The organism is Paenibacillus sp. FSL R5-0887 (assembly GCF_038002305.1).
Classification (GTDB): domain Bacteria; phylum Bacillota; class Bacilli; order Paenibacillales; family Paenibacillaceae; genus Paenibacillus_AQ; species Paenibacillus_AQ odorifer.
This window is the reverse complement of sequence record NZ_JBBOCE010000002.1, coordinates 2,709,459-2,765,095: the sequence shown is the minus strand read 5'-3', so window position 1 is coordinate 2,765,095 and position 55,637 is coordinate 2,709,459. Positions and strand designations below refer to the sequence as shown.

Sequence of the window (55,637 nt, the reverse complement as noted above, 5' to 3'; positions counted from 1 at the left end):
GTTGAGATGAAACAGGAATTCGGGGATTATATGAAGCATCTTCGGGAAACAAAGGGACTCACCATTAATCAATTAGCAGTAGCTGCCGGAATCAGCGGTTCGCAAATTTCCCGGATTGAGAATGGATTAAGAGGGGTTCCTAAACCAACCACGTTACGCAAAATTGCTGAGGCCACTGGCGTCCCCTACGAGGAGCTAATGGATCAAGCAGGGTATTTGCAGGACCAGACTCTTTCAAGCGATGAGGCTGTCCCAGATTGGGCCACAAGCAAAGATAAAAGAGACTTTCGAAAAATGCTAGAGGATGATGGAGAGCTGATGTTTGACGGAATTCCATTAGACAAAGAAGATAAACAGAGGATAAAAGATGTACTAACCGGATTGTTCTGGGAAGCCAAACAGATGAATAAGAGAAAAAAATCCAAAGACACTAAATAACTATACTAACATGCTGCAGGTGAAGAACATGGATGAACTGATCAATAATCTGATTAAAAAATATAAAACCAACTGCCCGTTCGAGCTTGCCGCAGCACTAGGCATTCAAATTCGTTTCATGAATCTGGGGACTGGCACAAAGGGATTATATTATCGAAAACTAAGAAGAAGGTTTATCGTCATTCATAATGAGTTGCCTGTAGAATGGCAGCGCTTCGTTTGTGCGCATGAATTAGGACATGATCGGCTTCACAAGGGGATCAATCGCTTTTTTCTGGAGGAAAGCTCCTATTTCTCTCCTGGGAAGCTTGAACGTCAAGCTAATGTATTTGCTGTAAAATTATTATCTTCAGGCAGAAGCCCTGAACAAGAGGAATCATGGAGAAACTATTATCTACGGATTGGAATTCCACCGGAAGTCCGATTTTTTTTGGAGGAATAATAGAACATACGTTCTTAGAATGTATTTATATGTATATTCAATACATAACAAAAAAGCCCTTACCGAAGTAAGAGCTTTTGAGCAGCGATTAAGCTGAGTATCGGGATGACACGATTTGAACATGCGACCCCCTGGTCCCAAACCAGGTGCTCTACCAAGCTGAGCTACATCCCGTTACTATAAAATTATGGAGCGGGTGATGGGAATCGAACCCACGCTATCAGCTTGGAAGGCTGAAGTTCTACCATTGAACTACACCCGCAAAGGTGAAAATCGGGATGACACGATTTGAACATGCGACCCCCTGGTCCCAAACCAGGTGCTCTACCAAGCTGAGCTACATCCCGTTATAAATACTATAATTGCTTAATAATAAAATGGCGCGCCCTGAGAGATTCGAACTCCCGGCCTTTTGATTCGTAGTCAAACGCTCTATCCAGCTGAGCTAAGGGCGCAAAATTATGGAGCGGACGACGGGAATCGAACCCGCGACCCTCGCCTTGGCAAGGCGATGCTCTACCGCTGAGCCACGTCCGCAATAAGTGGTGCGCGTGAAGGGACTTGAACCCCCACGTCGTGAAACGCCAGATCCTAAGTCTGGTGCGTCTGCCATTCCGCCACACGCGCATGATAATAATAAAAGTGAGCCATGAAGGACTCGAACCTTCGACACCCTGATTAAAAGTCAGGTGCTCTACCAACTGAGCTAATGGCTCGCACTTGGCTGGGGATATAGGATTCGAACCTATGAGTGACGGAGTCAAAGTCCGTTGCCTTACCGCTTGGCTAATCCCCATTGATGGTACCTCTATGTTGCCCATAATCTCTTAGGAAGATTATGGTGGAGGCTGAGGGGATCGAACCCCCGACCCTCTGCTTGTAAGGCAGATGCTCTCCCAGCTGAGCTAAGCCTCCATATCTATGGGACCCTCTAAGGGTAAGTACAAGTAAAAGTTGGTGACCCGTATGGGATTCGAACCCATGTTACCTCCGTGAAAGGGAGGTGTCTTAACCCCTTGACCAACGGGCCTTGCAAATCTGTGGAGCTCTCAACCGGATTCGAACCGGTGACCTCTTCCTTACCATGGAAGCACTCTACCTGCTGAGCTATGAGAGCATGGCTCCCCGAACAGGACTCGAACCTGTGACAACTCGATTAACAGTCGAGTGCTCTACCAACTGAGCTATCAGGGAATATCCGCTTGGCAACGTCCTACTCTCCCAGGACCCTTCGGTCCAAGTACCATCGGCGCTGGAGGGCTTAACGGTCGTGTTCGGGATGGGTACGTGTGGAACCCCTCCGCTATCGCCACCAAACGGGCATTTACAGCGTAAATGCTCAGGCGAAAACTGAATCCGAAACGAATCTGCATTCTAACTATAGGATAAGCCCTCGACCGATTAGTATTGGTCAGCTCCATGCATTGCTGCACTTCCACCTCCAACCTATCTACCTCGTCGTCTTCAAGGGGTCTTACTAATTGGGAAATCTCATCTTGAGGGGGGCTTCACGCTTAGATGCTTTCAGCGCTTATCCCGTCCGTACGTAGCTACCCAGCCATGCTCCTGGCGGAACAACTGGTGCACCAGCGGTACGTCCATCCCGGTCCTCTCGTACTAAGGACAGCTCCTCTCAAATTTCCTGCGCCCACGACAGATAGGGACCGAACTGTCTCACGACGTTCTGAACCCAGCTCGCGTACCGCTTTAATGGGCGAACAGCCCAACCCTTGGGACCTACTTCAGCCCCAGGATGCGATGAGCCGACATCGAGGTGCCAAACCTCCCCGTCGATGTGGACTCTTGGGGGAGATAAGCCTGTTATCCCCAGGGTAGCTTTTATCCGTTGAGCGATGGCCCTTCCATGCGGTACCACCGGATCACTAAGTCCGACTTTCGTCCCTGCTCGACTTGTAGGTCTCGCAGTCAAGCTCCCTTATGCCTTTGCACTCTGCGAATGATTTCCAACCATTCTGAGGGAACCTTGGAACGCCTCCGTTACTCTTTAGGAGGCGACCGCCCCAGTCAAACTGCCCGCCTGACACGGTCCCCGTACCCGGTAAGGGTACTAGGTTAGAACCTAGATACGATCAGGGTGGTATCCCAACGGCGCCTCCACCGAAGCTTGCGCTCCGATTTCTACGGCTCCCACCTATCCTGTACAGATCGTACCCAAATTCAATATCAAGCTGCAGTAAAGCTCCATGGGGTCTTTCCGTCTTGTCGCGGGTAACCTGCATCTTCACAGGTATTAAAATTTCACCGGATCTCTCGTTGAGACAGCGCCCAAGTCGTTACGCCATTCGTGCGGGTCAGAATTTACCTGACAAGGAATTTCGCTACCTTAGGACCGTTATAGTTACGGCCGCCGTTTACTGGGGCTTCGGTTCATAGCTTCGGGTTACCCCTAACCACTCCCCTTAACCTTCCAGCACCGGGCAGGCGTCAGCCCGTATACTTCGCCTTGCGGCTTCGCACAGACCTGTGTTTTTGCTAAACAGTCGCTTGGGCCTTTTCACTGCGGCCCCCTCGTGCTATTCACACTACCGGGGCACCCCTTCTCCCGAAGTTACGGGGTCATTTTGCCGAGTTCCTTAACGAGAGTTCTTCCGCGCGCCTTAGAATTCTCTTCTCGCCTACCTGTGTCGGTTTGCGGTACGGGCACCTTCTCCTGGCTAGAGGCTTTTCTTGGCAGTGTGAGATCATGACCTTCGCTACTACAATTTTCGCTCCCCATCACAGCCCAGCCTTAATGATGTGCGGATTTGCCTACACATCAGCCTCACTGCTTAGACGGACATCCATCAGTCCGCGTCACTACCCTCCTGCGTCACCCCATCGCTCATAGCGGATTACGGTGGTACAGTAATTTCAAACTGTTGTCCTTCGACTACGCCTTTCGGCCTCGCCTTAGGTCCCGACTTACCCTGAGCGGACGAGCCTTCCTCAGGAAACCTTGGGCTTTCGGCGGATCAGATTCTCACTGATCTTTTCGTTACTCATACCGGCATTCTCACTTGTGTAGTGTCCAGCGCTCTTTTCAGTACACCTTCAACCCCTACACAACGCTCCCCTACCCCAGATACATACGTATCTAGCCATAGCTTCGGTGGTGTGTTTAGCCCCGTTACATTTTCGGCGCAGAGTCACTCGACCAGTGAGCTATTACGCACTCTTTCAATGGTGGCTGCTTCTAAGCCAACATCCTGGTTGTCTGTGCAACTCCACATCCTTTCCCACTTAACACACACTTGGGGACCTTAGCTGATGGTCTGGGCTGTTTCCCTTTTGACAATGGATCTTAGCACTCACTGTCTGACTCCCGGCAATAAGTATATGGCATTCGGAGTTTGACTGAGCTTGGTAATCCTTGCGGACCCCGCACCCAATCAGTGCTCTACCTCCACTACTCTTATACCGAGGCTAGCCCTAAAGCTATTTCGGGGAGAACCAGCTATCTCCGAGTTCGATTGGAATTTCTCCGCTACCCCCACCTCATCCCCGCACTTTTCAACGTACGTGGGTTCGGGCCTCCAGTGCGTGTTACCGCACCTTCACCCTGGACAGGGGTAGATCACACGGTTTCGGGTCTACGTCCACATACTAATTCGCCCTATTCAGACTCGCTTTCGCTGCGGCTCCACCTTCTCGGCTTAACCTTGCATGTTAAACGTAACTCGCCGGTTCATTCTACAAAAGGCACGCCATCACCCATTAATAGGGCTCTGACTTTTTGTAAGCACACGGTTTCAGGTTCTATTTCACTCCCCTTCCGGGGTGCTTTTCACCTTTCCCTCACGGTACTGTTTCACTATCGGTCGCCAGGTAGTATTTAGCAGCAGATGGTCCTGCTGGATTCATACGGGGTTTCACGTGCCCCGCACTACTCGGGATCCGTCTCGGAGAGAACACAGTTTAGGTTACAGGGCTTTTACCTCTATCGCGGGCCTTTCCAGACCTCTTCACCTACCATATTCCTTTGTAACTCCATGTGAGACGTCCCACAACCCCTAAGAGCAAGCTCTTAGGTTTAGGCTGTTCCGCGTTCGCTCGCCGCTACTGACGGAATCACTATTGTTTTCTCTTCCTCAGGGTACTTAGATGTTTCAGTTCCCCTGGTCTGCCTCTACATTTCCTATGTATTCAGAAATGAGTAACTGCGAATTACCACAGCTGGGTTTCCCCATTCGGACACCCCCGGATCAAAGCTTGCTTACAGCTCCCCGAGGCAGTTTCGTTGTTCGCCACGTCCTTCGTCGGCTCCTGGCGCCTAGGCATCCTCCGTGTGCTCTTATTAGCTTAACCTTGATTCTTCCGAAGAAAAATCTCACTAATAACATTACTTGTTTACACAAGTTGCTAAAAGATGTTCTAAAACGCAAATTCGTTTCGGTATCCAGTTTTCAAGGATCAAGTTGAAAAAGTTATTCATTTAAAAATTTATGGTGGAGCCAAGCGGGATCGAACCGCTGACCTCCTGCTTGCAAAACTGAGCTATGGCCCCATAAAATTACTCTATAATGTTATATGGTGGGCCTTGGTATCCACCGACCTCACCCTTATCAGAGGTGCGCTCTAACCAACTGAGCTAAAAGCCCATATAACATATATAACATTGTGAATCAACCAATGAATTGGTTGTCCGCTTGGCAACGTCTCTCAGGACCCTTCGGTCCAAGTACCATCGGCGCTGGAGCTTAACGGTCGTGTTCGGGATGGGTACGTGAACCCCTCCGCTATCGCCACAAACGCATACGAAAGAGACTTACTCTTTCAAAACTGAACACGAGTGAGTGTTCGGAAGGTTCTATTGTGGAAGCTGAAACTTCCGATTTGAATGTTCTCATTGCAGAGAACGATTCTCCATAGAAAGGAGGTGATCCAGCCGCACCTTCCGATACGGCTACCTTGTTACGACTTCACCCCAATCATCTACCCCACCTTCGGCGGCTGGCTCCCTTGCGGGTTACCCCACCGACTTCGGGTGTTGTAAACTCTCGTGGTGTGACGGGCGGTGTGTACAAGACCCGGGAACGTATTCACCGCGGCATGCTGATCCGCGATTACTAGCAATTCCGACTTCATGCAGGCGAGTTGCAGCCTGCAATCCGAACTGAGACCGGCTTTGATGGGATTGGCTCCACCTCGCGGCTTCGCTTCCCGTTGTACCGGCCATTGTAGTACGTGTGTAGCCCAGGTCATAAGGGGCATGATGATTTGACGTCATCCCCACCTTCCTCCGGTTTGTCACCGGCAGTCACTCTAGAGTGCCCAGCATTACCTGCTGGCAACTAAAGTTAAGCGCTCGTTGCGGGACTTAACCCAACATCTCACGACACGAGCTGACGACAACCATGCACCACCTGTCTCCTCTGTCCCGAAGGCCGCCACTATCTCTAGCAGATTCAGAGGGATGTCAAGACCTGGTAAGGTTCTTCGCGTTGCTTCGAATTAAACCACATACTCCACTGCTTGTGCGGGTCCCCGTCAATTCCTTTGAGTTTCAGTCTTGCGACCGTACTCCCCAGGCGGAGTGCTTACTGTGTTAACTTCGGCACCAAGGGTATCGAAACCCCTAACACCTAGCACTCATCGTTTACGGCGTGGACTACCAGGGTATCTAATCCTGTTTGCTCCCCACGCTTTCGCGCCTCAGCGTCAGTTACAGCCCAGAAAGTCGCCTTCGCCACTGGTGTTCCTCCACATATCTACGCATTTCACCGCTACACGTGGAATTCCACTTTCCTCTTCTGTACTCAAGCCACCCAGTTTCCAGTGCGACCTCAGGTTGAGCCCAAGGTTTAAACACCAGACTTAAATAGCCGCCTGCGCGCGCTTTACGCCCAATAATTCCGGACAACGCTTGCCCCCTACGTATTACCGCGGCTGCTGGCACGTAGTTAGCCGGGGCTTTCTTCTCAGGTACCGTCACTCCGGTAACAGTTACTCTACCGGACGTTCTTCCCTGGCAACAGAGCTTTACGATCCGAAAACCTTCATCACTCACGCGGCGTTGCTCCGTCAGGCTTTCGCCCATTGCGGAAGATTCCCTACTGCTGCCTCCCGTAGGAGTCTGGGCCGTGTCTCAGTCCCAGTGTGGCCGTTCACCCTCTCAGGTCGGCTACGCATCGTCGCCTTGGTGGGCCGTTACCCCACCAACTAGCTAATGCGCCGCAGGCCCATCCCTCAGTGACAGATTGCTCCGTCTTTCATTCTTCTCTCAGGAGAAAAAAGAAATTATCCGGTATTAGCTACCGTTTCCGGTAGTTATCCCAGTCTGAAGGGCAGGTTGCCTACGTGTTACTCACCCGTCCGCCGCTAAGTTATTTTGAAAGCAAGCTTTCAAAATAACTCCGCTCGACTTGCATGTATTAGGCACGCCGCCAGCGTTCGTCCTGAGCCAGGATCAAACTCTCCAATTAGTATTGAAAAGAGCGATATGCTCATTTTGAAACATCTGACGAGAAAATTAATTCTCTAATTTGGATTTCACTTGCGTGATTTCCCACTCACTCGTTGTTCAGTTTTCAAAGATCAATGTCTCTCATTTCGTCGTCGTTGTTTATCAGCGGCGACCTTTATAATATATCACAGTGTTAAGCTGTTTGGCAAGTCTTTTTTTTGAAAAATCTTTTTTTTAATTTTTCTTGCCTTCCGCTTTCCTTTTACACAAGCAAAAGGAGCGCGAGATATAATTTATCATGAGCACTCCTTTTTAGTCAAGCTATTTTATTAAATAATCTGAAAACTTTATAAAACTGTAGCAATTCTCGTATATCTTCAGTGTTTATACTGAGAAGAACGCCCACCCCATGCATACTTGGAAAGCTCTTTCTGAGGAGCGAAGCGAGCATACATCCGGAATACAGTCTTATATCTATTAGCGATGGCGTGCCTGATATTTTGGTCCAAGCGCTGATCACTCAAATCTAACAGCATCTCATCTAGTTCTTTTCTCAAAACATAATCCAGTTCCTTGCATTCCTTTTCGTTAAACAACATTCCCAACATATGCTTGGCCTCCTTCATGAAGTTGCAATTAACACCTTCTCTAAACCCCCAAAACCTTTTTTGCATAATCAGTAAGTACATCTCATGGAGAAAGCTGCCTTAAGATCCTCTTACACTAGATTAACCGGAGTCCTCTTTTTATAACCATAATTATTAAAAATTCCCTTTATGGTTTCGTCTCGATTATATACTCCTTACCTTTAGGCAATCCTTGGATGAACGCCCTTAATGTTATGCTCTATTCCCGGAAGTTTTATGATAAAAGTGAAAAAGTAATTGTACTTTCAATAATGGCTGCAACAAATAACAGGATTACAGTCCATATGGAAGCCGTAAGTGTTTGACGCATGAATGCAGACCAGTCTGCGCTTCTCTCCTCTTTTCTATCTGTAGATCGAAATAAACTTGAAATCACTTTTCCGCCAAAGTGCAGCCCAAAGGCACACGCGATAATGATTGCCGGAATCTCTATAATCCCGTGTGGCAGCAATCCTTTTACGATTAAATCGAACAAATCCTGTCCTTGCAGTGCGGATAAATGTATCAAGTAGCCAATTACCGCTCCGTTTATAAATAAGAATATAGCTGGCAATATGCCGAACAACGCTCCCAGGAAAATAATAACCACGCCCTTGATGGCGTTATTCAGAAATATAAATACAAAGAAGTTCCATTGCGGATTAGCGGTGTCTCTTAAGTTTCCGCTGATCTCACTAAGCCCTTCCAATTGCTGAACCAATAGTTTTTCCAGACTACTTGTCGCTACCCAGCCAACAACCGCTCCTATTACGAAGAGCAGACAGGACAGCAGCAAAGCCTTGCGGATCGATTTAATATCTTTAACAAACGTGAAGAACGACAACATAAATACCTCCTGAAATTGTGATCTCTGTTTCTTAGGTCATAACCGTGCGGTACGAGCATACATTTAGAACAAACAAGCATTTCGCATGGGAGAGGAGCGCTGTCATTAATGAATTCTTTTTATGTATTCAGCGGCAAAAAGATCAAAAGGTTCATCTATATCTTCGCCGCTGTGCTTCTTGCTGCTGGAGTTGTCTATGTCGAGAGGGGTAATATCACCGTTTTTTCTGAGGCTGGACCTTCTGCCATTTACAGTGTGCCAACAGAGAAGAAGCTGATTGCCCTAACCTTCGATATTAGCTGGGGGGAAAAGAGACCCGAACCAATTTTGAAGGTACTTGAAGACAAGAAAGTGGACAAAGCCACCTTCTTCCTATCGTCACCATGGAGTAAGACTCACCCGGATATTGTAACAAGCATTAAAAACGCAGGATTCGAAATTGGCAGCCATGGCCATAAACACGTCAATTACAGCACTCTAAGTAACGAAGAGATTCGCACTCAGATCACAACGGCTCACACTGTGCTTACAGAATTAACCGGTAAAGAACCAAACTTAATTCGTATGCCTAATGGTGATTTTGACAAAAGAGTTCTGCAAGTGGCCAATGATCTTGGTTACAAAGTCATCCAGTGGGACACAGACTCTCTAGACTGGAAGAACATAGGTGTAGACAATATCGTGAAGCGTGTAACGACTAAAGCACATCCTGGTGATATCGTTCTACTACATGCCAGTGATTCCTGCAAACAAACTCACGAAGCTCTTCCGCAAATTATCGATGAGCTCCGCAGACAAGGTTATGAATTCGTTACCGTCTCTGAGCTGATCAGCCAAAGCAACGCAGAGGGTAAAGAGGTTCGCGACTCGGCCTCACTAAATAGTGCCTTAGAGGATGCTGCCGGGCTGTAACGCTCCTCCCAATCTTAGGTACCGCAATAGATGTTGGTTTTATCCAAATATTAATGACGCGGGGAAATGAGCTCCGATATGTCGGGTGTGGGGGTATTCAGCTTCGGATAGCTCAGATCCAGACTCTCCAGTGTCTTTACAACGATGGATAAGGCCAAATAGTTGCGGTACCATTGATGATTGGCTGGTATCCAGTACCAGGGTGCTTTATCAATACTTGACTCCTTAAAAACATCTACATATGCCTCTTGGTAATCATCCCAAAACTCCCGCTCCTGTAGATCACTTGCGTCAAATTTCCAGTGTTTTTTGGGATCTTCAAGCCGTTCTTTGATTTTCTTAAGCTGCTTCTCTTTTGAAATATGCAGAAAAAGCTTGATAACTGTCGTTCCCTCTTCCACCAGCATCTCCTCAAACTGCCGTATGTAACGAAAGCGGCGCTTCAAATCATCCTTTTTCAATCCCCCATGTACCCGCGGTACCAATACATCTTCATAGTGTGAGCGGTTAAATGCAGAGATGTAGCCTTTAGGGGGTGTCTTTTGATGCACTCTCCATAAGAAATCGTGAGCTTCTTCCTCCAGAGAAGGTTTCTTGAAGCTGGTCACTATAAAGCCTTGTGGATTAATCCCTGAAAAAATATGTTTAACCGTTCCATCCTTACCGCTGGAATCCATCCCTTGCAGAATTACGAGCAGTGAATGCTTTTTCTGTGCAAAAAGAATATCTTGAAGCTCTGCCAACCGTTCCTTTAACTGCTCTGTTTTGGCTTCTGCTTCTTTTTTTGATTTAAAGTTACCTGTATCGTCCGGGTCCAGCTTGTTAAGCTGGATTTCATTTGTGTCTTTTATCATATAACGCTTGATGTCCATATATTCCCCTCCTAAAAGTTTTGTAAAGCATGTGCATCATTGAAAAACTTCGTACAAAACTCACTTCGGAAGCATCTACTTAGTTTTGTGAGCGTTGCTACGCTTGTATTACTTCGTACAAAACTGCTTCGGGAGCATACGCTTAGTTTTGTGAAGCATATGCATCATTGAAAAACTTCGTACAAAACTCACTTAGGAAGCATCTACTTAGTTTTGTGAGCGTTGCTACACACAAAGAATCCGCTCTATTGTTCTTTAAGATTAACCTCCTCCAGCGGATTTTAATCGTTAGGATACATTCTAGAGCAAAAAACCCCGTTTTCTGAAGGCCAGAGCACGGGGTTCATGATTTGCTGAATTCGCCCCAGCCTTTATCCGGCTGCCGGCTTGAGAATACGGTGAAGCATCAAAATTTGGAATGCATTACAGGCGATGAGCGGAACAACAATAAACACTGTCGCACTATCAACACCTATACGGAGCACGCCGATAATTTCCACAATTGAAATAGCTGTCATAAAAAAGAGGGTTGGAATCCAAGCTGAGATGTTTGTACTTTTCACTTTGAAATAAGACACAATAACGGCAGCTAACAAAATAAAGATTCCTAATATTAGATCAGACAAGACACTTCTTTCCCCGCCAACGACGGTACGCAAAAAAATCAGTTCAAGCAATGCGAGTACAGAAAGCACCAGTTGTATGTATTTCCAAATTTTTGGCGGGAAAACACCATTGCCCATGTAATTTAAAATTAGATAAGCAAAAAAACCAAGTTGCGCATAAACACTGACAAGCATACCGTAGCCGAATAGTATCAGCGGGTATAAAAAGAAATCAGCGACACTTTTGAAATCAATTCGACCGTTCACGAATTGCAGTGCCAGACCTGCGATTACTGCTCCGCCCGCTCCTATTAGAAGGGTTGTCCAAAATAAATAAAACCATTTTTTTATACTCAGCCACTTCACCTCCCCCTATGTCAGATTTATTTTACCAAGGATACCGACAAAACACCATTACATCAGCAACATAAATGTGTGTTAATGCGGCATAATACAACTGGAGAATCCTAATAAAGGAGGGCAGCGCCAATGAAATGGAGATTTATCGGATCTGTGGGTTTGGCTTTAAGCTTTGTTATGGCCTTAACGGCTTGCGGAAGTGAGCAGAGCAGTTCTTCTTCTGGTCAGGGCAGTTATAAAGAAATGAAGACCATGGTTATTGATATATTAAAAAGTGAAGATGGAAAAAAAGCAGTTGAGGAATCATTATCAAATTCCAGTTCTGGAGGCACCAGCGGAATGAGTATGAAAATGATGCCACTTCAAACAACAGAGGATATAAAAACCGCTGTTAAAGATACCCTCACTGCACCGGAATATCAAAAGGAAATCGAGAAAATTATGACTGATCCCAAGTTCGCAGGCGATTTTGCTAAAGCCATTCAATCACAAAGCAAAGAATTGCACCTGCAACTAATTAAAGATCCCACCTATCAAAAATCCGTCGAGGAAATCATGAAGTCTCCAGAAATGATGACCATGTTTCTTAATCTCACCAAAACACCTGACTACCGAAAGCAATCCATGAAGACCATCCAGGAATCTATGCAGACTCCATTATTCCGGATGGAGGTATTGAATTTACTTAAAAAGGTCGTTCAGGACGAGCTCGAACCGAAGGAACAGAAAAAGGGCGGCGAAAGCGGCGATAAACAGGAAGGCAGCGGCAGCGGTGGTGAAAGTGGCAGCGGTAGCGGCGATGATTCAAGCACATAACAAAAAAGAGGCCTTATCCCACCTAACAAAGTGGGACGGCCTCTTTTTATGCACAATAATTAGTGCTCATATTTCGCAATCAGCTTATCAGCGATATCAGCAAACAACAACGCAGTAGCTGTGTCTTCCTTGTATACGGAAGGTGAGAAATCCGGTTCAGAAATATGGTTGTCCGGTGCGCCCAATGGAACTTGTGCAAGCAGCTCGGTATGGAGTGTCTCCGCAAGCCGAGCGCCTCCGCCTCTGCCAAAAATATAATCTTTTTTACCGCAGTCTTTACACTCATAATAAGCCATGTTCTCAATGACCCCAATAATCTCATGTTCTGTCTGCAGAGCCATAGAGCCCGCTCTAGCCGCCACAAACGCTGCGGTAGCATGAGGGGTAGTAACAATAATCTCTTTGCTGTGAGGGAGCATCTGATGTACGTCAAGCGCCACATCACCTGTACCTGGAGGAAGATCAAGCAGCATATAATCAAGTTCTCCCCAGCCCACATCACCGAAGAATTGGCGCAGCATTTTGCCAAGCATAGGTCCCCGCCAAATTACCGGACTATTCTCACGGATAAAGAAGCCCATAGACATGACCTTCACTCCGAAACGTTCCACAGGAATAATGATTCCCTCTTCTACAACGGGTCCCTCTTCGATTCCCATCATATCAGGGATGCTAAACCCATAAATGTCCGCATCAATCAATCCAACCTTTTTACCTTTTCTAGCCAAAGCTACTGCCAAATTCACAGTAACTGTAGACTTTCCAACACCGCCTTTACCACTGGCAATGGCGATAAAGTTAACACCAGAGTTCTCATTGATTAATTCATGATCGTCAAGGCCAGCTGCATGTCCCTTAAGTTTCCCCGGTTCATCAACCAACGGCTCTTCCCCGGCACTCTCTCCGCGAAGCAGAGCACGTTCATAATCGGTTGCATCACGCAGCCGGATATGCACATTAGTGACTCCACCTGCTTCAAGCAACTCACGAACCCGTTGTTCTAGATCCATGCGACTTTGCTCTTCAGGATCCAGACATACGATTGATAAAGATATACGATCTTCTTTAATCATAATGTCACGGATCAGCTGTAGTTCCACAAGGCTTTTTCCGGTTTCCGGGTCTGTTATTGACTGCAGTATTTCCTGGATATGTTCCCTAGTCAGCATGGAAAGCACCTCTGTTTCCTTTCCGGAGGAGAATTCTTCCGGAGTTTTTGTCTATTATAGCATTACCCATCTCCTGATGAGTAGTCCCGGCTACTCGGAAGCATAACGAAGAATGCCACGATATATGCTAGTCGCTACCTTGCGTTGATAAACATCATCTCCGAGTAGAACTGATTCCTGAGGGTGCGACAAAAAACCGACCTCTACAAGGATCGCAGGTATTTTTAATGCTTTTAGTAGATAAACAGTATTTACAGTCTTAGCTACACGATCAGTATTCTCCAGTGTAGTCTTCAGCTCACTCTGTACAAACTCTGCGATAGCTTTATTATCCTTGTGATTGGGATAGTAAAAGGTCTGCGCCCCGCTCCATCGGTTCGAAGGCACACTGTTCATGTGAACGCTTATAAAAAGATCTGCGCCCTTCTCTTCAATACTTCTTACTCTTTGCTTAAGATCTTCAGTCTTGCGCTTAGAATAGCCCTTAGTGCCCTCCTGAGCCAAATCATAATCCCCCTCACGGGTCATCACAACAATAGCCCCTGCCTGTTGCAGGTAATCACGTAAATAAAGAGAGACTGCAAGATTAATGTCTTTCTCAATTAGCCCTTCCCGGCTAACTGCCCCTCCATCTGCTCCCCCATGTCCAGCGTCGATAGCGATCACTTTACCAGACAAAGGCAGACTCCAATAATTTAACGTTTTGGCAGTAGGCATGTCATACGCTATAATGCCGATCATTATAGCCAGCAGTGTCGCGCCCAGCATACATTTTTTGATACTGCTCCATGAGATCCAGACCGAGACTTTACTGTGTTTTCGGCCAGACATAACAAAGACCCCCTCGTCCCGATAGATAATACTCATCTATATGGGACAAGAAGGCCAAATAGTACTAGCTAACGATGACTAAGCTGTTACTTCTTGAGTCATGCCTTCAATTAGAATCTGCGCAACCTCAGGTCGCGTAAATTCAGGAGGCGGACATTGACCCTCCCGAAGCAAAGCCCGTACCTTTGTACCCGACAAAGTCATATGATCATCACCAGGATGTGGGCAGGTTTTACTGGAAGCCATATTTCCGCATTTTTTACAGAAGAAGCTGTGTTCAAAAAATAATGGAGTAATATCAAGTTCCTCAGCGGTGAAATTCGCGAAAATTTCTTGCGCTTCATAAGTTCCGTAGTAATCACCTACGCCCGCATGGTCACGTCCGACAATAAAATGGGTGCAGCCGTAATTTTTGCGAACCATAGCATGAAAAATCGCTTCTCTCGGACCAGCATAACGCATGGCCGCCGGGAAAACACCTAGAAAGGTACGATCCTCAGGATAATAATTCTCCAAAAGCGCCAGGTAGCTCTTCATTCGTACATTTGCCGGTACATCATCAGACTTCGTCTCACCCACTAGCGGGTTTAAGAACAGAGCGTCTACAACCTCCATAGCGCATTTTTGAATATATTCATGTGCACGATGAACTGGGTTACGCGTCTGGAAGCCTACAACTGTTCTCCAGCCCTTGTCTGCAAATATCTTACGTGTAGCTGAAGGGTCAAAATAAAATTCTCCGAACTTTTCTGGCTGTGGTCTATTCAGCACTGTAATTGGTCCTCCTACATAGATAGCCGGGCGGGCCAACAGCTTACTTACTCCTGGATGTTCAGGGTCTGTTGTTTTGAATACATTTTGCGCTTCAAGGTTTTGATCAACCGTATAAATACTCTCAATATCCAATAAACCGTAGATCTCGCCATCCTCTTCACCGATTAGAGATACCTTGTCTCCAATAGCTAAACCAGAGGCCACATCCTCTTCTACAGCAAGTGTTATTGGAATGCTCCACACTGTGCCATCTGCTAAACGCATGTTTTTGACTACGGAGTGATAATCTTGTTCATTCAAAAATCCAGTCAGTGGAGAAAATGCACCTACCGCTATTAGATCCAAATCAGATAAAGTCCAAGTGTTCACGGCAAGCGCCTTATATTCACGTGCAAGCTCCAGCAATTCTTCTCTTTCTGTACCCTCTACTACACGGTTAACTAATGTTCCGCCATGCGGACGTATTGAAGTCATTATCGTCTCTCCTTCTGTGTTCTCACGGGGATAGGTCTTACTTGTGTAATCCGCACTCAGTCTTCTCTGATCCAGCCCAACGTCCAGCACGCGGATCTTCACCAGGCATAACCTGACGTGTACATTGCTCACAGCCGATACTTGGATAGTTACGGTCATGTAGAGGGTTATAAATTACATCATTTTCACGAATATAGTTCCATACATCCTCGGTTGTCCAATCCGCAATTGGATTAAACTTAACCAAACCAAATTTATAATCATACTCAACCTTTTTGGCATTAGCACGGGTAGGCGCTTGGTCACGACGAATCCCTGTAATCCAAGCTTCATATTGAGATAGGATACGAGTCAGCGGCTCTACTTTACGAATCCCACAGCATTGGTTAGGGTCTACTGTCCATAACGCATCACCGTGTTGAAGTGCTTGCTCCTGCGGAGTGATTTGTGGAGACACTCGTACGAACTCCAGCCCGTATTTATCTGCCATCAAATCTCGGGTCTCATAGGTTTCCTTAAAATGATAATCTGTATCGAGATAAAAGACGTCTGTAGACGGACTAACTTTGTGAAGCATATCAACTAGCACTACATCTTCGGCACCAAAGCTGCAGGCAAAAGTAATGTTAGGAAATGTTTCTACAGCCCAGCGGATAATTTCCTCGGGTGAAGCAGTTTCTAATTCTTCGGCCTTAACTTTGATTAAATCCTCTTTCTCGAGCAGGTTCATTAAGGTATTCCTCCATCCAAAATATTAATCGTATGAATAAATGAGGTAAAAGAAGTAATAAAACCAACTAATTCTATATGAAATAGTATATAACTTTTACTGAGGAAGTCAATGCGTTTCAACCGTTAGAATTAGTAAATAGATGCAAAAAAAGCCCATTTCTTGTGGAAAGGGGCAACAAAAAATAAAACCCTTGGCCATATGGCCAAGGGTTGAATTCTGTAAATATTAACGTTTCGAGAACTGAGGCGCACGACGTGCAGCCTTCAAGCCGTATTTCTTACGTTCCTTCATACGTGGGTCACGAGTCAGGAAGCCGGCTTTCTTCAATGCACCGCGATATTCAGGGTCAACTTTAAGCAATGCACGGGAGATACCGTGACGAATTGCTCCAGCTTGACCGGAAATGCCGCCACCATGTGCAAGAACGATTACATCGTAGTTGCCCAGTGTTTCAGTCAGGTTCAAAGGTTGTTTTACGATCATTTTCAGTGTTTCCACACCGAAATATTCGTCCATCTCACGTTTGTTAATGACAATGCGTCCTTCACCCGGTACAAGGCGAACACGTGCTACCGAATGTTTACGACGACCTGTCCCATAGTATTGTACTTGTGCCATGAAACTGTCCTCCTCTATTCTTATCCGCGAAGTTCGTAAACTTCAGGTTTTTGTGCTGCATGTGGATGCTCGGCGCCTGCATATACTTTCAATCTCAGCTTCATGTGGTCCCCTTGACGAGTCTTAGGAATCATACCATGAACCGCGAATTCAATTACGCGTTCTGGTTTAGTATTCAGCAGAGTTTCAGCATTAGTAACTTTCAAACCACCTGGGTGCATCGAGTGACGGTAGTATTTTTTGTTTTGCAATTTCTTACCGGTCAAGTGAATTTTCTCAGCGTTGATTACGATAACGAAATCTCCTGTATCAACGTGTGGAGTGAATTGCGGTTTGTGTTTGCCACGGATCAAAGCAGCGGCTTCGCTGGCCAAACGACCGAGTGTTTTGCCTTCGGCATCAATAATGTGCCAATTGCGTTCAACTTCGTTCGGCTTCGCCATATAGGTGGTACGCATGAATGTTTCCTCCTTGTTCTCGTACGAAAATCTTCTGTTTCGTATATCTTGTTTCTCATTGAATTACGATTATGTGAGTTAAGCAAAGCATCTTTTTGGCATTTTCTCGATCGGGGCTGTGGGATAGCCATCAAGAAAACACAACTTTTATATTACAGTATAAACATAACAAGTGCAAGTGATTTTTAAACATTTAACCTATTAATCAGGAAGAAATTTATAGAAAAAACTATTCACTTTCAATCTCGTCATATTCAACACTCCACAAAGCTAACCCCATGGCCACAGCTGTTGGACCGGCATGTGATCGATCACATGCTGCCAATATTTCAGCAACCTTATCAGCAGGTATTTTACCTTCCCCCACATGGATCAAAGTCCCCATAATAATGCGAACCATGTGCTGAAGAAATCCACTACCCGTTATATAAGTATGGATAACTCCTTGATCTGATGAAGAGGGTCGGCACATACTGCGGTCTACTTCCATATGAGCTTCAAAGATCGTTCGTACATGAGAAGTCTTCGTAGACCGTCGTGATGCAAACGAAGTGAAGTCATGTGTCCCTATAATTTGCGTTAAGCCTTGCTGCATCGCAGGAATATCCAACTTCACTGGATGGTGAAGCTGCCAGCGCCGCTGAAACGGATCTGGAAACCTGTTGCCATTGATCGTGTATCGGTAAGTTTTACGCTTAGCCCCTCTACGAGAGTGAAACGTTAGCGGAACTTCCCTAGCCTCTGTAACCACGATGTCTTGTGGCAGCCGGGCATTAAGCGCTAGACACCAACGTTCAGTTGGGATTCGAGAGGAGGTTGTAAAGTTAAAAGGCTGGCCATAGGCATGTACTCCGGCATCTGTGCGGCCTGAAGCAGTAATCTTAAGCTTCTCACCTGTCAGATGGAGTATGGCTTGCTCCAGCCGATCCTGAATCGTATTGCCCTGAGGCTGGGTCTGAAAGCCATCATAATTCGTTCCGTCATAATTGACCTTCATCAATAGATTACGCATTCCGTTCTCCTTTTTAAACCGGTCAGCAGAACGTCGATCGAAGCACTGTCTGATCTTCTATTTGAAGAAATGGCTTCGCCGTCCCTAGAAGGACGGCATCCATTTTTCATATATAGAACTACAAGTCCTATAGGATCCTTAATTTCAAAAAAAAGAGCCCCTGCGGGAGCTCCTTCAATTGAACCAAGGTGATTCCCACGGTTATTAGTACAGCAGAGTCTTGCGCCTCTGCAGCACAATAACGCTGATATTTCCCCCATCTTTACTCCAAAGAGGGCTGGATGAAAGGGAAGCATCGGAAATCAATACTTGTGATACTACGCGCGGTCTACCAATTCAAGATAAACCATAGGCGCAGCGTCGCCACGACGAGGTCCTAGTTTAAGGATACGAGTGTATCCACCTGGACGCTCAGTGTAACGAGGAGCGATGTCAGAGAACAATTTTTGAATTGCATCTTGTTCACCATCAACAGTCTCGCGGCGAACAAATGCAGCTACTTGACGACGAGCATGAAGATCACCTTTTTTAGCTTTAGTGATCAGCTTTTCAGCGATAGAACGAACTTCTTTCGCTTTAGCTTCCGTTGTTTGGATGCGCTCGTATAAAAACAGATCCGTTACCATGTCGCGAAATAACGCTTTACGCGCACTGGAATCACGGCCCAATTTTTGGTATGCCATTGTGTTTTCCCTCCTTTACTAAAGCAATCTGCAGCTATTCTTCTGTGCGGAGACCCAAACCAAGTTCCTCAAGCTTTTCCTGAACTTCTTCCAAAGATTTGCGACCAAGGTTACGCACCTTCATCATATCTTCTTCAGTCTTCGTGGTAAGCTCTTGTACGGTATTAATACCAGCACGTTTGAGGCAGTTGTAGGAACGAACAGAAAGATCAAGCTCTTCGATTGTCATCTCAAGTACTTTTTCTTTTTTGTCTTCTTCTTTTTCAACCATAATTTCGGCGTCTTTTGCTTCGTCCGTAAGACCTACGAACAGAACGAGGTGCTCGTTCAAAATTTTGGCTCCGAGGCTTACAGCCTCTTCCGGTCTGATACTTCCATCCGTCCAAATTTCAAGCGTCAATTTGTCATAGTTAGTCACTTGACCAACACGTGTATTGTCTATGCCGTAGTTAACGCGTGAAATTGGAGTGTAGATGGAGTCAACTGGAATAACACCAATTGGCTGATCGTCACGTTTGTTCCGGTCCGCTTGGACATAGCCGCGACCACGGCCTGCAAAAATACGCATATGAAGTCTCGCACCAGGTCCCAGCGTTGCAATGTGAAGATCCGGATTGAGGATCTCAACATCGCTGTCCGCACGGATATCACCTGCGGTAACGATGCCTTCCCCTTCAGCATCAATCTCGAACACTTTTTCCTCGTCTGAATGAATCTTCAGAGACAAGGCTTTAAGGTTCAGAATGATTTCCGTCACATCTTCCATTACGCCTGGAACGGTCGAGAACTCATGCAGAACGCCGTCAATTTGGACCGAAGTCACTGCGGCTCCTGGAAGCGAAGAAAGCAATATCCGGCGAAGCGAGTTCCCCAGAGTCGTGCCATACCCACGTTCCAGCGGTTCAACTACGAATTTCCCATAGGTACCTTCATCATTAGCTTCTACGGTCTCAATCTTCGGCTTTTCGATTTCTATCACGAGTTTACCCCTCCTTCAACGTCGCTCCTATATGAAACTGTCACCCCATCAGGTGCATCATGTAGTATGCCTAAACACCTATTATTAGCAGATGCGTCAGAATTATACCACATTCACAATACTGATTTCACTATACGCGACGACGCTTAGGCGGACGGCATCCATTGTGAGGAACCGGAGTTACGTCTTTAATAAGGTTAACTTCAAGCCCTGCAGCTTGAAGGGAACGGATGGCTGCTTCGCGGCCCGCGCCCGGTCCTTTAACCATAACCTCAACCGACTTCATGCCGTGCTCCATAGCTGCTTTAGCTGCTGATTCAGCTGCCATTTGCGCTGCGAATGGAGTGGACTTACGGGAACCTTTAAATCCTTGGCCGCCGGAGCTTGCCCAGGAAATTGCATTTCCGTGAGGATCCGTGATGGTAACGATGGTGTTGTTGAACGTGGAACGAATATGTGCCACGCCGGATTCGATATTTTTACGGTCGCGACGTTTGGTACGTACGACTTTTTTCGGTTTAGCCATTGTCTCTTATCCCCCCTTATTATTTCTTTTTGTTTGCTACCGTACGACGCGGGCCTTTCCGGGTACGGGCATTCGTTTTAGTACGTTGACCGCGAACAGGCAATCCACGACGGTGGCGAACACCGCGGTAACAGCCGATCTCAGTAAGACGTTTAATATTTAAGGAAATTTCACGACGCAGGTCACCTTCAACCTTAACCGTTTTGTCGATCGTTTCACGCAGTTTGCTGACTTCATCTTCCGTCAAATCACGGACACGTGTATTAGCGCTAATGCCTGTTTCATTAAGAATTTTCTGAGAAGTCGTTTTACCGATTCCGAAAATATAAGTCAAGGCGATCTCAACGCGTTTGTCACGTGGCAAATCCACTCCAGCTATACGAGCCATTTTACGCTACACCCCCTTCTTAACCTTGTTTTTGTTTGTGTTTCGGATTTTCGCAAATCACCATAACAGTCCCTTTGCGGCGGATTACTTTACATTTCTCGCAAATGGGCTTTACAGAAGGTCTTACCTTCATGTTAATTACCTCCTCAAAGTTTTGCGAAGCAAAACTTTTTTCGTAGTTCCCATCTATTTACGGTAAGTTATACGACCTTTTGATAAATCATAAGGCGATAACTGCACGACCACTTTGTCTCCGGTCAAAATACGGATAAAGTGCATCCGCAATTTACCGGATACATGGGCAAGTATTTGATGACCGTTCTCAAGCTCAACCTTAAACGTTGCATTTGGCAACGGTTCAAGGACAGTACCTTCTACTTCAATGACATCTTCCTTAGCCACAGTTAGTCTCCTTTCTCATCAGCACTTATTCCGGTGGGTCCAGCATACTTCATGACTGCGAATCGCAGCTTTCCGTTTGTTACCCGCCCAGTTTCCTTCAAACTGTCCACAACCTCACTGCTGATGAAGGGTATGAGCTCAAGATGAAGAATATTCTTCTTCTTTGGCCCATCAAACTTACGTTTGTCTCCATCTGCAATGTATACAAATCTGCTATCAACAACTGCGATAACAACGGCTGCCTCTCCGGCATCTTTGCCTTTGAGAATTCTCACTAATTGACCAACCTGCGGGCTGCTCACAGTATTCAAGTGGAGATCACCTACGCATTCAGTTTTGTGAAAATTTCCATGCCGTCCGGAGTAACTGCTACTGTATGCTCGAAGTGAGCACATAGTGAGCCATCAACCGTAACGACAGTCCAGTTATCTTCCAGTGTTCTGACATGTCTCTTTCCTGCGTTTACCATCGGCTCAATCGCGAGCACCATACCCGGTTTCAGACGTGGTCCGCGGTCCGCTATGCCATAATTCGGAATTTGCGGTTCTTCATGCAGTTTTGCCCCAATACCATGACCAACATACTCACGTACGACTGAGAAACCAGCCTCTTCGATGTATTGCTGAATAGCATGGGAGATTGTAAACAAGCGCACATCCGGCTTAACTAACGCCAGTCCCGCGTACAAGGAGCCTTCCGTAACGTCCAGCAAACGCTGAGCCTCTTCGGAAATGCTGCCCACACCGTAGGTCCAGGCGGAATCACCGTGATAACCGCGGTACTCTGCACCGATATCCAGCGTAACAATATCGCCTTCGATCAGTTTACGTTTACCTGGAAATCCATGCACCAATTGTTCGTTGACTGAAGCGCAAATGCTGGCAGGAAAACCGTTGTAGCCTTTGAAAGACGGCACAGCATCTTGACTGCGAATGTATTGATCGGCGATTCTGTCGAGCTCGCCCGTAGTAATGCCAGGCTCAATGGCCTGAGCAATAAGACGGTGACTCTCGGCAACAATTCGACCAGCTTCCCTCATAAAGGCAAGTTCCTGTTCGGATTTACAAATGATCATTACATTAACCCCGCATTAAAGACACGATTTCAGAAGTAACGACATTAATTTCGTTTTCCCCGTTTACCTGACGCAAAAGACCTTTATTATCATAAAACGCAAGCAGCGGCGCTGTTTTATTATCATACTCATCCAGGCGCTTGCCTACACTTTCTTCGTTGTCATCCGGACGTTGATATAATTCACCGCCATCAATGTCGCAAATGCCATCTTGCTTCGGCGGGTTGAAGATTAAATGGTAGGATGCTCCGCAAACGCTGCAGATACGACGTCCAGTAAGACGCGCCATTAGCAATCCACGGTCAACATTCAAGTTGATGACATGATCCAAAGAAGTGTTCAAACGGCTAAGAATATCATCCAGCGCTTCCGCTTGCGAAAGAGTTCTTGGAAAACCATCCAATAGAAATCCTTTTTCGCAATCGGACTGCTGCAGCCGTTCTTCGACTATCCCAATGGTCACATCATCTGGTACAAGCAAACCTTGATCTATAAATGATTTGGCCTTCAATCCAACCGGAGTTTCCTGTTTGATTGCCAAACGGAAAGCATCTCCTGTCGAAATATGAGGAATACCAAATTCTTTAACGATTTCTGCCGCTTGTGTTCCCTTGCCTGCCCCAGGAGGGCCCATGAATAAAATGTTCACGATTTCTCTCTCCCCCCAAAAGTTCGCCACCAAGCAAGAAACAGCATAATAGGTGCCGGGAAGAATAAAAACTTAAGCTTCACCGGAACCTATCACCTATTTATTGATGAAGCCTTTGTAATGGCGTTTGATCAAATGGCTCTCGATCTGCTTCATAGTATCCAATGCCACGCCGATTACGATAAGGAGCGCAGTACCACCAATTCGAACTTCTTTGGGCAATCCGGATAAAGCACCGAAGAACATCGGTAGTACAGAGATCAAAGCTAGGAACAACGCGCCTGACATAGTCAAACGAGACATTACTCTAGTCAGATATTTCTCTGTAGCTTTACCAGGACGGATACCTGGGATGTAACCACCATTCTTCTTCATGTTATCGGCCATCTGCTGAGGATTCATCTGCACGAACGTATAGAAGAACGTAAACCCGATGATCATCACTACATACAGAAGCATACCAAGCGGAGCATCGGTTGCCAAATATTTGGTAATCCATTGTGCCCAGGCATGTGTTGACCAGAAACTGGAGAGAACAACTGGGAACTGAAGCAATGATACGGCGAAAATTACCGGAATTACACCAGCCGCATTAATTTTCAGCGGAATATGTGTATTCTGTCCACCGTACATTTTGTTGCCAACTACGCGTTTAGCATATTGAACAGGAATCTTCCGAATACCTTGCTGCACGAAGATAACTGCTGTAATAATCGCTACAATCACAATCAGCACAATAACGACTTTAAGAATATTCAGGAACACCTGATCCGGCTGAATAAAACTTGAGTTAGCCGTACTTGTGATATATCCCGGTATGGCGGCGACGATTCCCGCAAAAATCAGGATCGAAATCCCGTTCCCGATTCCCTTTTCGGTAATCTGTTCACCAAGCCACATCAAGAAAGAAGTACCTGCCGTCAAGATAATGGCAACCAGCAAGTAATCAGCAAATGTCGCATTCGGCATCATTTGAGTATTGTATATCCGGTTAAACCCTATCGACGTAGCAAAACCTTGGATCAGGGCTAATATCACTGTACCGTAACGAGTGATTTGCGCCAATTGTTTTTTTCCGTGCTCCCCTTGTTTAGCCCATTCAGCAAACTTAGGAACAACATCCATCGACAGCAATTGCACGATGATGGATGCTGTAATGTACGGATAAATACTGATCGCAAATATCGAGAAGTTTTTGAGCGCTCCGCCCGAGAAGGTGTTCAATAGTCCCATCAAAGCGTCACCGCTCTGATTTGCTGTTGCCAGTACATCTTTGTTTACACCAGGAACCGGAACAAACGAACCGATACGGTAGATAAACAGAATGAACAAGGTAAACAGGATCTTTTTGCGCAAATCTTCAACATGCCAGATATTCTTAAGCGTCTTGAACATTAGATCACCTCGGTTTTACCGCCGGCAGCCTCGATTTTCTCTACCGCAGATTGAGAGAACTTATTTGCTTGTACAGTCAATTTTACGGTCAACTCACCGTTGCCGAGAATCTTGATGCCGCTTTTGGAATTCTTGACAACACCAGTTTCAAGCAACAACTGCGGAGTCACTTCAGTTCCTTCTGCAAAGCTATTCAGATCTTCCAGGTTCACAATCGCATACTCTTTACGGGTAGGATTGACGAAACCACGTTTAGGCAGACGACGATAGAGCGGATTTTGTCCACCCTCGAAGCCCGGACGAACACCACCGCCAGAACGTGAGTTTTGACCTTTGTGACCGCGACCGGAAGTTTTACCATTTCCGCTACTAGGACCACGACCAACGCGATTGCGTTCTTTGCGGGAACCAGGAGCTGGAGCAAGTTCATGTAACTTCATCGTTTGCACCTCCTTATGTTTGTTAATTTATGCGAGGCGTTTAGCCTTCAATTTCAGTTACAGATAGCAAGTGACTCACTTTATTGATCATTCCGCGAATTGCAGGACTGTCATTGTGAACCACTGTCGTGTTGAGTTTACGCAGGCCGAGCGTCTTAACAGTAACACGTTGTGTTTCTGGACGTCCGATTACACTACGTACGAGGGTAATTTGCAATTTTGCCATTGACGTTCCCCTCCTTAACCGCGCAATTCTTCGACAGATTTGCCGCGAAGTTTCGCGACCTCTTCAATGCGTTTCAGACGGGAAAGTCCCTCCAAAGTTGCATTGACCATGTTCATGGAATTCGAAGAACCCAGTGATTTTGTCAAAATGTCGCCAACGCCTGCCAATTCCAATACCGCACGAACTGGACCGCCAGCGATAACGCCAGTACCCTCTGATGCTGGTTTCAACAACACGCGTCCTGCGCCGAAGTGTCCAGTAACGAGATGGGGAATCGAAGTTCCTACGATTGGGATGTGAATCAGGTTTTTCTTGGCGTCTTCAATGCCTTTACGGATGGCATCCGGAACTTCGCCGGCTTTACCGATACCAGCACCGACGTAGCCGTTGCCGTCGCCCACAACAACAAGTGCACTAAAGCTGAAACGGCGTCCGCCTTTTACAACTTTTGCAACACGGTTAATGTGTACAACTCTTTCTGTCAGTTCTAAACTGTTCGGATCTACACGCAAGTCGTTAACCTCCTTTTAAGAATTATTCTAGAATTCAAGACCAGCTTCACGAGCTGCATCAGCCAATGCTTGAATCCGTCCATGGTACAAGTAACCTCCGCGGTCGAATACGACCACTGCATATCCTTTTTCTTTGGCACGCTCAGCGACCAATTGGCCAACTTTCGCTGCAGCTTCAACGCTACCGCCATTACCGATATTAGCGCTCAGATCTTTATCAAGTGTAGAAGCGGATACGATAGTAACCCCTTTAACATCATCGATCAGTTGAGCGTAGATGTGTTTCGAAGAACGGAATACGTTCAAACGTGGACGCTCAGTAGTTCCCTGGATCTTCTTACGAACACGCAGGTGTCTTTTGAGACGAGCCTTGTTTTTATCTTCTTTTGTAATCATGACTTCCCTTTCACTCCCTTCAGTTTGCCGTAAACAGCTTCACTTTAAGATGCACGGGGTATCTTACAATTAAGTTTAAACTGGTTATTTCTTCTTACCAGCTTTACCTTCTTTGCGGATGATACGCTCGCCTTCATATTTGATACCTTTACCTTTATACGGTTCTGGTTCACGAACGGAACGGATTTTAGCAGCGTATGCGCCAACGCGTTCTTTATCGATACCTTTAACGATGATCTTCGTGTTCGCAGGAACTTCGAACTCGATACCAGCTTCCGGTGTAATTTCAACCGGGTGGGAATAACCAACGTTCAGAACGATTTTATCTCCGGATTTGCTTGCACGATATCCGACCCCAACCAGTTCCAGAGATTTCGAGAAACCTTCAGTCACACCTGCTACCATGTTGTTGACAACGGAGCGGGTTGTGCCGTGAAGTGAACGATGCAATTTGTTATCCGACGGGCGAACAACGGTAATTTCGTTATTTTCAACTGTAACCTTCATGTCTTTATGAAGCTCACGAGTCAAAGAACCTTTTGGACCTTTTACTGTAATAACGGCGTTGTCCAAAGTGACATCTACACCGCTAGGTACTGCGATTGGTTTGCGACCAATACGAGACATGTGTTGCACCTCCTTATCTTGTGACGTTTATTACCAAATGTAGCAGACAACTTCTCCGCCAGATTTTGATTGACGAGCTTCTTTGTCGGTCATAACTCCCTTAGATGTGGAGATAATCGCGATTCCTAGACCACCGAGTACACGAGGCACTTCATTGCTCTTCGTGTATACGCGAAGGCCTGGTTTACTGATTCTTTTCAAACCAGAAATAACACGCTCTTGGTTAGGGCCGTATTTCAAGAAGATACGGATAATCCCTTGTTTGCTATCTTCAACGAATTCCGCATCGCGGATGAAACCTTCACGCTTCAAAATGTCAGCGATTTGTTTCTTCATAGTAGAAGCAGGCATTTCTACCGTCTCGTGACGCACAATGTTAGCGTTACGAATACGAGTAAGCATATCTGCAATAGGATCAGACATAGTCATGTGTGTAAACCTCCTTCCCGTTTATAAACTTCTTACCAACTTGCTTTTTTCACGCCAGGGATCTGGCCTTTATAAGCTAATTCACGGAAACAAATTCTGCAAATTTTGAACTTTTGCAGTACCGAATGTGGACGACCACAACGTTCGCAACGTGTATATGCACGCACTTTAAACTTAGGCGTACGTTGTTGTTTAACTTTCATCGAAGTTTTTGCCACTTAGCCTGACACCTCCTAAACATTTTCGGAGAAAATGGATTAACCGACTTTATTTTGCGAAAGGCATTCCCAGCTGACCCAGCAGCTCGCGGGATTCCTCGTCCGTCTTAGCAGTCGTTACAATAACGATGTCCATACCGCGGACTTTATCCACTTTGTCATATTCGATCTCGGGGAAGATCAATTGTTCTTTAAGACCAAGTGTGTAGTTACCACGGCCATCAAAGGCTTTAGTGGAAACACCACGGAAGTCACGTACACGTGGAAGTGTTACGTTGAACAATTTGTCCAAGAAGTAATACATACGCTCTCCGCGCAGTGTTACTTTAACCCCAATCGGCATATTTTCGCGTAGTTTGAAACCAGCGATGGATTTTTTAGCTTTAGTGATTACTGGTTTTTGACCAGCGATCAACTGCATGTCATTAACTGCAGCATCAAGTACTTTGGAGTTTTGAACAGCGTCACCCACACCCATGTTGATGACAACCTTCTCGATCTTAGGCACTTGCATAACAGTTGTATAGTTAAACTTCTGCATCAAAGCAGGTGTAATTTCGTTAAGAAAACGTTCTTTCATTCTTGCTGCCATGAAGATTTAACCTCCTTTCTTAAGGGCTAGATTAGTCGATAATCTCTCCGGATCTTTTAGCAATCCGAACTTTTTTACCATTGTCCAAAACTTTGTAACCGATACGGGTTACTTTGCCGGTCTTCGGATCGATGTGCATTACGTTGGACACATGAATCGAAGCTTCCTGCTCAATAATTCCACCCTGTGGATTCAGCTGGTTCGGCTTTTGGTGTTTTTTCACCATATTGACGCCTTCTACCAGAACGCGGTTTTCACGAGGATAAGCAGCGATGACACGGCCTTTTTTGCCTTTGTCTTTACCACTGATCACAAGCACCACGTCATCTTTCTTCACGTGCAGTTTATTGTTATGGGATTCCAGAACTTTTTTCACTCTAGGCATTTATTACACCTCCTATAACTAACCTTCAACTTATTGGTGCCGTGTTTATTAGATAACTTCCGGTGCCAAGGAAACGATCTTCATGTAGTCTTTATCGCGAAGTTCGCGAGCAACTGGTCCAAAGATACGTGTTCCACGAGGGCTTCTGTCGTCTTTAACAACAACAGCTGCATTTTCGTCGAATGCGATGTAAGATCCATCTTTACGACGAACGGAACGTTTCGTACGAACAACTACCGCTCTAACAACATCACCTTTTTTGACAACGCCGCCTGGTGTTGCTTGTTTAACGGAACAAACGATCAAATCACCGATTGCTGCTGTACGGCGTCCAGTACCACCCAGTACGCGGATACACATCAGTTCCTTCGCACCAGAGTTGTCAGCCACATGCAAACGTGTAAATGGTTGAATCATTATAATTTCCTCCTTCCGGAAAAACTCTCTTGATTATCTTAGATGATAACCGCTGCTTCTACCACTTCAACTAGTCTCCAACGTTTGTCCTTAGACAACGGACGAGTTTCCATGAGTTTTACGGTATCGCCAATCTTTGCAACATTTCCCTCATCATGTGCTTTGAATTTCTTCGTAGACTTGATGCGTTTGTGGTACAAATTGTGTTTCTTATAGGTTTCAACAGCAACTACGATGGTTTTATCCATTTTATCACTGACCACTTTACCGATTAGCACTTTACGTGCATTACGTTCTTCACTCATTAGTTAGCCTCCTTCCTGAATACGGATCTGCGATCCGTCTCACTTAACTAATCCCAAGCACTCTTTGATGGATCACGGTTTTAGCACGAGCTATTTCCTTACGCACGTCACGAATCCGAGTTGGGTTGTCCAATTGGCCAGTTGCCAATTGAAAACGGAGATTAAAAAGTTCCTCTTTGAATCCAGCGATCTTTTGTTCAATCTCAGCAGTGGTTAAGTTGCGAAGTTCATTAGCTTTCATTTGCTTCACCACCCAATTCTTCACGTTTCACAAACTTAGTCTTTACAGGCAGCTTGTGAGCGGCAAGACGCATCGCTTCACGAGCGATTTCTTCCGACACGCCTCCGAGTTCGAACATAATCTTGCCCGGTTTAACTACGGCTACCCATTTCTCAACGTTACCTTTACCACTACCCATACGAACCTCGAGAGGCTTTTGAGTAATAGGTTTATCTGGGAAAATCTTGATCCAAACTTGACCGCCACGTTTGATATAACGTGTCATCGCGATACGAGCAGCTTCGATCTGACGGTTAGTGATCCAAGACGGTTCAAGTGCAACCAGGCCGAATTCGCCGAAGTTCAATTCAGTACCGCCTTTTGCCATACCCTTCATGTGTCCGCGTTGTTGCTTGCGGTGTTTTACGCGTTTTGGTACCAACATGATTAGTTGCCTCCTTCCTGAGCAGCTTGTTTCTTAGCTGGGGGAAGAACTTCTCCACGGTAGATCCATACTTTTACGCCGATAAGACCGTAAGTTGTATGTGCTTCAGCCGTTCCGTAATCGATATCGGCACGAAGCGTATGAAGTGGAACTGTTCCTTCGCTATAACCTTCTGAACGAGCAATCTCAGCTCCGCCAAGACGTCCGCCCACTTGAGTTTTAATCCCTTTTGCGCCAGAACGCATAGTTCTTTGAATCGCTTGTTTGAGGGCACGACGGAACGATACACGACGTTCCAATTGTTGAGCAATACTCTCAGCTACAAGAATTGCATCCAATTCAGGGTGCTTGATTTCATTGATGTTGATGTGTACTTTTTTGCCACCAGCGATTGCTGTAACTGCGCTGCGAAGTACTTCTACTTCTGCTCCGCCTTTACCAATAACCATACCTGGTTTAGCTGTATGAATTGTAACGTTCACGCGGCTAGCCGCTCTTTCGATCTCGATATGGGAAACAGCGGAATCCTTCAATTTGCCTTTAAGGTATTCCCGGATTTTGACGTCTTCCATCAGAAGAGTACCGAAATCTTTTCCTGCATACCATTTAGATTCCCAATCGCGAATAATACCGATTCGGAGTCCGATTGGATTTACCTTTTGACCCACGTGTTATCCCTCCTTATTTCTCAGATACCACCAGTGTAATGTGGCTCGTGCGTTTATTGATCCGACTTGCGCGACCCATGGCGCGCGGACGGAAACGTTTCATAGTAGGTCCTTGGTTAACGAAAACCTCGCTAACGAACAAACTGTTCACGTCCAAAGAATAGTTATGCTCAGCATTCGCAATTGCCGAATTAAGCAACTTTTCAACGACCGGAGAAGCGGATTTCGGAGTGTGGCGAAGAATAGCAATTGCTTCCCCCACTTGCTTACCACGAATCAAGTCAACAACCAGTTTCGCTTTACGAGCGGAAATTCGCACCGATCTTGCATGTGCTTTTGCTTCCATTGTTTAACCTCCTTTCAAACAGAGACCTTATTATTATCTTCTTGTTTTCTTATCGTCACCCGCGTGGCCTTTGTAAGTACGTGTTGGCGCGAACTCGCCCAACTTGTGACCTACCATATCTTCTGTTACGTATACAGGCACGTGTTTACGGCCGTCATATACACCAAACGTATGTCCGATAAACTGAGGGAAAATGGTTGAGCGACGGGACCAAGTTTTAACAACAACCTTTTTCTCAGCCTCGTTCAGTTCCTCAACTTTTTTAAGCAGGTAGCCATCGATAAACGGCCCCTTCTTTAAACTGCGACCCATGTGTGAATCCTCCCTTCATCCGGTTCTTCAAACCGCGAATCGACGCTTCGCGCTTTATTAACTTGCCAGAAGCGTCTTATTTAGTGCGGCGGCGAACGATATATTTATCAGATGCCTTGTTTTTCTTACGCGTTTTGTAACCAAGGGTTGGTTTGCCCCATGGAGACATTGGCGATTTACGTCCGATTGGAGCGCGACCTTCACCACCACCGTGTGGGTGATCGTTAGGGTTCATTACTACCCCGCGAACTTCAGGACGACGGCCGAGCCAGCGACTACGTCCAGCTTTACCGATTTTGATCAATTCGTGATCTTCGTTACCTACGGAACCGATAGTTGCACGGCATACGCTAAGGATCTTACGAACCTCACCGGATGACAAACGAACGGAACAGTATTTTTCTTCTTTACCAAGCAATTGAGCTTCTGTACCAGCTGCACGAACCAATTGTCCGCCTTTACCTGGTTTCAACTCAATGTTGTGGATAACTGTACCTACTGGAATATTCTCCAGTGGAAGACTGTTACCAATTTTGATGTCGGCCGCAGGACCTGACTCTACTTTATCCCCAACTCTTAGACCTTTAGGAGCGATGATATAACGTTTCTCTCCATCAGCATAGTGGATCAAAGCAATATTAGATGTGCGGTTCGGGTCATACTCGATTGTAGCAACGCTACCTGGTATGCCGTCTTTAGTCCGCTTGAAGTCGATAATACGGTATTTACGTTTGTGTCCGCCGCCATGGTGACGAACCGTAATTTTACCTTGGTTGTTGCGTCCCGCATGTTTGAACAGCGGAGAAAGCAACGATTTCTCTGGCTGGTTTGTTGTAATTTCTTCAAACGTAGACACGGACATAGCGCGTCTTGCCGGAGAGGTCGGTTTGTACTTTTTGATTGGCACTGTAGTTCCCTCCTTACTTCAACAGAGTATTATTCTACCGCTTCAAAAAACTCAAGCGGTTTGCTGTCCGGGCTAAGCTTAACGATGGCTTTTTTCCACTCTGGAGTGTAACCAGAATATTTACCATAACGTTTCAGTTTGCCAGGTACGCGCATTGTGTTCACATTAGTTACTTTTACTTTGAAAATAGCCTCGACAGCTTTTTTGATTTCGGTTTTGTTAGCACGGATATCCACTTCAAAAGCGTATTTCATTTCGCTCATGTAGTCGGAAGTACGTTCCGTAATCACCGGACGTTTGATAATATCACGAGGATCTTTCATTACGCGAACACCTCCTCTACCTTCAGAACTGCTTCTTTAGTGATGATCAGTTTGTCGTACGTCAGTACGTCAAGAACATTAATGCCGTCAGCCGCTACGAATTTCACCCCAGGGATGTTACGAGCGGAAAGTGCTACGTTATCATCATAGCTAGTAGCTACGATCAACGCTTTACGATCTACTTTCAGGTTGTTCAAGATTGCTGCGAATTCTTTCGTCTTCGGAGCATTCATTGTCAAGCTATCCAATACGATAATGTCATTCTCGAGTACTTTCGAGGACAAAGCGGATTTGATCGCCAAACGACGAACCTTCTTAGGCAGTTTCCAGGAATAGCTACGTGGTGTTGGTCCGAAGACAACGCCGCCGCCTTTCCATTGTGGAGAACGAATGGAGCCTTGACGAGCGCGACCTGTACCTTTTTGTTTCCAAGGTTTACGTCCACCGCCACGAACTTCAGAACGTCCTTTTACTTTGTGTGTACCACGACGTAGGGAAGCTCTTTGCATAAGCGCAGCTTCATGTAGAACGTGCTCATTCGGTTCAATACCGAATACTGTATCGCTCAGTTCCACTTCACCAACTTCGTTGCCACTAATATTAAAAAGTGTTACTTTTGGCATTTCATGTTCCTCCTTTCTTCAATAATTATTTCTTAACGGTTTGTTTAACTTTCACGAAGCTGTTTTTAGGACCTGGGATAGCGCCTTTAACCAGCAATACGTTACGTTCAACATCAACCTTGATAATTTCAAGCTTTTGAACCGTAATAGTCGTGTGACCCATATGTCCTGGAAGGCGTTTGCCCTTAGGAACACGGTTAGCTTGGATAGAACCCATGGAACCCGGTCTTCTGTGGTAACGCGATCCGTGTGCCATTGGTCCGCGACTTTGTCCCCAACGTTTGATGTTACCTTGGAAACCTTTACCTTTAGATGTACCAGTTACGTCAACAAATTCGCCCTCAGCAAAGATATCAGCCTTCAGCTCTTGTCCAACCTCGAGAGACCCGAGATCAACACCGCGAATTTCACGAACGTAGCGCTTAGGTGTTGCATTTGCCTTTTTGGCGTGACCCTGTTCAGGCTTATTGGCGCGTTTTTCTTTTTTATCAGAAAAGCCCAATTGCACTGCTTCATATCCGTCGATATTCAGGTCTTTCTTTTGCAGTACTACACAAGGGCCTGCTTCGATAACAGTAACAGGAATTACGTTACCTTCTGGAGTAAACACTTGAGTCATACCGAGTTTTTTTCCTAAGATACCTTTCAATGTTGACACCTCTTTTCTTTTCCTAAGTTACTTAAAATAGAATTACAATTTGATTTCGATATCTACACCGGACGGTAGATCCAAGCGCATCAAGGCATCCACAGTTTGTGGTGTTGGGTTCACAATATCGATCAAACGTTTGTGAGTCCGTTGTTCAAACTGTTCACGGGAATCCTTGTACTTGTGTACCGCACGGAGAATAGTAATGATTTGCTTCTCAGTTGGTAACGGAATCGGCCCGGACACACCTGCACCCGAACGTTTTGCTGTTTCAACAATCTTCTCAGCGGATTGATCAAGAATTCTGTGGTCGTATGCTTTCAAGCGAATACGAATTTTTTGCTTTGCCATTTTAGTCCCTCCTTCTATCGCCCAATTTGGTATCGGACATACTCCGTGAAAATTTTCCGACCTCGTCCCCATGGCAAAGGGGCCGGGTGTGTCAGTAACCTCTCACATCATCGCAACGTCTCAGAACAACATTTATTATTATATATAATAGGCAGCAGTATTGCAAGCGAAAATAGAAAAACAACGCATATTTTTTTCATGCGCTGTTCTTCTACTATATATATGTTAAAGATTCTCTGTGGCAGACTTAAAAAACTCTGCGGAGGAAGCAGTCTGAGCCGTTGCTGTTCCGATCCCCTCAATGGTTTGGATTAAGGTTCTTATTTCTTCTTCCACTATTACAATCTCCTGTGTACTGCTACGCATAGCGTCTACAATATCAGAGAACAAAAGACTAGTCTCGACCGATTGGTGCTTCCCATTCTTAGTTAACTCCTGCACCTTACGAATCTCTTCTACAACCTGCTGAGTGAGTAGACCAGATTTATTTGTTAGCTCTACAATCTGAATTACAGTACTCTTAGTATCCTCTGCAAGTCGGCTAACTTCTTGAGCAACCACACTAAAACCTCTACCATGCTCACCGGCTCTAGCGGCTTCAATCGTTGCATTAAGTGAGAGGATTTTAGTCTGATCGGCAATTTCCCTTACTGAGTACACAATTTTTTGAATTTGCTTAGAGGAATCGCTTAACTCAATGATCGAGTCTTCCATCTCACTGGTGGTCTGATATATAAGATTAATTTGCTCAGTCAAATCACCCAAGTGTTCATGCCCATCTGTAGCTAATCCCTGTGACTCCAGGGCGGATGCAGCCGTACGTTGGAATGTTCTACTTACTTCATTGCTGCTTGCCACTAGCTGCTTCACAGCAGCATTAGTATCGATGCTATAATCTATCAATTCAACGCTAAACTCTGAAATTTTTTGTTTTAATTCATTTTTCACCAATAGATATTGCTCTTCCTTCTCTTTTATGTTCTCCTTCTCATATTCTTCTAGAACCAGCTGCTGCTCAAGGTTAAGGAGTTTGGTCACGGTCTGAACCACTCGAAGGCGTGTATTATCATCGTTTGTTTCATTATATATAACGCGTATAAATACGTTCTGAAGATTCTGAAAAGCAGATAAGTACCATTTGGGCTCAAGCCCTACTTTTTTATGAATATTAGCGATCATTAGACGCTTTGCTATGTACTCATCATCAACTTTTCCATTAAAAATCTCTAGAATATGCCCACGAAGAGTAGTTTTTAACCTGTCTATACTGCTATGCTCTAAAATAATAGCTTCAAGTTTATTTACGCCTAATACCGAATTGTAAAATTGATCAATGATATAGTCTATATTCTGCTCAACAACAGGTTTCACCCTGCGTAGTAAGTTCAAATCTGCTTCAGTTAGATCAATCATTCTCATCTGCTCGTTAAGCTCACCATGTCCATCCAGCTTATGAAAAGACTCTGCCACAGAATGATTCTGATCCTTGAAGTCTAAGGAATGAGAGGCAGGAGAATCCACATTATTATTACGTGCAGTTAACGCATGCATGAAGGAAAAAGGACATTTCCCCATATTACCACTCTCCCACAATTCCTATTATTTTACATTATTATTCCTCCTTCATTTTACTCTATCATTAGTATAATTGTAAACAATTGATTGTTGTAATTTGACGAATTATGTAGAAAAAGATCATATTGTTATGCTTTATTATCAATTGGTGTCGAATAATACATTATTCTCAGAAAAAACAAAAAAGCCCCTGATTCTCCGCAAGAAGAATCAGGGGTGTTTGTAATTCGGAATCTACCCGCAGATAGAAGTCGAATTATTATTTTTGGATAGAAGCTACGCTACCAGCACCAACTGTACGGCCACCTTCGCGAATGGAGAATTTAGTACCTTCTTCAATAGCGATTGGGGAGATCAGTTGTACGGTTACGGAGATGTTATCACCAGGCATAACCATTTCAGTACCTTCTGGCAAGTTGATGATACCAGTTACGTCAGTTGTACGGAAGTAGAACTGTGGACGGTATCCAGTGAAGAAAGGCTTGTGACGGCCACCTTCTTCTTTTGTCAGAACGTAAATTTGAGCAGTGAACTCAGTGTGTGGTTTAACGGAGTTCGGCTTAGCCAATACTTGGCCACGCTCGATCATGTTACGGTCAACACCACGAAGCAATGCTCCGATGTTGTCCCCAGCTTGAGCGGAATCCAGCAATTTACGGAACATTTCTACGCCCGTAACTACGGATTTCTTAGTATCTTCGTGAATACCAACGATTTCGATTTCTTCTCCGACTTTAACTGTTCCGCGTTCTACGCGACCAGTTGCCACAGTACCGCGGCCAGTGATGGAGAATACGTCTTCGACAGGCATCAAGAAAGGCTTGTCAGTTTGACGCTCAGGAAGTGGAATGTACTCATCGATTGTTTCAAACATTTCGATGATTTTTTTAGCGTAATCGCCATCTGGGTTTTGCAGAGCTTCACGAGCAGAACCACGGATGATTGGAGTATCGTCGCCTGGGAAGTCATACTCGCTAAGCAAGTCGCGAACTTCCATTTCAACCAATTCCAACAACTCTTCGTCTTCAACCATGTCGCATTTGTTCAAGAAGACAACGATGTAAGGAACGCCTACTTGACGGGACAACAGGATGTGCTCGCGAGTTTGTGGCATTGGGCCATCAGCTGCGGATACAACCAGGATAGCTCCGTCCATTTGCGCTGCGCCAGTGATCATGTTTTTAACATAGTCGGCGTGACCAGGGCAGTCTACGTGAGCGTAGTGACGGTTAGGAGTTTCATATTCAACGTGGGAAGTGGAGATTGTGATACCACGTTCGCGCTCTTCAGGAGCTTTGTCGATTTGATCGAATGCGATAGCTGCGCCACCGTAAGTTTTGGACAATACAGTAGTGATTGCAGCAGTCAGAGTCGTTTTACCATGGTCGACGTGACCAATAGTACCGATGTTAACGTGCGGTTTGTTACGTTCAAACTTTGCCTTTGCCATTTGAACAGTTCCTCCTTAATGTGGGGTTCCTTATATTTGAGCCGCCCGCATACCTGTAATCTTAGATGACTGAGTGTTTATACCCGGGACGGCAAGTTAAAACTGGTAATTATTCAGCGCCTTTGTTCTTTGCAGCGATCTCTTCCGCAATGGATTTAGGAACTTCTTCATAGTGAGAAAGCTCCATTGAGAATACGCCACGTCCTTGTGTACCAGAACGAAGTGTTGTAGAGTATCCGAACATTTCGGAAAGAGGCACCTTAGCACGGATAATTTGCGCTCCACCACGGGAATCCATACCTTCGATACGGCCACGGCGGGAGTTCAGCATACCCATTACATCACCCATATATTCCTCAGGAACAGTTACTTCTACTTTCATGATTGGCTCAAGCAGGACAGGCTTACACTTGTCTTTAGCTGCTTTGAGTGCCATCGAACCGGCAATTTTAAATGCCATTTCGTTGGAATCGACATCATGATAAGAACCATCTACGATGGTAGCTTTAACGTCTACTAGCGGGAAGCCAGCAAGTACGCCGTTTTTCATTTGTTCTTCAATACCCGCAAGTGCAGGAGCGATGTACTCTCTAGGAACCGAGCCACCAACAACTTTACTTTCGAATTTGCTACCAGTACCTGGTTCGAGGGGTTCAAACTCAACCCATACGTGACCGTATTGACCACGACCACCAGATTGGCGTACAAATTTACCTTCGACGCGAGCAGGTGCCTTGAACGTTTCGCGGTAAGCAACCTGTGGTTTACCCACATTGGTTTCTACTTTGAACTCACGACGCATACGGTCGATGATGATGTCCAAGTGAAGTTCACCCATACCAGCCAGGATTGTTTGGCCTGTTTCTTCATCAGTGTGAGCACGAAGAGTTGGATCCTCTTCAGTCAACTTTCCGAGAGCAACGCCCATTTTATCTTGGTCAGCTTTAGTTTTTGGTTCAACAGCGATCTCGATAACTGGATCAGGGAAGTTCATTGATTCCAGAATTACTGGATTCTTCTCATCACACAGTGTATCACCTGTACTGGTATCTTTCAAACCAACAGCAGCAGCGATGTCGCCAGAATACACGATGGAAATTTCTTGACGGCTGTTCGCATGCATTTGAAGGATACGACCAATACGTTCACGCTTGTTCTTAGTTGCATTAACTACGTATGATCCGGACTCAAGTACGCCTGAGTAAACACGGAAGAACGTAAGTTTACCAACATAAGGGTCTGTCATGATTTTAAATGCCAAAGCTGCAAACGGCTCTTCATCCGAAGAGTGACGAACAGCTTCTGTACCGTCATCAAGATGTCCAGTAATAGCTGGAACGTCAAGAGGAGATGGCAAGTAATCAACAACAGCATCCAGCATAAGCTGAATCCCTTTGTTTCGGTAGGAAGATCCAGCAATTACAGGGAACAATTTAACTTCAACTACGCCTTTGCGAATTGCAGCTTTAATTTCCGGAATTGTAATTTCTTCGCCTTCCAAATACTTCATAGTCAGATCCTCATCAAGTTCAGCAACTTTCTCGATCAACTCGAGACGCAGCTCCTCAACTTTGGCCAAATATTCTTCCGGAATATCCGTTACTTCGATGTTTTGGCCCAGATCATCTCTGAACATGTGTGCTTTTTGCTCAACTAGGTCGATAATACCAGTGAAATCACTTTCTGCACCAATTGGCAATTGAATAGCAACTGCATTGGCTTGAAGGCGATCACGCATAGTTTCGATTACGTTAAGGAAATCCGCACCGATAATGTCCATTTTGTTTACATATGCAATCCGGGGAACGTTATAACGGTCAGCCTGTCTCCATACGGTTTCAGACTGAGGCTCAACGCCCTCTTTTGCACTAAATACACCAACTGCCCCATCCAATACACGCAGGGAACGTTCAACTTCAACAGTGAAGTCAACGTGTCCTGGGGTATCAATGATATTGATGCGGTGACCTTTCCACGCAGCAGTCGTAGCAGCGGACGTAATCGTGATTCCGCGCTCTTGTTCTTGCTCCATCCAGTCCATTGTAGCAGCACCCTCGTGAACTTCACCGATTTTGTGCGTACGGCCTGTATAGAAAAGAATCCGCTCTGTGGTAGTTGTTTTACCAGCATCAATATGCGCCATGATCCCGATGTTACGTGTATTTTTTAAGGAGAACTCTCTAGCCATGAAATGGATCTCCCTTCAAAATATAAGTTATTTGAATGACCTTTATCCTACCAACGGTAGTGAGCGAACGCTTTGTTTGCTTCAGCCATTTTGTGTGTATCTTCACGTTTCTTAACAGAAGCGCCTGTGTTGTTGGAAGCGTCGATGATCTCAGCCGCCAAACGCTCTTCCATAGTCTTCTCACCGCGGTTGCGAGAGTAGTTTACGAGCCAACGTAATCCCAGAGCAGTACGTCTCTCTGGTTTAACCTCGATAGGTACTTGATAGTTAGCACCACCGACACGACGAGCTTTGACTTCCAAAACCGGCATGATATTCTTGATGGCAGCTTCGAAAACTTCCATCGGATCTTTACCCGTACGTTCTTCAATCAATTTGAATGAATTGTACAGAATGCTTTGAGCGACACCTCTTTTACCACCCAGCATAATGCGGTTAATCAAACGAGTAACCAACTTGCTATTATACAACGGATCTGGCAATACGTCTCTCTTTGTAACTGGACCTTTGCGTGGCATGGATATCCCCCTTTCTTAAATGTTTATTATTCAGATATTGTTATCTTACTTCTTAGCTTTAGGACGTTTTGCACCGTATTTAGAACGAGCTTGCATCCGGTTAGCTACACCTGCTGTATCCAAAGCACCACGAACGATATGGTAACGAACCCCTGCAAGGTCCTTTACTTTACCTCCGCGAAGTAATACAACACTGTGCTCTTGTAAGTTATGTCCGATACCCGGGATATAAGCTGTTACCTCGAGACGGTTCGTCAAACGAACACGGGCATATTTACGAAGCGCTGAGTTTGGTTTACGTGGAGTCATTGTGCCTACACGAGTGCACACACCGCGTTTTTGCGGAGCGCTCAAATTTGTAGCCTCACGCTTGAGGGCGTTATACCCTTTTTGAAGAGCGGGAGATTTAGATTTTTCGATTTTGGCTTGACGGCCTTTACGAACCAATTGGTTAATTGTTGGCATGTTGTTGCCACCCCCTTCCTGAAATGATAGTCGATTTAAGAACTCTAAGCCCACAGACCCAGGCGGTTCATAAAAAGACAAATGAAAAGTTCTTGCCGCTGGTGTTCACCCCAGTACAAAAACATTTCTGTAGCTATTGTTTTAAGACGGCTGCCATCGCAGCGCCAACTTCTATTCCGCAGGCCTTGCCCAAATTCAGCATCGTATCCACATATGTGATCTTAACACCTTGTTTGTTACAAAGCAAAACTATCCTGGAAGTAAGCCTTTGATCTCCGTCCTCTGCCACATAGACTTCTGCGGCTAGGCCCAACTCTACCGCCTTGACGGTTTGTTTGGTACCGATCTTGACCTGAGCATCCTGTAGTCCTCTATCATCAGTCATTCTCTTTACCTCCAATGAACAAGGATAACATGGCTACTCACGCACCTTAGACATTTTAGCATTATCAATAGATGGTGTCAAGAAATTCAGCAACAATTTTTATAGAAATTATACACAGCAGAACACTCATGCCACACCTATGAGTAGGTATGACATGAGCACACTACCATGATTGCTAATTTATTCAGCAGGAACCGTCTCTAAAGATTCAAGTTCGCTTTCTGCATTTGGATCACTTAGCTTAACGTTACGGTAACGGTTCATCCCAGTACCTGCAGGAATCAACTTACCGATAATAACATTTTCTTTAAGTCCAAGCAACTTATCTACTTTACCTTTGATAGCAGCGTCTGTTAGGACACGAGTAGTTTCTTGGAATGATGCAGCTGACAAGAAGGAATCAGTTTCAAGAGACGCCTTGGTAATACCGAGCAAGACTGGTTTAGCAACAGCAGGCTCTTTACCAGACAAGATAGCTTCCTTGTTAGCACCTTCGTACTCATGAATATCCGCAAATGCACCTGGCAACAGACTTGTGTCACCTGCGTCAATGATACGGATCTTCCGAAGCATTTGCTTGATCATAACTTCAATGTGCTTATCATTGATCTCAACGCCTTGGTTACGGTATACACGCTGTACTTCTTGCAGAATGTAGTTTTGTACCCCACGGATCCCTTTGATACGCAGCATTTCTTTAGGGTCAATCGAACCGTCTGTCAGCTCATCGCCGGCTTCGATTTCTTGGCCTTCGCTAACACGTAGACGTGAACCATAAGTAATGGAATAAGTCTTGGATTCTGCTTCACCTTGAACCTCGATTTCGCGACGGTCTTTGGTTTCACGGATTTCCTTGATTACGCCATCGATCTCACTGATTGTAGCTTGACCTTTAGGGTTACGAGCTTCAAACAACTCCTGAATACGCGGCAGACCTTGAGTGATGTCATCACCGGCAACACCGCCGGTATGGAACGTACGCATTGTAAGCTGGGTTCCTGGTTCACCGATAGATTGTGCGGCAATAATACCGACTGCTTCACCAATCTCAACGTGCTTACCAGTTGCCAAGTTACGTCCGTAACATTTCTTACAAACACCATGACGGGCACGGCAGCTCAGTACAGAACGAATTTGCAGCTTAGTTACACCTGCGTTTACAATTGCCTCCGCTTTATCGGAGTCAATCAAATCATTGCGGTGAACAATGATTTCGCCTGTTTCTGGGTGACGAACAGTTTCGAAGCAGTAACGACCTTCAATACGGTCATACAGATCTTCGATAACTTCTTTACCATCCTGAATACGACTAACTGTGAAGCCTTTATCGGTTCCACAATCTTCTTCACGGACAATAACGTCCTGGGCAACGTCAACAAGACGACGAGTCAGATACCCTGAGTCAGCGGTACGAAGTGCGGTATCGGCAAGACCTTTACGCGCTCCGTGAGTGGAGATAAAGTACTCCAAGACGGTAAGACCTTCACGGAAGTTCGCCTTGATTGGCAATTCGAAAATCCGACCTGAAGGTGTTGCCATCAGACCACGCATACCACCCAGCTGAGTGATCTGCGATTTGTTACCACGCGCTTTAGAGTCAACCATGAGCATGATAGAGTTGAAACGGTCCATCGACTTAAGCAGGATGTTCGTAAGATCATCCTTAGTCTTCGACCAGATCTCAATAACACGGTCATACCGTTCGTCATTGGTGATCAAACCACGGCGATATTGGTTAGCAACCACATCAACCTTAGCTTCAGATTCTTTCAGGATGGTTACTTTTTCCTCAGGAACAATAACGTCCGACACGGCAACTGTAACACCAGAACGTGTGGAGTAAGTGAATCCGAGTTGTTTGATTTTATCCAAAATCATAGAAGTTTTAGTTGTGTGATAAGTTTCAAAACAACGAGCAATAATCAGACCCAGATATTCTTTACCTACAGCACTGGCTTCTGGAGCGGATTCAATCAGCTCGCGAATGTTCGCGCCTTTTTCGTAGATAAAGTATTTCTCTGGTGTGCCGTGCAGCAAGTTAGTTTTGGTTGCTTCGTTGATATAAGGGAAACTACTTGGGTAGATTTCATTAAAAATGATCTTACCGACCGTAGTAATCAACATTGCATTTTGTTGTTCTTCCGTAAAGCATGTTTTGCCAAGTGCTTTAGCCGGAATAGCAACACGAGCATGAAGCCCTGCAGTTCCGCGTTGATAAGCTGATACAGCTTCGTTAACGGTACGCAGAATCATACCACTACCCTTTTCTTCCTTGTTATCCATGGTCAAGTAGAAAGTACCAAGGACCATATCCTGGGAAGGTGTTACAACTGGCTTACCGTCTTTAGGGTTCAAGATATTACCAGATGCAAGCATGAGAATGCGTGCTTCCGCTTGAGCTTCTGCAGACAGAGGAACGTGCACCGCCATTTGGTCACCGTCAAAGTCGGCATTGTACGCCGTACATACGAGTGGGTGAAGACGAATAGCGTGACCTTCCACCAAAATCGGTTCAAATGCTTGAATACCGAGACGGTGAAGTGTTGGTGCGCGGTTTAGAAGTACTGGGTGTTCTCTAATTACTTCTTCGAGTACATCCCAAACTTCAGGACTTACACGTTCAACTTTACGTTTCGCGCTCTTTATGTTGTGGGCAAGGCCCTTATTGACCAATTCTTTCATAACAAAAGGCTTGAACAATTCTAACGCCATTTTCTTAGGAAGTCCGCACTGATACATCTTGAGGTACGGTCCTACAACGATAACGGAACGTCCAGAGTAGTCAACCCGTTTACCGAGCAAGTTCTGGCGGAAACGTCCTTGTTTACCTTTCAGCATATGACTGAGCGATTTAAGCGGACGGTTACCAGGACCGGTTACCGGACGTCCCCGACGGCCGTTATCAATGAGAGCATCGACAGCTTCCTGGAGCATCCGTTTTTCGTTCTGCACGATAATGTCAGGAGCACCGAGATCAAGCAGTCTTTTCAGACGGTTGTTCCGGTTAATAACACGGCGATAGAGATCATTCAAATCAGACGTAGCAAAACGGCCACCATCCAACTGAACCATCGGACGAAGCTCCGGAGGAATAACCGGAAGAACATCCATGATCATCCAATCAGGCTTGTTGCCGGAGTTACGGAATGCTTCAATGACTTCCAGACGTTTGATCGCCCGGTTACGGCGTTGGCCTTGGGCCGTACGCAGTTCTTCTTTGAGGAATTCCAGCTCTTTATCGATGTCGATATCTTGAAGAAGCTTTTTAACAGCTTCAGCACCCATGCCGGCTTGGAAACCGTAACCGTATTTTTCACGGTAGCTACGATATTCTTTCTCGGACAGAAGTTGTTTCTTTTCCAGTGGAGTTTCACCTGGATCCGTTACAACATAAGATGCGAAATAGATAATTTCTTCAAGTGATCTTGGAGACATATCTAGTGCAAGCCCCATGCGGCTTGGGATACCTTTGAAATACCAGATATGAGATACCGGAGCGGCCAATTCAATGTGACCCATACGTTCACGACGAACTTTAGCACGGGTAACCTCAACACCACAACGGTCGCAGACTACGCCCTTATAACGGACACGTTTGTATTTACCGCAATGACATTCCCAGTCTTTTTGTGGTCCAAAGATACGCTCACAGAAAAGACCCTCTTTTTCCGGTTTCAATGTACGATAGTTAATGGTTTCCGGTTTCTTAACTTCTCCGCGGGACCATGAACGAATCTTCTCCGGAGAAGCGAGTCCGATTTTCATAAATTCAAAATTGTTAACGTCCAACAAGGAGCAACCCTCCTTAACCTAATCCTGATTTAGTACCGCTTTGCCCTCTTCTGACTGTTACATCAAAAGAGGGCGTGCGGTCCTTTATAAAATGGAACTTTTAAGCTCCAGCTTGATTATTCTACTCCGACTTCTGAACCTTCTAAATTGAGGCTTAGTTTGTCGCCTGACGTCTCGTCCTCATCGTCCAATTCTCTCATTTCAATTTCCTGCTCGTCACCGCTAAGAATCTTAACATCCATACCCAGGGACTGCAGTTCTTTGATCAATACCTTGAACGACTCAGGAACACCTGGTTCCGGTACATTTTCACCTTTGACAATAGATTCGTACGTCTTCACGCGACCAACCACATCATCGGATTTCACGGTCAAAATTTCTTGCAATGTATATGCAGCACCGTAAGCTTCAAGCGCCCACACTTCCATCTCCCCGAAACGCTGTCCACCAAATTGAGCTTTACCACCCAATGGTTGCTGCGTAACTAGTGAGTAAGGTCCTGTTGAACGGGCGTGAATCTTATCATCAACCATGTGCGCCAGTTTGATCATGTGCATGACACCAACAGTAACTTCACGTTCGAAGCGTTCACCTGTACGGCCATCATACAGCACGGTTTTACCATTACGCTGCATACCTGCTTCTTCCATCGTATCAAACACGTCGTACTCACGCGCTCCGTCGAATACCGGCGTTGCAATGTGAATTCCCAGACGCAATGCGGCCATACCAATATGGACCTCAAGCACCTGTCCGATGTTCATACGAGAAGGAACGCCCAGAGGGTTAAGAACAACCTGTACTGGCGTACCGTCCGGAAGGAACGGCATATCTTCTTCTGGCAGGATACGGGCAACGACACCCTTGTTACCGTGACGTCCGGCCATCTTGTCTCCCTCAGAGATCTTACGTTTCTGAGCGATGTAGACACGAACCAATTGATTTACACCAGGAGGCAGCTCATCGCCGTTCTCACGTGTAAAGACTTTAACGTCCACGATAATACCATCACTACCATGAGGAACGCGTAAAGAGGTATCCCGTACTTCACGAGCTTTCTCACCAAAGATAGCGTGCAGGAGACGTTCTTCTGCTGTCAGTTCAGTTACACCCTTAGGAGTAACTTTACCCACCAGAATGTCACCAGCGCTGATTTCCGCACCGATGCGGATGATTCCGCGCTCATCAAGATTGCGCAGAGCTTCTTCGCCGACGTTCGGAATATCGCGCGTAATTTCTTCAGGTCCCAATTTAGTGTCGCGAGCTTCAGATTCGTATTCTTCGATATGAATCGAAGTATATACATCTTCCTTAACCAGCTTTTCACTTAACAGGATCGCATCCTCGTAGTTGTAACCTTCCCAAGTCATGAACGCAACGACTACGTTACGGCCAAGAGCAAGTTCGCCCATTTCTGTGGAAGGACCGTCTGCCAGGATATCACCCTTCTTAACAATGTCCCCTCTTTTAGCTAGAGGACGTTGGTTAATACAGGTACCTTGGTTAGAACGCATAAATTTGTGTAATTTATATTTAACGATATCGCCTTTAACTTCCTTGCCTTCGACAGTCTCAACGCGACGCAGCCAAATTTCATTAGCTGAAGAACGTTCGATAATACCGTCATACTTGGAAACGATACATACGCCAGAATCCTTAGCGGATTTATGTTCCATCCCTGTTCCGACCAGCGGAGCTTTTGGAATTAGAAGCGGAACAGCTTGACGTTGCATGTTAGATCCCATCAGTGCGCGGTTGGAGTCATCGTTCTCAAGGAACGGAATGAGCGCCGTAGCGACAGATACAACCTGTTTAGGCGAAACGTCCATGTAATCGACACGATTACTTGGCATCGTTGTAATGTTGTCTGAGTCTTTGTTGTAACGAACGATTACCATGTCTTCTTTAAAGGTGCCATCTTCTTCGATCAACACGTTAGCCTGAGCAACTACATAATTATCTTCCTCATCAGCAGTCAGATAGTCAATTTGCTCAGTCACCTTACCAGTCTTCGGATCCACCCAACGATACGGAGCTTCAATAAAGCCGTATTCATTGATGCGGGCAAAGGTAGACAAGGAGTTGATCAACCCGATGTTTGGACCTTCCGGCGTTTCAATTGGACACATCCGACCGTAGTGACTGTGATGGACGTCACGAACTTCAAAGCCCGCGCGTTCACGTGTCAAACCACCAGGTCCGAGGGCGGACAGACGACGTTTATGCGTAAGTTCCGCAAGCGGGTTCGTCTGATCCATAAATTGAGACAGCTGGGAGCTACCGAAGAACTCTTTAATAGACGCGATGACCGGACGAATATTGATCAGAGCCTGAGGCGTAATCGCATTAGCATCCTGAATCGACATTCTTTCACGTACAACACGTTCCATCCGGGACAAACCGATACGGAACTGATTCTGCAAGAGTTCACCTACAGAACGCAGACGACGGTTACCCAAGTGGTCAATATCATCGGTATTGCCAATTCCGTGAAGCAAATTAATAAAGTAGCTGATTGAGGATATAATATCAGCTTGAGTAATATGCTTAACAGATTTGTCGATATTGCCGTTAGCGATCAGCTTAATAACCCGGCCTTCTTCAATCGGCGAGAATACGTCAATTGTTTGAAGAGGAATATCTTCGCTGTCCATAACTCCACCAGTAACACGGTAGTTTTTAAAGGCAACATTCTTTTCGAAATATGGAATCAATTCATCAAGCAGTCTACGATCGACCATTTGGCCGGATTCTGCCAGGATTTCTCCAGTAGAGTCGTCAACCAAAGGCTGAGCAAGACGTTGATTGAAAAGACGGTTCTTAATGTGTAGCTTTTTATTGATTTTGTAACGGCCTACATTAGCTAGGTCGTAGCGTTTTGGATCAAAGAAACGCGCAACCAGCAAACTTTTGGCATTGTCTAGTGTCGGCGGTTCGCCCGGACGCAAACGCTCATAAATTTCAATAAGCGCCTTCTCCGTGGAGTCCGTGTTGTCTTTATCCAGCGTATTGCGAATATATTCATCATTGCCAAGCAATTCCAGAATTTCGGCATCACTACCGAAACCGAGAGCACGCAAAAGTACGGTAACAGGAATTTTACGAGTCCGATCGATACGAACATACATAATGTCCTTAGCATCGGTTTCAAGTTCCAACCAGGCTCCGCGGTTCGGGATTACTGTGGCGGTGTAGGTTTTTTTGCCGTTCTTATCCACTTTTGTGCTGAAATAGACGCTTGGAGAGCGAACCAACTGGCTGACAATAACCCGTTCCGCACCATTAATAATAAAAGTGCCGGTCTCCGTCATCAGCGGGAAATCTCCCATGAACACTTCCTGCTCTTTAACCTCACCGGTCTCTTTATTAATGAGCCGCACCTTTACACGCAGAGGAGCCGCATACGTTACGTCCCGCTCTTTAGCGTCGTCAACCGTATATTTCGGTTCACCCAGGCTGTAATCAATGAACTCTAGTACCAAATTACCTGTGAAATCCTGGATCGGCGAGATGTCCTGAAACATTTCCCGCAATCCTTCCTCCAAAAACCAATCATAAGATTTTTGTTGGATCTCGATCAGGTTCGGGACCTCGAGTACCTCGTTAATTCTCGCATAGCTCCGCCGAGTGCGTCGACCATACTGAACAAGATGTCCTGCCAACTTTACTCACCCCTCATGTCTACTCACTTAAAAATTGATTGCGAACCCTTGTTTGGAACCGTATAATGGAACCATACTACAAGGATTCAGTCATAAATAAAAGAAAAGCCCTTATCGAAATCTTCGAAAAAAGAGCGCATTTATCCATGACCAAAATACTCCTTATCAAGTAGATTTGCCCAAAACGTACATATTATACGTCACCAAGCAATAGTTTATGCGCTATTATCTATTACCACGCAGCATTTGCTACGTTAGAGCATAGACAACCAACTCGCAAAAACTTGCCGTGCGGCATGCGCTAGCCGGGCGACAATATATTGCTTGACATTTCAGCAAACTAAAGACATGGAGCCTATCTTAATACTGACATTTTATAATAATACCATTATCACTATCACATGTCAATAACCTATTGTATTTTATTTTTGCGCTTTAATAATACGATAGCCTTTGTCTTTCCCCACTTCTTCCACCATTGAGAACAAGCTTTCTAGTTTTGCCACTGCGGATGGAGCGCCCTGCTTCTTCTGAATCACAATCCACAGATAGCCACCCTCATTTAAATGTTCATACGCATCTTCAAAAATCTTATGCACTACAGCTTTTCCTGCACGAATCGGAGGATTAGTTAGAATCACATCGAACTTCTGCTGCTCATTCAATGCGCCGAGCACATCGCTTTCCATTATCGTAACATTCCGGATTCCATTGTGCTGAGCATTCTCACGCGCCAGTTCTACCGCACGACTGTTAATATCAATCATGGTTACATGTCCTTTGGGAGCTAGGTATGCTGCACTTAATCCAATCGGCCCATAACCACAACCTACATCAAGCACCGCTGAACCGTCCGGAATTATCATAGCTTCAATAAGAACTCGGCTACCGTAATCGATGTCCCCTTTAGAGAATACACCGGCATCGCTCGTAAAACGAAAGCTTTTGCCTCTTAGTACGGTATCAATGCTACGTCTGTCATGACGTACTTCCGGCTGCTGCGAATAATAATGTTGCGACATCTCTTTCCTCCCTTTCCTATTATGTTAGCAGTTGGTATATACGCCCTACTAACTCTATTTATAAAACAAACCCCTTGAACAAGTTCAAGGGGTTTTCAGTAATAGAAGGAATTACTTCACTTCTACAGCTGCGCCTGCTTCTTCCAATTTTGCTTTAGTAGCTTCGGCTTCGTCTTTGCTTACTTTTTCTTTGATTGCTTTTGGTGCGTTGTCTACAAGATCTTTAGCTTCTTTCAAGCCAAGACCAGTGATTTCGCGAACGATTTTGATAACGTTGATTTTGGAAGCGCCAGCGCCTGTCAAAATTACGTCAAATTCGGATTGCTCTTCAGCTACTGCTGCTACTGCACCGCCAGCTGCTACTGGGGCTGCTGCAGTTACGCCGAATTCTTCTTCAATTGCTTTAACCAGGTCGTTCAGTTCCAATACGCTCATGCCTTTAATTGCTTCCAAGATTGCTTCTTTACTCATGATTGAACCTCCATTTTATATTTAAATTTATTTGTGGTATTGATTATGCTGCAAGAGTCAAAGGCTTACGCGCTTTGTTCTTCTTTTTCAGCAACAGCTTTAACTGCAAGCGCGAAGTTGCGCATTGGAGCTTGAAGTACGCTAAGCAGCATGGACAGCAAACCATCGCGGGATGGAAGCTCAGCCAGTGCTTTCAGTTGTTCCGCGTCAATGACACGACCTTCAACTACGCCGCCTTTCAATTTCAAAGCGTCGTTTTTCTTGGCGAAATCGTTCAAAATTTTAGCTGGTGCTACTGCATCAGTTGTGCTGAATGCGATAGCTGTTGGACCAGTCAAAACTTCATCCAATTCACTCAACTCAGCCGCAGCAGTTGCGCGACGTAGCAATGTGTTCTTCAGGACTTGAAACTCAACGCCAGCTTCACGAAGTTGCTTACGCAGTTCAGTCACTTGGGAAACGTTCAATCCACGGTAGTCAGCTACAACAGTCGAAAGACTGTTTTGCAGTTTTGCAGTAACGACGTCAACCGCGTCTTGTTTTGCTTGAATTACTTTTGCATTTGCCAATGTATACACCTCCTGAAAATTTATGTGTCGGCGTTCTTTCCAAGGAAAGCTTCACCGCTCCTACGCAGGCAGTAGAAAAGCCTCCGCAGAATCACGAAGGCTTGATAAAACGAAAGTTATACGAGCGAGCTCGTTACTTCTTGTTTCTATCACAACACCTCGGTAGGAAATTAAGCACTAAGGCACCTACTGTCTACGGTAAGCATATTCAAGGTTAAGATTGATACCTTAAGTTTCACAACTGTTATAGATTATCAAAATTGACTCAAAGAGTCAACCCTTAATTATCTGAAGACGGTTGTGTTCACACGAGCGCTAGGTCCCATTGTGGAAGAAATCGAGATGCCTTTAAGGTATACACCTTTAGCAGCAGCTGGTTTCGCACGGTTCAAAGCGTCGATAAGAGCTTTAAGGTTATCGTTCAATTGTGCAGCATCAAAGGACACTTTGCCGATTGGCGCGTGAATTTGACCTGCTTTGTCGAGACGGTATTCGATTTTACCGGCTTTGATTTCTTGCACAGCCTTGGAAACATCGAATGTAACTGTGCCAGCTTTAGGGTTAGGCATAAGACCTTTACCACCAAGCAGACGACCCAGTTTACCGACTTCACTCATCATATCAGGTGTAGCTACGCAGACATCAAATTCAAACCAGCCTTGTTGAATTTTGTTGATCATGTCTTGATCACCAACAAAATCAGCGCCAGCAGCTTCAGCCTCTTTCGCTTTTTCACCTTTTGCAAATACAAGCACGCGTTGTGTTTTACCAGTACCGTGAGGCAGGACAACAACACCACGAACTGCTTGGTCTTGTTTACGTGGGTCTACACCCAGACGAACTGCTGCTTCAACGGTTTCGTCGAACTTAGCAGTCGCTGCCTTTTTCACAAGCTCTACAGCTTCTGAAGGCTCGTAAGTTGCTTCGCTGTTGATCAGCTTAGCAGCTTCTTGGTATTTCTTACCATGTTTAGCCATGAAAATGTTCCTCCTTTGTGGTGTTAGCGGAAATTCCTCCCACATACTTGCGGGTCACGAATGACCGATTCTTCGAAAACTACTAGTCTTCGATTGTGATACCCATACTGCGGGCAGTACCTTCAACCATACGCATTGCAGCTTCAACAGTTGCAGCGTTAAGGTCAGGCATTTTTGTTTCAGCAATTTCACGTACCGCAGCGCGGCCGATTTTTGCTACTTTTTTCTTGTTTGGTTCGCCGGATCCTTTTTCTACTTTAGCAGCGATGCGAAGCAGAACAGCAGCCGGAGGAGTTTTAGTGATGAAAGTAAAGGAACGGTCTTCAAATACTGTAATTTCAACCGGAATGATCAAGCCAGCCTGGTCGGCAGTACGAGCATTAAATTCCTTACAGAATGCCATGATGTTGACACCTGCTTGACCTAACGCCGGACCTACTGGAGGCGCTGGATTCGCTTTCCCTGCAGGAATCTGCAGTTTCACCATTTTAATAACTTTTTTAGCCATGAGTGACACCTCCTTGCAAAAATAGTGGTCTTCGAACGCCAATAGCGCTCTCCCACAAGAAACCCTAGCTTATGTTATATTTTCTCCACTTGAGTGAAATCCAACTCTAGCGGGGTTTCCCGTCCAAACATGTTAACATGCACTTTGATCTTGCTCTTGTCAGCCAAAATTTCTTCCACGGAGCCCACAAAATTCGCAAACGGACCAACCATAATACGTACGGATTCCTTGATTTCGAAATCAATCTTCGCTTTAGGTTCAACCATGCCCATATGCTTCAGAATTTGTTCTACCTCTTCCGGAAGCAAAGCTGTTGGTTTAGACCCTGAGCCTGTCGAACCAACAAATCCAGTAACGCCCGGAGTATTGCGGACAACATACCAGGAATCATCAGTCTGAACCATTTCCACCAAAACATATCCGGGGTAAACTTTACGCATAACGGTTTTTTTCTTACCGTCTTTGTTTACGATTTCTTCTTCCATAGGAACAAGAACGCGGAATATTTTGTCTTCCATGCCCATGGACTCAACGCGCTTTTCCAAATTGGCTTTGACCTTATTCTCATACCCAGAATAGGTATGAACGACATACCATCTTTTTTCCATATCAAGCCACCTGGGACCTCTCTAAATAATCGCTTCAATCACAGCGGAAATACCGATGTCCAGAACCCAGAAGTAAATAGCGACAACTACAATCGTACCGAGAACGATCAATGTATAGTTGGTCAATTCTTTACGACTTGGCCAGCGAACCTTTTTGAGTTCACTCCAGCTCTCAGTGAAAAAGGAAAACATAGACTTGAAACTACGTTTCATGCCGACTACACCTCCACAGACTATCTGGTTTCGCGATGAGGAGTTTGCGAGTTACAATACTTGCAAAATTTCTTCATCTCCATGCGGTCGGGGTGATTTCGCTTGTTTTTGGTAGTCGCATAGTTTCTTTGTTTGCAACTTGTACAAGCCAAAGTGATAATTACCCGCATGATGTGCACCTCCCGAGACGTCCTTCTAATTCACATTAGAAGACGCAAATATTGATCCTAAAAAAAAGCCGCGAATTTAGGCCTACCTAAAACACTTTAGCATAATGTCAAGGTCTGTGTCAACGAAAGAATTCCGTTCTGCACTGGGTAATTCCGGGTTTAGTAGTCATATGGCCGTACCCTGTCTTTGGGTCTATCTCTTCCTCACACTTCGCTGTCTTCCTTACCATTATGGGGTATTCCGTCTGTGTATAAACCTACCTTCAACGGCAACGACTAAAATCGGCTCAAATAGTAATTTATGGTGCAAGCACCTAATTCTATCCGAGTGATTTCAAAAAGACTAAAAAAAAGAACTCGATGTCCGAGCCCTCTCTTGTTCATTATATCATCAATTGTCACGTACTTCTAGATATCTTTCTAATTTCCTTTTTACTCGTTGTAGAGCGTTATCAATAGACTTTACATGCCGCTTAAGATCTTCAGCAATCTCTTGATAGGATCTTCCGTCTAAATACAACATCAGAACCTTGCGCTCCAAGTCACTTAGAATCTCCGCCATCTTATCTTCAAGACCAATGAATTCTTCTTGATTAATAATTAGCTCTTCTGGATCTAGAACCTGTGTTCCACAAATGACATCCATAAGTGTTCTATCAGAATCTTCGTCATAAATGGGCTTGTCCAAGGAAACATAAGAGTTCAGCGGAATATGTTTCTGACGAGTGGCCGTCTTAATAGCCGTTATAATCTGTCGTGTAATGCAGAGCTCAGCAAAAGCCTTGAATGAAGAGAGCTTGTCACCTTTAAAGTCACGAATAGCCTTGTATAGACCAATCATTCCTTCTTGTACAATATCTTCACGGTCTGCCCCGATCAAGAAATAAGAGCGGGCTTTAGCACGTACAAAGTTACGGTATTTATTAATCAAGTGTTCTAATGCGCCACTGTCGCCACCACGGAAAGCCTCGACAATATCTTCATCACTTATGAAATCATACTCAGACAGCATTATTTCCTTGAGGTCGACACTCACCAAGAATCCCCCCGGCTGCAACGCAAGACACATCGTTACTTCGCGAAATATAGGATCAGTATATATTATGTTACCTTCCACCGTCAACCGGAGTTTGTCCAAAATCAATCTAGAATAGCATAAATTGGAATAAAATATTTCCTGATTCTTCCTCGATCTCACTGTCTGCGCCATTTTTCCAACTTACTGCGCACATCGGGAGGCAGTTTGTCTTCCAAAGAATGACGAGTAGAACTGACACCGCCAGGTTCAATAGCTTTTTTTACTTGTTTCTGATTCTCTTCAATTTCCAGATGCAATTCCCTTGCCGAAATTCGCAATGCACCTTGTGCAAAAATAATATGCTGCTCTATAAAATCACTCGTAGCCACATAGATCTGCCGGCGCCGATTGCTATATTCCCCAACCAGTCGCTCAATGCATTCATCTGCGGTTTCTTTTTCCTTGGTGAAGTACACCTGGACCTTACCCTGGACAAAAGACCTTCCCAACCCCGGAACACGGTATGCATCAAAAACAGCAATAACTCTTCGTCCAGAGAAAGCCTGGTAATCTGCCAGCAAATCCATCAAGCGGTCGCGTGCTTCCTGCATACCAATCTGGGACAGTGCCACAAGTTCCGGCCAGCCACCGATCATGTTATATCCATCCACAAGCAGCACATCGCGCCAGTCGGCCATAGCTATCCCTGCTGTTGCCGGCGGCGTATCACTTCATACATAATGACTCCTGCGGCGACAGAGGCATTTAATGAATTGATCTTTCCGGCCATCGGCAGCTTAAGAAGCACATCACATTTTTCACGAATCAGGCGTCCCATTCCTTTATTCTCATTGCCAATTACAACAGCTACCGGACCCGTGAAAATATCGGATTGGTATAGATTCTGATCGGTATCCACGTCTGTTCCTACTACCCAGACTCCCTGTTCCTTTAGACGGTCAATGGTCTGACCCAGGTTTGTAACCCGGGCAACCGGAACATACTCCACAGCACCCGCGGATGTTTTGGACACGGTCGCAGTTATCTGAGCCGAACGGCGTTTAGGTACGATTACCCCATGTACTCCAGTACAATCCGCCGTCCGCAGAATCGAGCCCAGGTTATGAGGATCTTCAATTTCATCAAGCAAAATAAGGAATGCCGGTTCTCCTTTGGCTTCTGCTATAGCTAACAGATCATCCACTTCAACATAGGCAAATGGTGCTGCTTGTGCAACCACCCCTTGATGCTGCACGCCTGGTGCCAGTTGATCCAGCTTACGCTTGTCCACATGCTGAATGACAATTCCCGCTTTCCGGGCTTCGGCAACGATGGGTGCTGTCAGATGCTTCTGGGCTGTCTCTGCAATCCAAATTTTATTTAATGTACGACCAGCACGAAGCGCTTCAAGCACAGAATGCTTCCCTGCCAATATTTCCTCTTCAGTCTTCAATTCTTCTTCCATGTTCACTTCTCCTATTTTCTATTTCGCCAAAGCCTATCACGGCTGTTTCAACATAAACTGTATACCCTTGTGCACAATTTCTTCTATTCTCTCCTGTTGTCCTGTGTAGTACAAGTGACCAATCAAGCACTCAAAAGCTGTAGCATGACGGTATTCAAGCACATCCGCATTCTTAGGAACACTTCCCGATTTCGCATTTCTTCCCTGACGGGCGACATCCTTCTCTTCTTCCGTGAGACTAGGCTCCAAAAAGTTCAGAATTGCACACTGTGCTTTAGCGGATACCAGCCCTGTAGCAGAACGATGCAAATGGTTCGGACGCAAATTAGGAAGAGATACTAAATACTGGCGAACAGCCACCTCATAGATAGCATCTCCTACATAAGCTAGAACAATAGGCGAAAGTAGTCGCGCAGGTTTGGAAGGCTCATAAGGAAACCATCCGTTATCAAACTTGCGTTCCTCACTCATTTACGACGCCACCGCATTCCTTGTGGAGTATCCTCAAGCAATATGCCCAAGCGGCCTAATTCATCACGGATCTCGTCAGACCGGCTCCAATTCTTATTCTTACGAGCTTCAACCCGCTCGGCGATCAACCGTTCAACTTCTTCACTTGCAATTTCCTCTTCTAGTTCAGGCGTCAAACGCAGCACAGCATTCATTTCGCCAAAAGCTTGCAGTAATGCAGCAAAATCAGCAG

At 45.4% G+C, this 55,637-nt stretch carries 67 protein-coding genes, 13 tRNA genes, 4 rRNA genes and 1 other annotated feature (1 of these 85 only partly in view); of the genes, 4 read left to right on the top strand and 80 right to left on the bottom strand.

Going from position 1 to position 55,637, the window contains the following annotated elements; translation table 11 throughout:
* The first annotated feature begins 6 nt into the window (after positions 1–6).
* Together MKY14_RS30095 and MKY14_RS30090 are read left to right on the top strand one after the other, a co-directional pair.
* Positions 7–438 (top strand): helix-turn-helix domain-containing protein, encoded by a 432-nt coding sequence (locus MKY14_RS30095; RefSeq protein WP_076129758.1) that lies wholly within the window; start codon positions 7–9, stop codon positions 436–438.
* Between the two features lie 28 nt (positions 439–466).
* Entirely contained in the window at positions 467–880 is a 414-nt protein-coding gene (locus MKY14_RS30090; protein WP_076129807.1) for an ImmA/IrrE family metallo-endopeptidase, read from the top strand.
* A 100-nt stretch (positions 881–980) separates the two neighbouring features.
* On the opposite strand, the gene MKY14_RS30085 is transcribed toward MKY14_RS30090, so the two are convergent.
* The 19 genes from MKY14_RS30085 to MKY14_RS29995 all read right to left on the bottom strand — a co-directional run bounded on the left by MKY14_RS30085 (position 981) and on the right by MKY14_RS29995 (position 8,756).
* Positions 981–1,054 (bottom strand) — tRNA-Pro (locus tag MKY14_RS30085).
* Positions 1,055–1,068: 14 nt separating this feature from the next.
* Positions 1,069–1,142, bottom strand: a tRNA-Gly gene (locus MKY14_RS30080).
* 11 nt (positions 1,143–1,153) lie between these two features.
* Positions 1,154–1,227: transfer RNA gene (locus MKY14_RS30075), tRNA-Pro, on the bottom strand.
* A gap of 31 nt (positions 1,228–1,258) precedes the next feature.
* Positions 1,259–1,335: transfer RNA gene (locus MKY14_RS30070), tRNA-Arg, on the bottom strand.
* Positions 1,336–1,342: 7 nt separating this feature from the next.
* Positions 1,343–1,417 (bottom strand) — tRNA-Gly (locus MKY14_RS30065).
* Positions 1,418–1,423: 6 nt separating this feature from the next.
* Positions 1,424–1,507, bottom strand: a tRNA-Leu gene (locus tag MKY14_RS30060).
* A gap of 16 nt (positions 1,508–1,523) precedes the next feature.
* A tRNA-Lys gene (locus MKY14_RS30055) sits at positions 1,524–1,596 on the bottom strand.
* 5 nt (positions 1,597–1,601) lie between these two features.
* Positions 1,602–1,676, bottom strand: a tRNA-Gln gene (locus MKY14_RS30050).
* A 43-nt stretch (positions 1,677–1,719) separates the two neighbouring features.
* Positions 1,720–1,795: transfer RNA gene (locus MKY14_RS30045), tRNA-Val, on the bottom strand.
* Positions 1,796–1,835: 40 nt separating this feature from the next.
* Positions 1,836–1,910 (bottom strand) — tRNA-Glu (locus MKY14_RS30040).
* 11 nt (positions 1,911–1,921) lie between these two features.
* A tRNA-Thr gene (locus MKY14_RS30035) sits at positions 1,922–1,997 on the bottom strand.
* Position 1,998: 1 nt separating this feature from the next.
* A tRNA-Asn gene (locus MKY14_RS30030) sits at positions 1,999–2,074 on the bottom strand.
* Between the two features lie 6 nt (positions 2,075–2,080).
* Positions 2,081–2,197: ribosomal RNA gene (gene rrf / locus MKY14_RS30025) — 5S ribosomal RNA — on the bottom strand.
* Positions 2,198–2,261: 64 nt separating this feature from the next.
* Positions 2,262–5,185 (bottom strand): 23S ribosomal RNA (locus MKY14_RS30020).
* A gap of 223 nt (positions 5,186–5,408) precedes the next feature.
* Positions 5,409–5,478, bottom strand: a tRNA-Ile gene (locus tag MKY14_RS30015).
* Between the two features lie 41 nt (positions 5,479–5,519).
* A 5S ribosomal RNA gene (rrf, locus tag MKY14_RS30010) occupies positions 5,520–5,630 on the bottom strand.
* A gap of 119 nt (positions 5,631–5,749) precedes the next feature.
* Positions 5,750–7,302, bottom strand: a 16S ribosomal RNA gene (locus MKY14_RS30005).
* Together the 16S, 23S and 5S rRNA genes with 13 tRNA genes alongside form the textbook arrangement of a ribosomal RNA operon.
* A gap of 358 nt (positions 7,303–7,660) precedes the next feature.
* The gene (locus tag MKY14_RS30000) at positions 7,661–7,891 is read right to left on the bottom strand and encodes a hypothetical protein (protein ID WP_036680631.1); all 231 of its coding nucleotides are present in this window, start codon (positions 7,889–7,891) and stop codon (positions 7,661–7,663) included.
* Between the two features lie 253 nt (positions 7,892–8,144).
* Positions 8,145–8,756: a stage II sporulation protein M gene (locus MKY14_RS29995; protein ID WP_076138447.1), complete on the bottom strand. Its 612-nt coding sequence runs from the start codon at positions 8,754–8,756 to the stop codon at positions 8,145–8,147.
* A gap of 108 nt (positions 8,757–8,864) precedes the next feature.
* On the opposite strand from MKY14_RS29995, the gene pdaB reads away from it, so the two are divergent.
* Entirely contained in the window at positions 8,865–9,668 is an 804-nt protein-coding gene (pdaB, locus tag MKY14_RS29990; RefSeq protein WP_036680629.1) for a polysaccharide deacetylase family sporulation protein PdaB, read from the top strand.
* Between the two features lie 50 nt (positions 9,669–9,718).
* Here pdaB and MKY14_RS29985 read toward each other — a convergent pair whose 3' ends face one another.
* Both MKY14_RS29985 and MKY14_RS29980 read right to left on the bottom strand, forming a co-directional pair.
* Entirely contained in the window at positions 9,719–10,540 is an 822-nt protein-coding gene (locus tag MKY14_RS29985; protein WP_076280126.1) for a PPK2 family polyphosphate kinase, read from the bottom strand.
* Positions 10,541–10,911: 371 nt separating this feature from the next.
* On the bottom strand, positions 10,912–11,502 hold the full coding sequence (locus MKY14_RS29980) for a KinB-signaling pathway activation protein (protein WP_076309051.1): 591 nt from the start codon (positions 11,500–11,502) through the stop codon (positions 10,912–10,914).
* 132 nt (positions 11,503–11,634) lie between these two features.
* On the opposite strand from MKY14_RS29980, the gene gerD reads away from it, so the two are divergent.
* On the top strand, positions 11,635–12,321 hold the full coding sequence (gerD, locus tag MKY14_RS29975; protein WP_036680627.1) for a spore germination lipoprotein GerD: 687 nt from the start codon (positions 11,635–11,637) through the stop codon (positions 12,319–12,321).
* A gap of 59 nt (positions 12,322–12,380) precedes the next feature.
* Here the strand turns inward: gerD and MKY14_RS29970 are convergent, their stop codons facing one another.
* From MKY14_RS29970 to cysS, 59 genes are all read right to left on the bottom strand, one after another.
* Complete coding sequence (locus tag MKY14_RS29970) at positions 12,381–13,490, bottom strand: Mrp/NBP35 family ATP-binding protein (protein WP_076130012.1); 1,110 nt, start codon at positions 13,488–13,490, stop codon at positions 12,381–12,383.
* A 90-nt stretch (positions 13,491–13,580) separates the two neighbouring features.
* Positions 13,581–14,321, bottom strand: coding sequence for an N-acetylmuramoyl-L-alanine amidase CwlD (gene cwlD, locus MKY14_RS29965; RefSeq protein WP_038573445.1), 741 nt, complete (start codon positions 14,319–14,321; stop codon positions 13,581–13,583).
* Between the two features lie 78 nt (positions 14,322–14,399).
* Positions 14,400–15,569 (bottom strand): sulfate adenylyltransferase, encoded by a 1,170-nt coding sequence (gene sat / locus MKY14_RS29960; protein ID WP_076309047.1) that lies wholly within the window; start codon positions 15,567–15,569, stop codon positions 14,400–14,402.
* Between the two features lie 37 nt (positions 15,570–15,606).
* A complete protein-coding gene (locus MKY14_RS29955) occupies positions 15,607–16,299 on the bottom strand; it encodes a phosphoadenylyl-sulfate reductase (RefSeq protein ID WP_036680616.1) in 693 nt (230 codons plus the stop codon).
* Positions 16,300–16,527: 228 nt separating this feature from the next.
* Positions 16,528–16,920 (bottom strand): 30S ribosomal protein S9, encoded by a 393-nt coding sequence (gene rpsI, locus MKY14_RS29950; protein ID WP_025706574.1) that lies wholly within the window; start codon positions 16,918–16,920, stop codon positions 16,528–16,530.
* 20 nt (positions 16,921–16,940) lie between these two features.
* Positions 16,941–17,378, bottom strand: a complete 438-nt coding sequence (rplM, locus tag MKY14_RS29945) for a 50S ribosomal protein L13 (RefSeq protein WP_036680589.1) — start codon at positions 17,376–17,378, stop codon at positions 16,941–16,943.
* 229 nt (positions 17,379–17,607) lie between these two features.
* A complete protein-coding gene (gene truA / locus MKY14_RS29940) occupies positions 17,608–18,390 on the bottom strand; it encodes a tRNA pseudouridine(38-40) synthase TruA (RefSeq protein ID WP_036680587.1) in 783 nt (260 codons plus the stop codon).
* A gap of 317 nt (positions 18,391–18,707) precedes the next feature.
* Complete coding sequence (rplQ, locus tag MKY14_RS29935) at positions 18,708–19,073, bottom strand: 50S ribosomal protein L17 (protein WP_019908254.1); 366 nt, start codon at positions 19,071–19,073, stop codon at positions 18,708–18,710.
* 34 nt (positions 19,074–19,107) lie between these two features.
* Positions 19,108–20,052 (bottom strand): DNA-directed RNA polymerase subunit alpha, encoded by a 945-nt coding sequence (locus MKY14_RS29930; protein WP_036680585.1) that lies wholly within the window; start codon positions 20,050–20,052, stop codon positions 19,108–19,110.
* A 130-nt stretch (positions 20,053–20,182) separates the two neighbouring features.
* Entirely contained in the window at positions 20,183–20,578 is a 396-nt protein-coding gene (gene rpsK, locus MKY14_RS29925) for a 30S ribosomal protein S11 (RefSeq protein ID WP_019908251.1), read from the bottom strand.
* Positions 20,579–20,597: 19 nt separating this feature from the next.
* A complete protein-coding gene (gene rpsM / locus MKY14_RS29920; RefSeq protein ID WP_036680583.1) occupies positions 20,598–20,966 on the bottom strand; it encodes a 30S ribosomal protein S13 in 369 nt (122 codons plus the stop codon).
* Positions 20,967–20,985: 19 nt separating this feature from the next.
* Positions 20,986–21,099, bottom strand: a complete 114-nt coding sequence (gene rpmJ, locus MKY14_RS29915) for a 50S ribosomal protein L36 (RefSeq protein ID WP_003322638.1) — start codon at positions 21,097–21,099, stop codon at positions 20,986–20,988.
* 53 nt (positions 21,100–21,152) lie between these two features.
* On the bottom strand, positions 21,153–21,368 hold the full coding sequence (gene infA / locus MKY14_RS29910; protein WP_036652996.1) for a translation initiation factor IF-1: 216 nt from the start codon (positions 21,366–21,368) through the stop codon (positions 21,153–21,155).
* 2 nt (positions 21,369–21,370) lie between these two features.
* Complete coding sequence (locus tag MKY14_RS29905) at positions 21,371–21,679, bottom strand: KOW domain-containing RNA-binding protein (protein WP_036680581.1); 309 nt, start codon at positions 21,677–21,679, stop codon at positions 21,371–21,373.
* A gap of 11 nt (positions 21,680–21,690) precedes the next feature.
* A complete protein-coding gene (map, locus tag MKY14_RS29900; RefSeq protein WP_038573450.1) occupies positions 21,691–22,443 on the bottom strand; it encodes a type I methionyl aminopeptidase in 753 nt (250 codons plus the stop codon).
* A 4-nt stretch (positions 22,444–22,447) separates the two neighbouring features.
* Entirely contained in the window at positions 22,448–23,092 is a 645-nt protein-coding gene (locus tag MKY14_RS29895; protein WP_038573451.1) for an adenylate kinase, read from the bottom strand.
* 96 nt (positions 23,093–23,188) lie between these two features.
* Positions 23,189–24,487 (bottom strand): preprotein translocase subunit SecY, encoded by a 1,299-nt coding sequence (gene secY, locus MKY14_RS29890; RefSeq protein ID WP_076194816.1) that lies wholly within the window; start codon positions 24,485–24,487, stop codon positions 23,189–23,191.
* Positions 24,487–24,927, bottom strand: coding sequence for a 50S ribosomal protein L15 (gene rplO, locus MKY14_RS29885; protein ID WP_036680569.1), 441 nt, complete (start codon positions 24,925–24,927; stop codon positions 24,487–24,489). The genes secY and rplO overlap by 1 nt, the downstream gene beginning before the upstream one ends.
* Before the next feature lie 40 nt (positions 24,928–24,967).
* Positions 24,968–25,153, bottom strand: coding sequence for a 50S ribosomal protein L30 (gene rpmD, locus MKY14_RS29880; protein WP_036680567.1), 186 nt, complete (start codon positions 25,151–25,153; stop codon positions 24,968–24,970).
* Between the two features lie 14 nt (positions 25,154–25,167).
* Positions 25,168–25,665 carry a 30S ribosomal protein S5 gene (gene rpsE, locus MKY14_RS29875; protein ID WP_036652980.1) on the bottom strand — a complete coding sequence of 166 codons (498 nt, stop codon included), beginning with the start codon at positions 25,663–25,665 and terminating at the stop codon, positions 25,168–25,170.
* A gap of 27 nt (positions 25,666–25,692) precedes the next feature.
* Positions 25,693–26,061, bottom strand: a complete 369-nt coding sequence (gene rplR / locus MKY14_RS29870) for a 50S ribosomal protein L18 (protein ID WP_036680564.1) — start codon at positions 26,059–26,061, stop codon at positions 25,693–25,695.
* A gap of 84 nt (positions 26,062–26,145) precedes the next feature.
* Positions 26,146–26,688: a 50S ribosomal protein L6 gene (gene rplF, locus MKY14_RS29865; RefSeq protein WP_036680562.1), complete on the bottom strand. Its 543-nt coding sequence runs from the start codon at positions 26,686–26,688 to the stop codon at positions 26,146–26,148.
* 30 nt (positions 26,689–26,718) lie between these two features.
* Positions 26,719–27,117 carry a 30S ribosomal protein S8 gene (rpsH, locus tag MKY14_RS29860; RefSeq protein ID WP_036680560.1) on the bottom strand — a complete coding sequence of 133 codons (399 nt, stop codon included), beginning with the start codon at positions 27,115–27,117 and terminating at the stop codon, positions 26,719–26,721.
* 32 nt (positions 27,118–27,149) lie between these two features.
* The gene (locus MKY14_RS29855) at positions 27,150–27,335 is read right to left on the bottom strand and encodes a type Z 30S ribosomal protein S14 (RefSeq protein ID WP_013312154.1); all 186 of its coding nucleotides are present in this window, start codon (positions 27,333–27,335) and stop codon (positions 27,150–27,152) included.
* Positions 27,336–27,384: 49 nt separating this feature from the next.
* Positions 27,385–27,927, bottom strand: a complete 543-nt coding sequence (gene rplE, locus MKY14_RS29850) for a 50S ribosomal protein L5 (RefSeq protein ID WP_036680558.1) — start codon at positions 27,925–27,927, stop codon at positions 27,385–27,387.
* 31 nt (positions 27,928–27,958) lie between these two features.
* Positions 27,959–28,312, bottom strand: coding sequence for a 50S ribosomal protein L24 (rplX, locus tag MKY14_RS29845; RefSeq protein WP_076099615.1), 354 nt, complete (start codon positions 28,310–28,312; stop codon positions 27,959–27,961).
* Between the two features lie 48 nt (positions 28,313–28,360).
* Positions 28,361–28,729 carry a 50S ribosomal protein L14 gene (rplN, locus tag MKY14_RS29840; RefSeq protein WP_036680556.1) on the bottom strand — a complete coding sequence of 123 codons (369 nt, stop codon included), beginning with the start codon at positions 28,727–28,729 and terminating at the stop codon, positions 28,361–28,363.
* Positions 28,730–28,767: 38 nt separating this feature from the next.
* Positions 28,768–29,034, bottom strand: a complete 267-nt coding sequence (rpsQ, locus tag MKY14_RS29835) for a 30S ribosomal protein S17 (protein ID WP_036680554.1) — start codon at positions 29,032–29,034, stop codon at positions 28,768–28,770.
* A gap of 43 nt (positions 29,035–29,077) precedes the next feature.
* Complete coding sequence (rpmC, locus tag MKY14_RS29830) at positions 29,078–29,275, bottom strand: 50S ribosomal protein L29 (protein ID WP_019908232.1); 198 nt, start codon at positions 29,273–29,275, stop codon at positions 29,078–29,080.
* On the bottom strand, positions 29,265–29,699 hold the full coding sequence (rplP, locus tag MKY14_RS29825; protein WP_036680552.1) for a 50S ribosomal protein L16: 435 nt from the start codon (positions 29,697–29,699) through the stop codon (positions 29,265–29,267). Before rplP ends, rpmC begins: the two co-directional genes overlap by 11 nt.
* Before the next feature lie 2 nt (positions 29,700–29,701).
* Positions 29,702–30,367: a 30S ribosomal protein S3 gene (gene rpsC / locus MKY14_RS29820; protein ID WP_038573452.1), complete on the bottom strand. Its 666-nt coding sequence runs from the start codon at positions 30,365–30,367 to the stop codon at positions 29,702–29,704.
* Between the two features lie 13 nt (positions 30,368–30,380).
* Positions 30,381–30,713 (bottom strand): 50S ribosomal protein L22, encoded by a 333-nt coding sequence (gene rplV / locus MKY14_RS29815; RefSeq protein WP_036680546.1) that lies wholly within the window; start codon positions 30,711–30,713, stop codon positions 30,381–30,383.
* A 33-nt stretch (positions 30,714–30,746) separates the two neighbouring features.
* A complete protein-coding gene (gene rpsS / locus MKY14_RS29810) occupies positions 30,747–31,025 on the bottom strand; it encodes a 30S ribosomal protein S19 (protein WP_036652940.1) in 279 nt (92 codons plus the stop codon).
* A gap of 76 nt (positions 31,026–31,101) precedes the next feature.
* Positions 31,102–31,932: a 50S ribosomal protein L2 gene (gene rplB, locus MKY14_RS29805; RefSeq protein ID WP_036680541.1), complete on the bottom strand. Its 831-nt coding sequence runs from the start codon at positions 31,930–31,932 to the stop codon at positions 31,102–31,104.
* Positions 31,933–31,961: 29 nt separating this feature from the next.
* Positions 31,962–32,255 carry a 50S ribosomal protein L23 gene (rplW, locus tag MKY14_RS29800; protein WP_036680537.1) on the bottom strand — a complete coding sequence of 98 codons (294 nt, stop codon included), beginning with the start codon at positions 32,253–32,255 and terminating at the stop codon, positions 31,962–31,964.
* Positions 32,255–32,878, bottom strand: coding sequence for a 50S ribosomal protein L4 (gene rplD / locus MKY14_RS29795; protein ID WP_036680536.1), 624 nt, complete (start codon positions 32,876–32,878; stop codon positions 32,255–32,257). Before rplD ends, rplW begins: the two co-directional genes overlap by 1 nt.
* A gap of 25 nt (positions 32,879–32,903) precedes the next feature.
* Positions 32,904–33,527, bottom strand: coding sequence for a 50S ribosomal protein L3 (gene rplC / locus MKY14_RS29790; protein WP_340978017.1), 624 nt, complete (start codon positions 33,525–33,527; stop codon positions 32,904–32,906).
* A gap of 42 nt (positions 33,528–33,569) precedes the next feature.
* A complete protein-coding gene (gene rpsJ / locus MKY14_RS29785; protein ID WP_017692074.1) occupies positions 33,570–33,878 on the bottom strand; it encodes a 30S ribosomal protein S10 in 309 nt (102 codons plus the stop codon).
* A gap of 225 nt (positions 33,879–34,103) precedes the next feature.
* The gene (locus MKY14_RS29780) at positions 34,104–35,453 is read right to left on the bottom strand and encodes a globin-coupled sensor protein (RefSeq protein WP_340978015.1); all 1,350 of its coding nucleotides are present in this window, start codon (positions 35,451–35,453) and stop codon (positions 34,104–34,106) included.
* 259 nt (positions 35,454–35,712) lie between these two features.
* Positions 35,713–36,903, bottom strand: coding sequence for an elongation factor Tu (gene tuf / locus MKY14_RS29775; protein WP_036680523.1), 1,191 nt, complete (start codon positions 36,901–36,903; stop codon positions 35,713–35,715).
* A 109-nt stretch (positions 36,904–37,012) separates the two neighbouring features.
* Positions 37,013–39,091 carry an elongation factor G gene (fusA, locus tag MKY14_RS29770; protein WP_036680521.1) on the bottom strand — a complete coding sequence of 693 codons (2,079 nt, stop codon included), beginning with the start codon at positions 39,089–39,091 and terminating at the stop codon, positions 37,013–37,015.
* A 47-nt stretch (positions 39,092–39,138) separates the two neighbouring features.
* Positions 39,139–39,609, bottom strand: a complete 471-nt coding sequence (gene rpsG, locus MKY14_RS29765; RefSeq protein ID WP_036680520.1) for a 30S ribosomal protein S7 — start codon at positions 39,607–39,609, stop codon at positions 39,139–39,141.
* Between the two features lie 45 nt (positions 39,610–39,654).
* The gene (gene rpsL / locus MKY14_RS29760) at positions 39,655–40,074 is read right to left on the bottom strand and encodes a 30S ribosomal protein S12 (protein ID WP_036680518.1); all 420 of its coding nucleotides are present in this window, start codon (positions 40,072–40,074) and stop codon (positions 39,655–39,657) included.
* Positions 40,075–40,207: 133 nt separating this feature from the next.
* Positions 40,208–40,459 (bottom strand): ribosomal L7Ae/L30e/S12e/Gadd45 family protein, encoded by a 252-nt coding sequence (locus MKY14_RS29755; RefSeq protein WP_038573459.1) that lies wholly within the window; start codon positions 40,457–40,459, stop codon positions 40,208–40,210.
* Positions 40,460–40,639: 180 nt separating this feature from the next.
* Entirely contained in the window at positions 40,640–44,251 is a 3,612-nt protein-coding gene (gene rpoC, locus MKY14_RS29750) for a DNA-directed RNA polymerase subunit beta' (protein ID WP_076130019.1), read from the bottom strand.
* 116 nt (positions 44,252–44,367) lie between these two features.
* Complete coding sequence (gene rpoB, locus MKY14_RS29745) at positions 44,368–47,913, bottom strand: DNA-directed RNA polymerase subunit beta (protein WP_038573461.1); 3,546 nt, start codon at positions 47,911–47,913, stop codon at positions 44,368–44,370.
* Between the two features lie 422 nt (positions 47,914–48,335).
* Positions 48,336–48,935 (bottom strand): class I SAM-dependent methyltransferase, encoded by a 600-nt coding sequence (locus tag MKY14_RS29740; protein WP_076186625.1) that lies wholly within the window; start codon positions 48,933–48,935, stop codon positions 48,336–48,338.
* 111 nt (positions 48,936–49,046) lie between these two features.
* A complete protein-coding gene (gene rplL, locus MKY14_RS29735) occupies positions 49,047–49,406 on the bottom strand; it encodes a 50S ribosomal protein L7/L12 (protein WP_036680508.1) in 360 nt (119 codons plus the stop codon).
* 65 nt (positions 49,407–49,471) lie between these two features.
* Entirely contained in the window at positions 49,472–49,975 is a 504-nt protein-coding gene (gene rplJ, locus MKY14_RS29730; protein ID WP_076099619.1) for a 50S ribosomal protein L10, read from the bottom strand.
* A gap of 64 nt (positions 49,976–50,039) precedes the next feature.
* Positions 50,040–50,192 (bottom strand) — a sequence feature (ribosomal protein L10 leader region).
* Positions 50,193–50,259: 67 nt separating this feature from the next.
* The gene (gene rplA / locus MKY14_RS29725; protein WP_036680504.1) at positions 50,260–50,952 is read right to left on the bottom strand and encodes a 50S ribosomal protein L1; all 693 of its coding nucleotides are present in this window, start codon (positions 50,950–50,952) and stop codon (positions 50,260–50,262) included.
* 82 nt (positions 50,953–51,034) lie between these two features.
* Positions 51,035–51,460 carry a 50S ribosomal protein L11 gene (rplK, locus tag MKY14_RS29720; protein ID WP_036680502.1) on the bottom strand — a complete coding sequence of 142 codons (426 nt, stop codon included), beginning with the start codon at positions 51,458–51,460 and terminating at the stop codon, positions 51,035–51,037.
* 74 nt (positions 51,461–51,534) lie between these two features.
* Entirely contained in the window at positions 51,535–52,068 is a 534-nt protein-coding gene (gene nusG / locus MKY14_RS29715; protein WP_036680499.1) for a transcription termination/antitermination protein NusG, read from the bottom strand.
* Positions 52,069–52,089: 21 nt separating this feature from the next.
* Positions 52,090–52,281, bottom strand: coding sequence for a preprotein translocase subunit SecE (gene secE / locus MKY14_RS29710; protein ID WP_036680497.1), 192 nt, complete (start codon positions 52,279–52,281; stop codon positions 52,090–52,092).
* A 20-nt stretch (positions 52,282–52,301) separates the two neighbouring features.
* A complete protein-coding gene (gene rpmG / locus MKY14_RS29705; RefSeq protein WP_076099620.1) occupies positions 52,302–52,451 on the bottom strand; it encodes a 50S ribosomal protein L33 in 150 nt (49 codons plus the stop codon).
* A gap of 391 nt (positions 52,452–52,842) precedes the next feature.
* The gene (sigH, locus tag MKY14_RS29700) at positions 52,843–53,487 is read right to left on the bottom strand and encodes an RNA polymerase sporulation sigma factor SigH (protein ID WP_036680496.1); all 645 of its coding nucleotides are present in this window, start codon (positions 53,485–53,487) and stop codon (positions 52,843–52,845) included.
* A 158-nt stretch (positions 53,488–53,645) separates the two neighbouring features.
* Entirely contained in the window at positions 53,646–54,167 is a 522-nt protein-coding gene (locus tag MKY14_RS29695; RefSeq protein ID WP_036680494.1) for an NYN domain-containing protein, read from the bottom strand.
* Between the two features lie 2 nt (positions 54,168–54,169).
* On the bottom strand, positions 54,170–54,934 hold the full coding sequence (gene rlmB, locus MKY14_RS29690) for a 23S rRNA (guanosine(2251)-2'-O)-methyltransferase RlmB (protein ID WP_076105935.1): 765 nt from the start codon (positions 54,932–54,934) through the stop codon (positions 54,170–54,172).
* Between the two features lie 36 nt (positions 54,935–54,970).
* Positions 54,971–55,405, bottom strand: coding sequence for a Mini-ribonuclease 3 (locus tag MKY14_RS29685; protein WP_076099622.1), 435 nt, complete (start codon positions 55,403–55,405; stop codon positions 54,971–54,973).
* Positions 55,402–55,637 carry the 3' portion of a cysteine--tRNA ligase gene (cysS, locus tag MKY14_RS29680; protein ID WP_076142140.1) on the bottom strand. Its footprint extends 1,171 nt past the window's final position, so only the last 236 of its 1,407 coding nucleotides appear in the window; its start codon lies beyond the right edge, outside the window — the gene reads right to left on this strand; its stop codon occupies positions 55,402–55,404. The genes MKY14_RS29685 and cysS overlap by 4 nt, the downstream gene beginning before the upstream one ends.

Excerpts from the sequence above, each read along its gene's own strand:
- MKY14_RS30095 (WP_076129758.1), top strand. The coding sequence starts at position 7 with ATGAAACAGGAATTCGGGGATTATATGAAGCATCTTCGGGAAACAAAG.
- MKY14_RS30090 (WP_076129807.1), top strand. The coding sequence starts at position 467 with ATGGATGAACTGATCAATAATCTGATTAAAAAATATAAAACCAACTGC.
- MKY14_RS30000 (WP_036680631.1), bottom strand. The coding sequence starts at position 7,891 with ATGTTGGGAATGTTGTTTAACGAAAAGGAATGCAAGGAACTGGATTAT.
- MKY14_RS29995 (WP_076138447.1), bottom strand. The coding sequence starts at position 8,756 with ATGTTGTCGTTCTTCACGTTTGTTAAAGATATTAAATCGATCCGCAAG.
- pdaB (WP_036680629.1), top strand. The coding sequence starts at position 8,865 with ATGAATTCTTTTTATGTATTCAGCGGCAAAAAGATCAAAAGGTTCATC.
- MKY14_RS29985 (WP_076280126.1), bottom strand. The coding sequence starts at position 10,540 with ATGGACATCAAGCGTTATATGATAAAAGACACAAATGAAATCCAGCTT.
- gerD (WP_036680627.1), top strand. The coding sequence starts at position 11,635 with ATGAAATGGAGATTTATCGGATCTGTGGGTTTGGCTTTAAGCTTTGTT.
- MKY14_RS29970 (WP_076130012.1), bottom strand. The coding sequence starts at position 13,490 with ATGCTGACTAGGGAACATATCCAGGAAATACTGCAGTCAATAACAGAC.
- cwlD (WP_038573445.1), bottom strand. The coding sequence starts at position 14,321 with ATGTCTGGCCGAAAACACAGTAAAGTCTCGGTCTGGATCTCATGGAGC.
- sat (WP_076309047.1), bottom strand. The coding sequence starts at position 15,569 with ATGACTTCAATACGTCCGCATGGCGGAACATTAGTTAACCGTGTAGTA.
- MKY14_RS29955 (WP_036680616.1), bottom strand. The coding sequence starts at position 16,299 with ATGAACCTGCTCGAGAAAGAGGATTTAATCAAAGTTAAGGCCGAAGAA.
- rpsI (WP_025706574.1), bottom strand. The coding sequence starts at position 16,920 with ATGGCACAAGTACAATACTATGGGACAGGTCGTCGTAAACATTCGGTA.
- rplM (WP_036680589.1), bottom strand. The coding sequence starts at position 17,378 with ATGCGTACCACCTATATGGCGAAGCCGAACGAAGTTGAACGCAATTGG.
- truA (WP_036680587.1), bottom strand. The coding sequence starts at position 18,390 with ATGCGTAATCTATTGATGAAGGTCAATTATGACGGAACGAATTATGAT.
- rplQ (WP_019908254.1), bottom strand. The coding sequence starts at position 19,073 with ATGGCATACCAAAAATTGGGCCGTGATTCCAGTGCGCGTAAAGCGTTA.
- rpsK (WP_019908251.1), bottom strand. The coding sequence starts at position 20,578 with ATGGCTAAACCGAAAAAAGTCGTACGTACCAAACGTCGCGACCGTAAA.
- rpsM (WP_036680583.1), bottom strand. The coding sequence starts at position 20,966 with ATGGCTCGTATAGCTGGAGTGGATTTGCCACGTGACAAACGCGTTGAG.
- rpmJ (WP_003322638.1), bottom strand. The coding sequence starts at position 21,099 with ATGAAGGTAAGACCTTCTGTAAAGCCCATTTGCGAGAAATGTAAAGTA.
- map (WP_038573450.1), bottom strand. The coding sequence starts at position 22,443 with ATGATCATTTGTAAATCCGAACAGGAACTTGCCTTTATGAGGGAAGCT.
- secY (WP_076194816.1), bottom strand. The coding sequence starts at position 24,487 with ATGTTCAAGACGCTTAAGAATATCTGGCATGTTGAAGATTTGCGCAAA.
- rplO (WP_036680569.1), bottom strand. The coding sequence starts at position 24,927 with ATGAAGTTACATGAACTTGCTCCAGCTCCTGGTTCCCGCAAAGAACGC.
- rpmD (WP_036680567.1), bottom strand. The coding sequence starts at position 25,153 with ATGGCAAAATTGCAAATTACCCTCGTACGTAGTGTAATCGGACGTCCA.
- rplR (WP_036680564.1), bottom strand. The coding sequence starts at position 26,061 with ATGATTACAAAAGAAGATAAAAACAAGGCTCGTCTCAAAAGACACCTG.
- rplF (WP_036680562.1), bottom strand. The coding sequence starts at position 26,688 with ATGTCTCGTATTGGTCGCAAACCAATCGCAGTACCTAGCGGTGTAGAT.
- rpsH (WP_036680560.1), bottom strand. The coding sequence starts at position 27,117 with ATGACTATGTCTGATCCTATTGCAGATATGCTTACTCGTATTCGTAAC.
- rplE (WP_036680558.1), bottom strand. The coding sequence starts at position 27,927 with ATGGCAGCAAGAATGAAAGAACGTTTTCTTAACGAAATTACACCTGCT.
- rplX (WP_076099615.1), bottom strand. The coding sequence starts at position 28,312 with ATGCCTAGAGTGAAAAAAGTTCTGGAATCCCATAACAATAAACTGCAC.
- rplN (WP_036680556.1), bottom strand. The coding sequence starts at position 28,729 with ATGATTCAACCATTTACACGTTTGCATGTGGCTGACAACTCTGGTGCG.
- rpsQ (WP_036680554.1), bottom strand. The coding sequence starts at position 29,034 with ATGAGTGAAGAACGTAATGCACGTAAAGTGCTAATCGGTAAAGTGGTC.
- rpmC (WP_019908232.1), bottom strand. The coding sequence starts at position 29,275 with ATGAAAGCTAATGAACTTCGCAACTTAACCACTGCTGAGATTGAACAA.
- rplP (WP_036680552.1), bottom strand. The coding sequence starts at position 29,699 with ATGTTGGTACCAAAACGCGTAAAACACCGCAAGCAACAACGCGGACAC.
- rplV (WP_036680546.1), bottom strand. The coding sequence starts at position 30,713 with ATGGAAGCAAAAGCACATGCAAGATCGGTGCGAATTTCCGCTCGTAAA.
- rpsS (WP_036652940.1), bottom strand. The coding sequence starts at position 31,025 with ATGGGTCGCAGTTTAAAGAAGGGGCCGTTTATCGATGGCTACCTGCTT.
- rplW (WP_036680537.1), bottom strand. The coding sequence starts at position 32,255 with ATGAAAGATCCTCGTGATATTATCAAACGTCCGGTGATTACGGAACGT.
- rplD (WP_036680536.1), bottom strand. The coding sequence starts at position 32,878 with ATGCCAAAAGTAACACTTTTTAATATTAGTGGCAACGAAGTTGGTGAA.
- rpsJ (WP_017692074.1), bottom strand. The coding sequence starts at position 33,878 with ATGGCAAAGCAAAAAATTCGTATTCGCTTGAAAGCATACGACCACAGA.
- MKY14_RS29780 (WP_340978015.1), bottom strand. The coding sequence starts at position 35,453 with ATGGGGAAATGTCCTTTTTCCTTCATGCATGCGTTAACTGCACGTAAT.
- tuf (WP_036680523.1), bottom strand. The coding sequence starts at position 36,903 with ATGGCAAAGGCAAAGTTTGAACGTAACAAACCGCACGTTAACATCGGT.
- fusA (WP_036680521.1), bottom strand. The coding sequence starts at position 39,091 with ATGGCTAGAGAGTTCTCCTTAAAAAATACACGTAACATCGGGATCATG.
- rpsG (WP_036680520.1), bottom strand. The coding sequence starts at position 39,609 with ATGCCACGCAAAGGTCCAGTTACAAAGAGAGACGTATTGCCAGATCCG.
- rpsL (WP_036680518.1), bottom strand. The coding sequence starts at position 40,074 with ATGCCAACAATTAACCAATTGGTTCGTAAAGGCCGTCAAGCCAAAATC.
- MKY14_RS29755 (WP_038573459.1), bottom strand. The coding sequence starts at position 40,459 with ATGACTGATGATAGAGGACTACAGGATGCTCAGGTCAAGATCGGTACC.
- MKY14_RS29740 (WP_076186625.1), bottom strand. The coding sequence starts at position 48,935 with ATGTCGCAACATTATTATTCGCAGCAGCCGGAAGTACGTCATGACAGA.
- rplL (WP_036680508.1), bottom strand. The coding sequence starts at position 49,406 with ATGAGTAAAGAAGCAATCTTGGAAGCAATTAAAGGCATGAGCGTATTG.
- rplA (WP_036680504.1), bottom strand. The coding sequence starts at position 50,952 with ATGGCTAAACATGGTAAGAAATACCAAGAAGCTGCTAAGCTGATCAAC.
- rplK (WP_036680502.1), bottom strand. The coding sequence starts at position 51,460 with ATGGCTAAAAAAGTTATTAAAATGGTGAAACTGCAGATTCCTGCAGGG.
- nusG (WP_036680499.1), bottom strand. The coding sequence starts at position 52,068 with ATGGAAAAAAGATGGTATGTCGTTCATACCTATTCTGGGTATGAGAAT.
- secE (WP_036680497.1), bottom strand. The coding sequence starts at position 52,281 with ATGAAACGTAGTTTCAAGTCTATGTTTTCCTTTTTCACTGAGAGCTGG.
- rpmG (WP_076099620.1), bottom strand. The coding sequence starts at position 52,451 with ATGCGGGTAATTATCACTTTGGCTTGTACAAGTTGCAAACAAAGAAAC.
- MKY14_RS29695 (WP_036680494.1), bottom strand. The coding sequence starts at position 54,167 with ATGGCCGACTGGCGCGATGTGCTGCTTGTGGATGGATATAACATGATC.
- rlmB (WP_076105935.1), bottom strand. The coding sequence starts at position 54,934 with ATGGAAGAAGAATTGAAGACTGAAGAGGAAATATTGGCAGGGAAGCAT.
- MKY14_RS29685 (WP_076099622.1), bottom strand. The coding sequence starts at position 55,405 with ATGAGTGAGGAACGCAAGTTTGATAACGGATGGTTTCCTTATGAGCCT.